Origin of the sequence: Microbulbifer jejuensis, assembly GCF_047289955.1 — a bacterium.
Classification (GTDB): domain Bacteria; phylum Pseudomonadota; class Gammaproteobacteria; order Pseudomonadales; family Cellvibrionaceae; genus Microbulbifer.
The window spans coordinates 37,836-95,506 of record NZ_JBLBUB010000016.1; the positions used below are offsets into that span (position 1 = coordinate 37,836).

General features: G+C 54.2%; 52 protein-coding genes, 1 tRNA gene and 3 pseudogenes (1 of these 56 only partly in view). 28 read left to right on the top strand and 28 right to left on the bottom strand.

Features of this window, described 5'->3' with window-relative positions; genetic code table 11:
- Both ACL7TT_RS11825 and ACL7TT_RS11830 read left to right on the top strand, forming a co-directional pair.
- Window positions 1–258: pseudogene (locus ACL7TT_RS11825) on the top strand (transposase); the annotation flags it as partial.
- A gap of 640 nt (window positions 259–898) precedes the next feature.
- Window positions 899–1,162: pseudogene (locus ACL7TT_RS11830) on the top strand (transposase); the annotation flags it as partial.
- A gap of 136 nt (window positions 1,163–1,298) precedes the next feature.
- Here ACL7TT_RS11830 and ACL7TT_RS11835 read toward each other — a convergent pair.
- From ACL7TT_RS11835 to ACL7TT_RS11920, 18 genes are all read right to left on the bottom strand, one after another.
- The gene (locus tag ACL7TT_RS11835; RefSeq protein ID WP_413395653.1) at window positions 1,299–1,889 is read right to left on the bottom strand and encodes a carboxymuconolactone decarboxylase family protein; all 591 of its coding nucleotides are present in this window, start codon (window positions 1,887–1,889) and stop codon (window positions 1,299–1,301) included.
- 17 nt (window positions 1,890–1,906) lie between these two features.
- Window positions 1,907–3,313, bottom strand: a complete 1,407-nt coding sequence (locus tag ACL7TT_RS11840) for a sodium-dependent transporter (protein WP_413395655.1) — start codon at window positions 3,311–3,313, stop codon at window positions 1,907–1,909.
- Window positions 3,314–4,261: 948 nt separating this feature from the next.
- On the bottom strand, window positions 4,262–4,579 hold the full coding sequence (locus ACL7TT_RS11845) for a glycerophosphodiester phosphodiesterase family protein (RefSeq protein ID WP_413395657.1): 318 nt from the start codon (window positions 4,577–4,579) through the stop codon (window positions 4,262–4,264).
- A complete protein-coding gene (gene glpQ / locus ACL7TT_RS11850) occupies window positions 4,507–5,358 on the bottom strand; it encodes a glycerophosphodiester phosphodiesterase (RefSeq protein WP_413395659.1) in 852 nt (283 codons plus the stop codon). The genes ACL7TT_RS11845 and glpQ overlap by 73 nt, the downstream gene beginning before the upstream one ends.
- A gap of 195 nt (window positions 5,359–5,553) precedes the next feature.
- A complete protein-coding gene (locus ACL7TT_RS11855) occupies window positions 5,554–7,185 on the bottom strand; it encodes a long-chain fatty acid--CoA ligase (RefSeq protein WP_299945562.1) in 1,632 nt (543 codons plus the stop codon).
- 102 nt (window positions 7,186–7,287) lie between these two features.
- Window positions 7,288–8,652, bottom strand: a complete 1,365-nt coding sequence (locus ACL7TT_RS11860) for a M48 family metalloprotease (protein ID WP_413395661.1) — start codon at window positions 8,650–8,652, stop codon at window positions 7,288–7,290.
- A gap of 275 nt (window positions 8,653–8,927) precedes the next feature.
- Window positions 8,928–9,590 (bottom strand): hypothetical protein, encoded by a 663-nt coding sequence (locus ACL7TT_RS11865; RefSeq protein WP_299945567.1) that lies wholly within the window; start codon window positions 9,588–9,590, stop codon window positions 8,928–8,930.
- Between the two features lie 12 nt (window positions 9,591–9,602).
- Entirely contained in the window at window positions 9,603–10,271 is a 669-nt protein-coding gene (locus ACL7TT_RS11870; RefSeq protein WP_299945570.1) for a hypothetical protein, read from the bottom strand.
- A gap of 23 nt (window positions 10,272–10,294) precedes the next feature.
- Window positions 10,295–11,299 carry a VWA domain-containing protein gene (locus tag ACL7TT_RS11875; RefSeq protein ID WP_413395663.1) on the bottom strand — a complete coding sequence of 335 codons (1,005 nt, stop codon included), beginning with the start codon at window positions 11,297–11,299 and terminating at the stop codon, window positions 10,295–10,297.
- Window positions 11,296–12,378 carry a vWA domain-containing protein gene (locus tag ACL7TT_RS11880; RefSeq protein ID WP_299945575.1) on the bottom strand — a complete coding sequence of 361 codons (1,083 nt, stop codon included), beginning with the start codon at window positions 12,376–12,378 and terminating at the stop codon, window positions 11,296–11,298. The genes ACL7TT_RS11875 and ACL7TT_RS11880 overlap by 4 nt, the downstream gene beginning before the upstream one ends.
- Entirely contained in the window at window positions 12,368–13,672 is a 1,305-nt protein-coding gene (locus ACL7TT_RS11885; protein WP_299945577.1) for an ATP-binding cassette domain-containing protein, read from the bottom strand. The genes ACL7TT_RS11880 and ACL7TT_RS11885 overlap by 11 nt, the downstream gene beginning before the upstream one ends.
- Window positions 13,673–13,721: 49 nt before the next feature.
- Entirely contained in the window at window positions 13,722–14,516 is a 795-nt protein-coding gene (locus ACL7TT_RS11890) for a MotA/TolQ/ExbB proton channel family protein (RefSeq protein WP_299945579.1), read from the bottom strand.
- A 23-nt stretch (window positions 14,517–14,539) separates the two neighbouring features.
- Window positions 14,540–14,752, bottom strand: a complete 213-nt coding sequence (locus tag ACL7TT_RS11895) for a hypothetical protein (protein WP_299945581.1) — start codon at window positions 14,750–14,752, stop codon at window positions 14,540–14,542.
- 9 nt (window positions 14,753–14,761) lie between these two features.
- Window positions 14,762–16,852, bottom strand: a complete 2,091-nt coding sequence (locus ACL7TT_RS11900; RefSeq protein ID WP_413395666.1) for a PEGA domain-containing protein — start codon at window positions 16,850–16,852, stop codon at window positions 14,762–14,764.
- A gap of 281 nt (window positions 16,853–17,133) precedes the next feature.
- Complete coding sequence (locus ACL7TT_RS11905; RefSeq protein ID WP_413395668.1) at window positions 17,134–18,687, bottom strand: tetratricopeptide repeat protein; 1,554 nt, start codon at window positions 18,685–18,687, stop codon at window positions 17,134–17,136.
- A 215-nt stretch (window positions 18,688–18,902) separates the two neighbouring features.
- Window positions 18,903–20,132 (bottom strand): hypothetical protein, encoded by a 1,230-nt coding sequence (locus tag ACL7TT_RS11910; protein WP_299945590.1) that lies wholly within the window; start codon window positions 20,130–20,132, stop codon window positions 18,903–18,905.
- Window positions 20,133–20,149: 17 nt separating this feature from the next.
- The gene (locus ACL7TT_RS11915) at window positions 20,150–21,298 is read right to left on the bottom strand and encodes a hypothetical protein (RefSeq protein WP_413395669.1); all 1,149 of its coding nucleotides are present in this window, start codon (window positions 21,296–21,298) and stop codon (window positions 20,150–20,152) included.
- 171 nt (window positions 21,299–21,469) lie between these two features.
- Complete coding sequence (locus ACL7TT_RS11920; RefSeq protein WP_299945595.1) at window positions 21,470–22,765, bottom strand: energy transducer TonB; 1,296 nt, start codon at window positions 22,763–22,765, stop codon at window positions 21,470–21,472.
- A 612-nt stretch (window positions 22,766–23,377) separates the two neighbouring features.
- Between ACL7TT_RS11920 and ACL7TT_RS11925 the strand changes: the two genes are divergently transcribed.
- The 3 genes from ACL7TT_RS11925 to yghU all read left to right on the top strand — a co-directional run bounded on the left by ACL7TT_RS11925 (window position 23,378) and on the right by yghU (window position 26,976).
- The gene (locus ACL7TT_RS11925; RefSeq protein WP_413395670.1) at window positions 23,378–24,448 is read left to right on the top strand and encodes a branched-chain amino acid aminotransferase; all 1,071 of its coding nucleotides are present in this window, start codon (window positions 23,378–23,380) and stop codon (window positions 24,446–24,448) included.
- 382 nt (window positions 24,449–24,830) lie between these two features.
- Entirely contained in the window at window positions 24,831–25,427 is a 597-nt protein-coding gene (locus tag ACL7TT_RS11930) for a Yip1 family protein (protein WP_299945600.1), read from the top strand.
- 673 nt (window positions 25,428–26,100) lie between these two features.
- The gene (gene yghU, locus ACL7TT_RS11935) at window positions 26,101–26,976 is read left to right on the top strand and encodes a glutathione-dependent disulfide-bond oxidoreductase (RefSeq protein WP_413395672.1); all 876 of its coding nucleotides are present in this window, start codon (window positions 26,101–26,103) and stop codon (window positions 26,974–26,976) included.
- A 288-nt stretch (window positions 26,977–27,264) separates the two neighbouring features.
- Here the strand turns inward: yghU and ACL7TT_RS11940 are convergent, their stop codons facing one another.
- From ACL7TT_RS11940 to ACL7TT_RS11950, 3 genes are all read right to left on the bottom strand, one after another.
- Window positions 27,265–27,753: a hypothetical protein gene (locus ACL7TT_RS11940; RefSeq protein WP_299945608.1), complete on the bottom strand. Its 489-nt coding sequence runs from the start codon at window positions 27,751–27,753 to the stop codon at window positions 27,265–27,267.
- Window positions 27,754–27,790: 37 nt separating this feature from the next.
- The gene (locus ACL7TT_RS11945) at window positions 27,791–28,042 is read right to left on the bottom strand and encodes a hypothetical protein (RefSeq protein ID WP_299945611.1); all 252 of its coding nucleotides are present in this window, start codon (window positions 28,040–28,042) and stop codon (window positions 27,791–27,793) included.
- A 360-nt stretch (window positions 28,043–28,402) separates the two neighbouring features.
- Window positions 28,403–29,344 (bottom strand): D-2-hydroxyacid dehydrogenase, encoded by a 942-nt coding sequence (locus ACL7TT_RS11950; RefSeq protein ID WP_413395674.1) that lies wholly within the window; start codon window positions 29,342–29,344, stop codon window positions 28,403–28,405.
- Between the two features lie 152 nt (window positions 29,345–29,496).
- Between ACL7TT_RS11950 and ACL7TT_RS11955 the strand changes: the two genes are divergently transcribed.
- Window positions 29,497–30,399, top strand: a complete 903-nt coding sequence (locus ACL7TT_RS11955) for an EamA family transporter (RefSeq protein WP_299945616.1) — start codon at window positions 29,497–29,499, stop codon at window positions 30,397–30,399.
- Window positions 30,400–30,418: 19 nt separating this feature from the next.
- Here the strand turns inward: ACL7TT_RS11955 and metG are convergent, their stop codons facing one another.
- On the bottom strand, window positions 30,419–32,446 hold the full coding sequence (metG, locus tag ACL7TT_RS11960) for a methionine--tRNA ligase (RefSeq protein WP_413395677.1): 2,028 nt from the start codon (window positions 32,444–32,446) through the stop codon (window positions 30,419–30,421).
- Between the two features lie 210 nt (window positions 32,447–32,656).
- On the opposite strand from metG, the gene apbC reads away from it, so the two are divergent.
- Entirely contained in the window at window positions 32,657–33,808 is a 1,152-nt protein-coding gene (gene apbC / locus ACL7TT_RS11965; protein ID WP_413395679.1) for an iron-sulfur cluster carrier protein ApbC, read from the top strand.
- 625 nt (window positions 33,809–34,433) lie between these two features.
- Window positions 34,434–34,832, top strand: coding sequence for a hypothetical protein (locus ACL7TT_RS11970; RefSeq protein WP_299945623.1), 399 nt, complete (start codon window positions 34,434–34,436; stop codon window positions 34,830–34,832).
- Here ACL7TT_RS11970 and trhO read toward each other — a convergent pair.
- On the bottom strand, window positions 34,820–35,833 hold the full coding sequence (gene trhO, locus ACL7TT_RS11975) for an oxygen-dependent tRNA uridine(34) hydroxylase TrhO (RefSeq protein WP_299945625.1): 1,014 nt from the start codon (window positions 35,831–35,833) through the stop codon (window positions 34,820–34,822). The two genes, ACL7TT_RS11970 and trhO, sit on opposite strands and share 13 nt — an antisense overlap.
- Before the next feature lie 190 nt (window positions 35,834–36,023).
- On the opposite strand from trhO, the gene ACL7TT_RS11980 reads away from it, so the two are divergent.
- The 8 genes and pseudogenes from ACL7TT_RS11980 (at window position 36,024) to tnpA (ending at window position 41,942) form a co-directional block, all read left to right on the top strand.
- Window positions 36,024–36,281, top strand: a complete 258-nt coding sequence (locus ACL7TT_RS11980; RefSeq protein ID WP_413395681.1) for a hypothetical protein — start codon at window positions 36,024–36,026, stop codon at window positions 36,279–36,281.
- Between the two features lie 660 nt (window positions 36,282–36,941).
- Window positions 36,942–37,298, top strand: coding sequence for a GFA family protein (locus tag ACL7TT_RS11985; RefSeq protein WP_459564493.1), 357 nt, complete (start codon window positions 36,942–36,944; stop codon window positions 37,296–37,298).
- A 129-nt stretch (window positions 37,299–37,427) separates the two neighbouring features.
- Window positions 37,428–38,015: a flavodoxin family protein gene (locus ACL7TT_RS11990; protein WP_413395685.1), complete on the top strand. Its 588-nt coding sequence runs from the start codon at window positions 37,428–37,430 to the stop codon at window positions 38,013–38,015.
- Between the two features lie 972 nt (window positions 38,016–38,987).
- Window positions 38,988–39,254, top strand: coding sequence for a hypothetical protein (locus ACL7TT_RS11995; RefSeq protein WP_413395687.1), 267 nt, complete (start codon window positions 38,988–38,990; stop codon window positions 39,252–39,254).
- A 53-nt stretch (window positions 39,255–39,307) separates the two neighbouring features.
- Window positions 39,308–39,802, top strand: a complete 495-nt coding sequence (locus ACL7TT_RS12000) for a DoxX family protein (RefSeq protein ID WP_413395689.1) — start codon at window positions 39,308–39,310, stop codon at window positions 39,800–39,802.
- A gap of 424 nt (window positions 39,803–40,226) precedes the next feature.
- Window positions 40,227–40,799, top strand: a complete 573-nt coding sequence (locus ACL7TT_RS12005; RefSeq protein WP_413395690.1) for an IS4/Tn5 family transposase DNA-binding protein — start codon at window positions 40,227–40,229, stop codon at window positions 40,797–40,799.
- Window positions 40,800–40,826: 27 nt separating this feature from the next.
- A pseudogene (locus tag ACL7TT_RS12010) lies at window positions 40,827–41,621 on the top strand (IS4 family transposase); the annotation flags it as partial.
- Window positions 41,622–41,696: 75 nt separating this feature from the next.
- On the top strand, window positions 41,697–41,942 hold the full coding sequence (gene tnpA / locus ACL7TT_RS12015) for an IS66 family insertion sequence element accessory protein TnpA (protein ID WP_413395692.1): 246 nt from the start codon (window positions 41,697–41,699) through the stop codon (window positions 41,940–41,942).
- A 163-nt stretch (window positions 41,943–42,105) separates the two neighbouring features.
- Here tnpA and ACL7TT_RS12020 read toward each other — a convergent pair whose 3' ends face one another.
- Together ACL7TT_RS12020 and ACL7TT_RS12025 are read right to left on the bottom strand one after the other, a co-directional pair.
- Window positions 42,106–42,477 (bottom strand): Arm DNA-binding domain-containing protein, encoded by a 372-nt coding sequence (locus ACL7TT_RS12020; protein WP_413395694.1) that lies wholly within the window; start codon window positions 42,475–42,477, stop codon window positions 42,106–42,108.
- 163 nt (window positions 42,478–42,640) lie between these two features.
- Window positions 42,641–42,727 (bottom strand) — tRNA-Leu (locus ACL7TT_RS12025).
- 175 nt (window positions 42,728–42,902) lie between these two features.
- On the opposite strand from ACL7TT_RS12025, the gene queA reads away from it, so the two are divergent.
- From queA to secF, 4 genes are all read left to right on the top strand, one after another.
- Entirely contained in the window at window positions 42,903–43,976 is a 1,074-nt protein-coding gene (gene queA / locus ACL7TT_RS12030) for a tRNA preQ1(34) S-adenosylmethionine ribosyltransferase-isomerase QueA (RefSeq protein ID WP_413395696.1), read from the top strand.
- Window positions 43,977–43,990: 14 nt separating this feature from the next.
- Window positions 43,991–45,109, top strand: coding sequence for a tRNA guanosine(34) transglycosylase Tgt (gene tgt / locus ACL7TT_RS12035; protein WP_459564494.1), 1,119 nt, complete (start codon window positions 43,991–43,993; stop codon window positions 45,107–45,109).
- 208 nt (window positions 45,110–45,317) lie between these two features.
- On the top strand, window positions 45,318–47,183 hold the full coding sequence (gene secD / locus ACL7TT_RS12040; protein ID WP_299944364.1) for a protein translocase subunit SecD: 1,866 nt from the start codon (window positions 45,318–45,320) through the stop codon (window positions 47,181–47,183).
- 10 nt (window positions 47,184–47,193) lie between these two features.
- Window positions 47,194–48,195 (top strand): protein translocase subunit SecF, encoded by a 1,002-nt coding sequence (gene secF, locus ACL7TT_RS12045; RefSeq protein ID WP_299944366.1) that lies wholly within the window; start codon window positions 47,194–47,196, stop codon window positions 48,193–48,195.
- A 118-nt stretch (window positions 48,196–48,313) separates the two neighbouring features.
- Here the strand turns inward: secF and ACL7TT_RS12050 are convergent, their stop codons facing one another.
- From ACL7TT_RS12050 to pyrC, 3 genes are all read right to left on the bottom strand, one after another.
- Window positions 48,314–48,508: a hypothetical protein gene (locus tag ACL7TT_RS12050; RefSeq protein ID WP_299944367.1), complete on the bottom strand. Its 195-nt coding sequence runs from the start codon at window positions 48,506–48,508 to the stop codon at window positions 48,314–48,316.
- A gap of 169 nt (window positions 48,509–48,677) precedes the next feature.
- Window positions 48,678–49,349 (bottom strand): ribonuclease T, encoded by a 672-nt coding sequence (gene rnt, locus ACL7TT_RS12055; RefSeq protein WP_413395700.1) that lies wholly within the window; start codon window positions 49,347–49,349, stop codon window positions 48,678–48,680.
- Between the two features lie 91 nt (window positions 49,350–49,440).
- The gene (gene pyrC / locus ACL7TT_RS12060) at window positions 49,441–50,472 is read right to left on the bottom strand and encodes a dihydroorotase (protein WP_413395702.1); all 1,032 of its coding nucleotides are present in this window, start codon (window positions 50,470–50,472) and stop codon (window positions 49,441–49,443) included.
- Window positions 50,473–50,788: 316 nt separating this feature from the next.
- Here pyrC and ACL7TT_RS12065 point away from each other — a divergent pair, with 316 nt between their 5' ends.
- The 8 genes from ACL7TT_RS12065 to ACL7TT_RS12100 form a co-directional block, all read left to right on the top strand.
- The gene (locus tag ACL7TT_RS12065) at window positions 50,789–52,009 is read left to right on the top strand and encodes an argininosuccinate synthase (protein ID WP_299944373.1); all 1,221 of its coding nucleotides are present in this window, start codon (window positions 50,789–50,791) and stop codon (window positions 52,007–52,009) included.
- 143 nt (window positions 52,010–52,152) lie between these two features.
- Window positions 52,153–53,607, top strand: a complete 1,455-nt coding sequence (ccoN, locus tag ACL7TT_RS12070) for a cytochrome-c oxidase, cbb3-type subunit I (RefSeq protein WP_413395703.1) — start codon at window positions 52,153–52,155, stop codon at window positions 53,605–53,607.
- Between the two features lie 11 nt (window positions 53,608–53,618).
- Window positions 53,619–54,236 carry a cytochrome-c oxidase, cbb3-type subunit II gene (gene ccoO, locus ACL7TT_RS12075; protein WP_299944377.1) on the top strand — a complete coding sequence of 206 codons (618 nt, stop codon included), beginning with the start codon at window positions 53,619–53,621 and terminating at the stop codon, window positions 54,234–54,236.
- A gap of 19 nt (window positions 54,237–54,255) precedes the next feature.
- A complete protein-coding gene (locus tag ACL7TT_RS12080) occupies window positions 54,256–54,492 on the top strand; it encodes a cbb3-type cytochrome oxidase subunit 3 (protein ID WP_299944379.1) in 237 nt (78 codons plus the stop codon).
- Window positions 54,489–55,397 carry a cytochrome-c oxidase, cbb3-type subunit III gene (gene ccoP, locus ACL7TT_RS12085; RefSeq protein ID WP_413395706.1) on the top strand — a complete coding sequence of 303 codons (909 nt, stop codon included), beginning with the start codon at window positions 54,489–54,491 and terminating at the stop codon, window positions 55,395–55,397. Before ACL7TT_RS12080 ends, ccoP begins: the two co-directional genes overlap by 4 nt.
- 120 nt (window positions 55,398–55,517) lie before the next feature.
- Window positions 55,518–56,936 (top strand): cytochrome c oxidase accessory protein CcoG, encoded by a 1,419-nt coding sequence (ccoG, locus tag ACL7TT_RS12090; RefSeq protein ID WP_413395708.1) that lies wholly within the window; start codon window positions 55,518–55,520, stop codon window positions 56,934–56,936.
- 84 nt (window positions 56,937–57,020) lie between these two features.
- The gene (locus ACL7TT_RS12095; RefSeq protein WP_299944403.1) at window positions 57,021–57,545 is read left to right on the top strand and encodes a FixH family protein; all 525 of its coding nucleotides are present in this window, start codon (window positions 57,021–57,023) and stop codon (window positions 57,543–57,545) included.
- Window positions 57,542–57,671: the beginning of a heavy metal translocating P-type ATPase gene (locus tag ACL7TT_RS12100; RefSeq protein ID WP_413395711.1), read on the top strand. It continues 2,318 nt past the right edge of the window; the window shows 130 of its 2,448 coding nt (coding positions 1–130); its start codon is at window positions 57,542–57,544; its stop codon lies off the right edge, out of view. The genes ACL7TT_RS12095 and ACL7TT_RS12100 overlap by 4 nt, the downstream gene beginning before the upstream one ends.

Consider the following 57,671-nt stretch of genomic DNA (forward strand, 5'->3'; position numbering starts at 1 on the left):
CGAAACTAAAAGAGGCGAAACCGGTACAGTGATAAGGACCGCAGTCGGCGCAAGCTTGCCAGGAATAGTGACATGGCCAAAGCGGAGAAAATCAAAGCTCAAGTTCGCGCCAAAGTCGAGCATCCGTTTCTCACGATCAAGAGAATTTTCGGATACAGCAAAGTTCGCTATCGCGGTCTCGCGAAAACTACCGAGCGCCTGCATCTACTGGCGGGCTTTGCAAATCTGTTAAAGAGCAAAGATTACCTCCTCGCGTAGGAGAGGTGCGTCTACGATTCGCCAGGAGGCGGGTTGCAGTCGAAGATAGATGAAAATTCGAGCAATTATTTTTCCAAAATAAGGAAAATCCACGAAAAAGCTGATTTTTTACAAATTCCTGAACTTGCTCAGAGCTTCCCTAGATTTATTTTATAAAAGGAGAATGACATGTCATTTAAATGGAATCTGGTCTATTGCAAACCTGGCCAGGATGAAAGAGTAGAAGTCAACCTAGGCAAATTGGGGGTTTGAGGTTTTCAGGCTCAAGTTTGAGATTTAATTTACCGCCTCAGCCCCCACCGTTGCTTGCCACAGCGCAAATGGGAAAACGTGATGCGTAATCCAACGATCATACAACACACGCGTAGCGGGCATATAGCAAAAACCCGACATGCGCATGGTGAGCCTCGCGTCAAGCGGCTGTTACGAAGAAGTCACCATTTCATTAGTGCGCAGTCATGGTGTTTGATGCACCCCGCACGCAGGCGAAACCGGCGTTGGTGTGAGTTGGCACAATTGCGGCTCATTGTGGGTAGCAACCAGCGCGCTCCATGCATTGGTAACAGGCGGAAAGGGTGTTGTTTCCGGATGCTTAATCCACAACGGCTCACGGGTTCTCAGCAGGGTCGCAAGCTAAATCTTACCAGGGCGAGAAGATAAGGCCAGTACCAGTAGTCGAGTGGCCAGCTTCGCAGGTTTTTCTCTACATGCCGGTGTAATGGCTGAAGCGCATCAGCAGGATAAAGTCGAGCGTCCATGGCGCTATGTTTGTCGCCTTGCGGTTTCAGAAAAGCGCTTATCGTTGACGGCCAATGGACAGATTCGCTACGCGCTAAAAACACCGTATCGCAATGGTACCACCCATGTAACTTTTGAACCGCTGGATTTTATGGCTAAACTAGCGGTTTGATTTGTCTTAGTTTTTCAGCCGGATCTAACCGCTTTTTTCAGTAGCAGATCATGACCCGGCGCGTGCTCGAGTATGTCTGGGTAGAGCAACCGGTGGATCGGGCCTTTTAGCAGGCACAGTGCGCGCAGCTTCAGCCGTGCTTGCCAGGATTCCAACCCGTTGCGGCGAGGTAGCGCTGCCCCGACTCTGCAGCGGGCGCCTCCAGTTCCGTACCCATCGAGTCGTTCCAGCGGTTCAGATAACCAAACAGTGCAACCACAGCCAGAATTTCGACGATTTCGCCATCGTCCCAATATTTCCTGAGCTGTTCGGCAATCTCCTCGTTGGCACCGTTCGGTACCGAGGAGGCCGCGATGGCGAAGTCCAGTGCGGTGCGTTCGGCGTCGGTAAACAGCGGGCTTCGGGGATATTCCCAGATGTGTTCGAGTTTCTCGTCCGGCTCGCCGTAACGCTGGGCGGCCCGGATAGTGTGGGCCTGGCAGTATTGGCAGCCGGCGGCATGGCTGGCGACATAGCCGATCAGCCGTTTCAGGCCGCTGGTGACGCGTCCGTGGTTCTCCATCACCGCCTTGTTGAGATTGATAAAGGCTTTGGCGATCTCCGGGCGCCGTTGCATCGTGAGGACACTGTTGGGACAGAAGCCGAGGGTCTCATTGAAGAAGGCGGCGAGCTTGGCGACTTCTTCATTGTCGTCGGGGGAGAGAGGGAGGATCAGCGGCATATGGTCTCCATTTTTGTTCAGAAAAGGCTGGCGATAAAGATCGCTGCGATAGCGACTGGCACAAAGTAGCGGGCGAGCAGCCTCCAGGTTGGATACAGCACACCGTTGGCGCTACCGAACTCTTCGCGGCGCAACTGCTCACCGACCTTCCAGGCCACGAAAATCGATACCAGCAGCGCACCGAGTGGCGAGGCGAGATTGGCGACCAGGTGTTCGAGCCCCTGGAAAATCGACATGTCCCGCCAGGGCGGTATCCACGCGAGCGGCCGCACATGGGACAAGATATTGAACGAAAACACCGTCGACAATCCCACAAACCAGGCCACGGCCCCGGCACTGAGCGCAGCGCACTTACGCGAGAGGCCGCGATGCTGTTCAAGCCAGGAGACGGCCGGCTCGAACATCGAAAAAGCCGACGTCAGAGCCGCGAGCAGCAACAGCACGAAAAACAGGGTGCCGAAGAGCGCGCCGCCCGGGATCTGTCCGAAAGCGACGGGCAGCGTTACGAAGATCATTCCGGGACCGCCGGACGGTTTGAGACCGAATGCGAACACGATCGGAAATATCACCAGCCCGGTCAGGAGTGCAACCAGGGTATCGGCGCCGGCGATAACGCCCGCGGTGCGCGGAATCGATGCTTCGCGCCGCAGGTAAGAGCCGTAGACGATCATGCCCGCACCGCCGACGCTGAGGCTGATCAGGGCCTGGCCGACGGCGAGCAGCAGTACGTCGGCGTCGAGTTCGGAGAAATCCGGCTGGAACAGAAAACGCGCCGCTGCCGCGCCGTCGCCGACCGACATCGAATGCGCCACCAGCACAACCAGCAGCAGGGCGAGTCCCGGCATCATCCATTTGACCGCGACCTCGATACCACGGCGGATGCCGAACGCGACCACTACCAACGTGCAGCTCATAAAAACGCCGTGCCACAGGGCCTGGCGCAGGGGGTCAGCTTTCAGCGCATCGAACAGCGCCGCCGAGGTGTCCGCCTCCAGGCCGGCGAAGCGGCCGCTCAATGCCTTGAACAGATAATCGAAGATCCAGCCTGCAACCACGCTGAAAAATGTCAGTAACAGAAATGTGGTCAGGACCAGCAGCCAGCCGAGTTGCCGCCATCGCCGACTGAGCCCTTCGGTGGCGGCAATGCGCTCGAAGCAGTGATCGGGACTCGCCTGCCCGCGGCGACCGACCATAATGGTTGCGATTAGCGCCGGTAGCCCTATGCCCAGTACGAATAGCAGGTAGACGGCGATAAAGGCACCACCGCCGTTCTCGCCCGCAACATAGGGGAATCGCCAGATATTACCGAGGCCAACGGCGCTGCCGAGCGCGGCCAGCACGAAGACCATGTCCGAAGACCACTGCTCGTGCCCGCTACGGGCGGCCTCTTCCGTCCTTGCAGGCTTCTGGGCGACCTGTTCCATTCCCGCGTGCCTTTGTCGGTTTGGGAATAGAGAATATAAACACCCTTTTTTGTCAAATTCAACGAACGGGACCCAGCGTTCGGAAAAATCGTTTTCCAGCTTCAGTAAGGGGTCGGTAGATGATTCGCTTCTCATCCGTCAGTTGCTTCAGCTTCCGTAAGAGCTTTCCGTGCTCCACGTTGCTGTCGCAGCCGCGAACACCAGCGCGCCGGAACTGGAGCTGCTTGCAAAGGTTTCCGCCACAATGACCACCTGCCCGAGGGCGGACAAAAAATCTTCTGAATGCAGACTGCTTCAAAATAACGGTCACAGTGACTGAAATTCCCACTGGTATCTGGTCATATTGCCTGTGAAACTGCAGCACTATCCAGGTGGGCGTATCGCCAGGGGGTTCTCACTCTCGCCGGTTGGTATACCTCTGCGGTGCAGCCAGGGCAGCGTCACTTCCAGTGTTGCGTGACTACGGTAGCACCAGTACAGAGCGGAAGCTCACTGGCTTGCCGTACTGGTTGCGCTTACACAGCCATGGTGTAGTCCATGTTTGGTTTTCGCGGTGATACCCGCGAACGCTGAGTTACATGGCGCTTCGCGGGTGGAGCGATAATCGTTGCGGTATTTTTTATCTGTTTATTTTTCTTTAGACTGCGTCGGTGAAGCGGCCGGGCGCTTTGGCAGCAGACCTACCGTAATCCCTTTTTGTAAGGAATTCAATCAAGGTAAAGCTTTAGATGGCACTGAATTCATCTCTCCACCGGTTGGCGAGGTCTAATTCTGCGCACCAGGGCATCAGCTATCCGACCCCTGGGTATCCAGGGCCTGTTCGGTAAGGGATACCCGGGTCACATTTCAGTATTGGAGTGCCCTTTTTAAATAAACCGCCGTCTACAGACCTGCAAGTACGGTGATGCAGGAAGGGCGAGCTGGAACCCCGCCTTTTTCCGACGGCTTTTACCTGGCGTGGGGCCGTCTGCGCACGCTGGACAGATAATTCACCACTTTATCCGGGTGGTCAGTAAAGAGACCATCGACGTGCAGTTGGGTTACAGCGAAGTGTAAAAACCGGTTGAAGTTCTCAAACGCCTCCGGGATTTTTTCCGGATCGGCGCGGAAGGTGTAGGGATGTACCTGCAGCTGCCTGCGGTGCGCGCGGCGCACGACATTGTTTGCACGTGGCTGGCCGTTCTTGAATTCCATCAGCATCGGGTACCAGGGGCCGATCCCGTCTGCATAAGTGGCGACCTTGCGCAAGCCGCCCGGCTCCAGCATCCAGTCATAATCATAATGTTGGATGGCACCGTCAATTTCAATCTTTTTTTCCCCCAGTTTGTTTCAGCAATCAGCTGCACCAGAGGCAGATCCATAGCGAGAGCCGGCATCAGTTCAAACTTGATGCGCTGTAATTCCTCGGCGTCGAAGCACTGCAGGAATACTTTTTGTTGTCCGCTGGTATATCCGTATTGCTTGAGTGTATCCAGCGCAATGGCAGCAATATCCCTGCCCTCCCAATGGTGGAAATAGGGTTTCTTAATTTCCGGGTAGATGCCAATATCGTAGCCGAGGGATTTATTCAGCCCCTGTATCAGTTCGATTTCCTCCTCGAATGTAGAGAGCTGGAAACTGGATTTCCACACAGGAAACCGATGCGGATACCTGGCTTTGGGGCCATCCTCCCGCATAACAAAAGCTTCGCTAACCCGCAGTTTTTTTAACTCATCCAGGGTGAAGTCAATGGTGTAGAAGTGGCCATCTTCCCGGGCGCGGTCGGGGAATACTTCGGCAACATCCGTGGTGCTGTCCAGGGTGATGTCATGCATGATGATCAGGTGATTATCCTTGCTGAGCACCAGGTCCTGCTCAATATAATCCGGGCGCATGCCATAGGCCAGGGATTTGGCCTCCAGTGTGTGTTCCGGCAAATAGGCCGATGCACCGCGATGCGCAATCACCAGGGTGTTTTTGACGTTGCTCTCAGTGCTCTCCGCGCAAGTGAGCCCCGCCGCAATGGAAAAGAACAGGAATAAAACAGATAGAATTTTTTTGAACATTTCAAGGCCGTCCCATAGTGGTATGTAAGCCTTTCTAACAGAGCAATATGACAGGGATATATCAGGGCAGGGCGCGCAGTGTAAGGCGGAGATCTGTTGAGCCTGGTGTGGGGCACTGTGACTGGTTTCCCTGCAACCAGGCAAACTTTCAGGCACTTCCCGCCTACAGGGCGTGTTAAACATTTGGTTGGCTGATCACACGGTTTCTTCCCTGGGCCACAGGTGCTCTGTGAACTGTTGGCGTAGTGCTTTTTTACTGATTTTGCCCGTGGCTGTGTGGGGCAATGCGTCGACGATTACGCAGTCATCGGGAATCCACCATTTGGCGAACTGGTTTTGGAAGGCACTGAGAATTGTATCCGGGGCGAGGCTGGTGTTCGCTTCGGGTACAACTATCAGCAGTGGGCGCTCCGCCCACTTTTCGTGGGGTACACCGATCACAGCTGCCTCCGCGACACCTTCCAGAGTCATGGCGTAATTTTCCAGTTCGATTGAGGAAATCCATTCGCCACCCGACTTGATGACATCTTTGGTACGGTCGGTAATAGACAGGTAACCGAGGGGGTCTATGGTGGCGACATCGCCGGTATCAAACCAGCCATCCGTGGTCAGAGCCGATTCTTCCGCCTTGTAATAGCGCTCGCAGACCCAGGGGCCGCGCACTTGCAGGGCACCGAAGGCGCGGCCGTCGTGGGGCAGGAGGCTGCCCTGGGGATCGAGAATTCGCATCTCCACACCGAGCCCGGCCCGACCCTGTTTCAGACGCAGGTTTTTGGCTTCCTCTGGTGGGATTGACTCCGCTACTTGTGCGTTGTAGGTGCCGAGTGGGCTCATCTCGGTCATACCCCAGGCGTGGTGGGTGTAGACGCCGTGTTTCTGCTCGAACTCTTGCATGATGCTCCAGGGGCAGGCGGAACCGCCAACCACCACACGATTGAGGCTGGGAATGGTTTCGCCACTTTCGCGCAGGTATTTGAGCAGCGCTAACCAGACGGTGGGAACACCAGCGGCAATAGACACTGATTCCTCCTGCATCAGTTTGCTCAGGGTTTGTCCACACCCCATCCTGGGGCCGGGCAGGACCAGTTTGGCACCTACTGCCGGCGCGGCATAGGGGATAGCCCAGGCGTTGACATGGAACATGGGCACAACTGGGAGAATGGCTTCATTGTGCCGGATGGCAAAGGCATCCGGCATCAGCACACCATAGGTATGCAGGGCCATTGCGCGGTGGGAATAGAGCACACCCTTGGGCTTGCCCGTAGTGCCTGAGGTATAGCAGAGGGCCGCTGCACTCTCCTCGCGCAAATCCGGCCACTGGTATCCGCTCGACCCGGAAGAGAGAAGCTCCTCATAGCAGAAATAGCCCGATGGCAAATTTGCGGGCATATGCGCCCTGTCGGTCAGGACGATAATGCCTTCAACCGCGCTGAGTGTTTCCGCGATGGCCTGTACAAGTGGTACAAAGACCGGATCGATAAAAAGCCAGCGGTCTTCGGCGTGTTGGATAATATAGCCAATCTGCTCGGGGAAGAGACGCGGGTTAATGGTATGGCAGATGAGACCGCTGCAGGAAAGCGCATAGTAGAGTTCAAAATGCCGGTGGTCATTCCATGCCAGGGTGCCGATACGGTCACCACTGACTGCACCGAGCTCAGTCAGTGCATTGGCGAGCTGGCCCGCGCGTGCAAAAGCCTGTCGGTAGGTGTAACGATGTCTTGGATTGTCTGCGGTTACTGAGACGATCTCACTGTTTGGCGCATTGCCTAGTGCTTGGCGCATAATCCCGGTGAGAGTGAGTTGTGACTGCATCATCAAACCGTGCATCACTAACCTCCTATTATTGTATTTGTTGCGACCTGTGCGTCCAACGGATCAGGTGATCAGGTGGAGGAAGGCTGCCTGGAGTCGTGCGGATAACCGAGGTGATTACTGCACAATCTTGATCCACTGGCCGGATTTGGGTTCTCCACGGGGGTAGTACCCATTTAAAAGCCGCAGTTGCTCCTCTGCGTAATCACCGATTTCCATATGTTTAGCCAGGGAGGCAAAAGTGGTTTTTTCGTTTGCTTTTACATAGCGAAGACGCCTGATCTCTTTCTTCACCATATCAGTTTTGCGCAGGGGGCGGAAGCTGCGAATGCTGGTCAAAAACAGGTTGTCGTAGCCTTCGAGGGATTCTTTGTTCTCGATCGCGGGATCAGCTACCTTGCCTTCGAGCATAAACTGACGACTCCCATAGTAAATGACCGCGACTCTATCGGGCGCTGCACTCCCCTTTTTCGTAGCGGGTAATTTTCCTGTATGGCCCACAAGTCTATATTGCGTCAACTTTTCATCCTGTTCCAGTTTGCCTATAGCGTACTCTTCCCGAAGGGCCATATCCGCGGGCTGGTTACCATTGCGCTGGGCCACCTTGACGGTAATCGTTGCTTGGTTGTCCGGGGCAGTGCCAATAATTTCGGAGCGTTGGTTTGTCACTGTCCAGCCATCGGGAAACAGAAGGGAAAAACCCAGGCGTTTATGATTAAAACGGTTTTTTTTCGACTGTCTTGCATTGTCTCCATAGACCAGTCCATCGGTCTTCTCCCGGTAGTAGGCCACTTTGGTGGCACTGTCCGTTTCCGGTAATTTGCCCGCTGCTTTCACCACTTCCTGTAGGCGGATATCGTTGCGGGGGTGTGTGGAGAAGACACCGTGATAGGTCTGCTGCTTCTTGCCCTCTATGCGGGCGCGGCGCCGGGCAAAGGTCTCCTGGTCTTTTAGCAGGCCGATGACATTCATCATGGCTTCAGGGTCATAGCCTGCATTGAACATATACTGGGCGCCAAACCGGTCGGCTTCCAGTTCCATCTCACGTCCGTAGCCCTTTACTGCGGCAGTGGTCCACAAGTTGGCAACGTCGCCGACCACACCGCTGCCGGTGACCAATACCGAAAGTACCGATGCCACATTGGCGCCGGTGGCTGCCGTTTTCTGACGCACTGCGTGGCGTGCAGTGATATGGCCGATTTCATGGGCGAGGACAGCTGCCATCTCTGCCTCCGAATGCAGATAGGTCAGCAGGCCCCGGTTGATATAAATATACCCACCGGGCAGGGCAAAGGCATTGATATCCTGGCTGTCGATAATGGTGAAATGGTACTTGATGTCGGGTCGGTCGCTGGCGACGGCCACTTTTTGCCCCACATGGTTGACGTAAGCAGTGAGGACGGGGTCGTGATAAATCGGGGTGCTTTCAATCAGTTTCTCGTGCATCTCCTTGCCGATGGCGATCTCCTTATCCTCAGACATGAATACTAGGTCTGGTCGGTTCGTTGCCGGATTAAATGCGCATCCTGTATTCACCACAATCAACGTAATGGCGAACAGCCGGTAAAGATGGTTCATTAGCTTCTGCCTCCCTGAGTATTTGTTGATTCGGCGATCAACATTTATTTGGCTGTGCGTCCTGAAATACAATCCTTGCGGTAGCTCAAAGACCTGCACCTGTCTAGGGTTGGTGATGGTACCTCCCCGGTACCGGATTCCTGTTGCAATTTGTTTGGTCTTTTTTGAATTAGTACTTTTTACGAACTGGCGCCACGCAATGGCATCAAGAACTGTTGCAATTGTGCCGCCATGCCTTTACAAGCGTTGTTTTTGACTCTGGCAATCAGAGGAATCGGGATAACAATGGCGGGCATATAGGAGGTTCCCTTGGCATCCGCACTCAATTTTCCAGACAGCTCCCGGTCGCGAAAATCCCAGATGGAAGCTTCGTAATCGGATTCCTTGTCCCAGGTGCCGAAACCAAAGCAGCCCGCACCGCCAGTACTGATGGTGCAACTAATTGAGCCGGCACTGGCTGTCGTCTCCGTGGAGCCATCTATCCAGATTATATATTTTACCCCGTATGCCTCCATGCGCTCGCGCACACCAGCGTTTTCCAGCAGGCGATCGAGCGAGCGCACATGCATGGGCGCCGTGCGCGGCTCAAACCAGGGATACATAATGTCTACGAATTCCTTTTCTGGAATAATATGGACACCCAGCTCGGGGTTGTGCAGCTCGCTGCCAACACAGGAGATCAGGTCGGGTTCGGTTTCGTAGTCGCTGGAATGGCGGCGGCCCAGGATGACAACCGAGTCACCCATGGCAAGTTCGCCGTCGCTACGCCGGTACTCATCGATAACGATAGTGGTACAACCACTTAGGAAAATCAACGTAGAAACAAATACTGGCTTTAACACGACATACTCCCTCTATTCAAACTTTCTGGATTTCACTTTGAACTCCTGCAGAGATGCAGCCCTGAGTTTTCCGGAAAGGAACGCCCGAAGTTCAGGCACTTTTTCGAAACCCGTGTAGAGGGTTGCTCCCGCGTCACGCAGGGCAATATTGATTGCCTGGGCCAAGGCCTGTTCCTGGGTTTTCAGGAAGGCCGTGGGGGTTTTTCCATAGGCGGTAATCACCCAGTTGGCGAGCTGCTCCCCTTGGGGGTCGTAGGCATTGATCTCGTATTTGATCCACACTTCAAAAATATTCACCCGGGTTTCCCGCGGCATGGTGAATTGAAGCTCGCGCACTTCTGGCACTATGACTATTTCAACATTGGCGGGAATTTTTTGCGGAAATTGCGACAGGGAAACGGTATTGGAGAACATGGAGCTGAGAACAGTTTCAAACAGTTTCTTCTGCGCCTTGCCGGTACTGATATTCCATTCCTCGCGATCTTCACTGTCTTCGCGATAGGTGTAGTTCTTGAAACCCTCACTGAGAAAAATACCCACGGACAGTGGGATTTGTTCCCCTACGGGTGTAGGATAATCATCCGCCACTTGTACTGTATGGGAGCAAGATGACAATAACAGCAAGAGGCAGGCCATGGCCATCAGACGGATAGGGCAGTACTCCTTTATCCCGTGCTTCATATACTTCTCCAACTATCTGTTTGCTAGCGGAAATCGTTCAGCCCTACAAAGGTACCGCCATTGCGGTAGGTGAGTTCCCGCATAAGGGCTGCAAACCGAAGTCCGGTGGTTTGTAGATGGGGAGGGCGGGAAAACTGTATTGGGAAACCCACCGCATGAATGCGGATATTGCGCTTGTCTTCACCGTGCCGTGCATTTACCCGCTCTACTGCCAGCATGACATTGCGAATAGACTTGCCGGTGAATTCATCACCCAACACATAAATGCTGATTTTCTTGCTGGGATCGTAGAAGCTTCGCACCGCTTTTTGAATGCCTTCCACCGGGCTGGAGTTACTGAATGGGTTCCAGGTCTTGAGGCGCTTGAGGATAGCCTGACGGCGACCAGGGGTATCCGGAATCCACTTGTTACGGTAATTGAAAAACATGTAGTCGCCCATGTCGTTCATTACCTGGATGCCTTTTACCTCGGGGTAGAGGTCCAGCGTATTGACCATTTCATCCATCATGCGTTCCCAGCCGTAATTAAACATACTGCCTGAGGTGTCAACGATGAAAAGAATGTATTCACTGTCTACCGGAATCCCGCCGATGACATTATTTTTACGCTGGTAGTTCTCCCCAAGTAATCGGCGCATTTCATCAGTCATGGTTTGCAAGGCGATGGTCAGTTCGCCTTTCAGCCTGCCTTCCTCGTGTTGGCCTTCAGTTTTGCTGGCATAAACCGCCTGCAGCGCTTCAAGCTCTCCGCGCAGGTTGGCAATGCGCTTGCGCTCAATATCGATCTGTTCGCGCTTGGCATTGAGATCGCGGTTGAGAATCGTGGTTTCGCCACGGATTTCCATCAGCTGTTGCTGCAATTCGATGACCTGGGCCTCCAGGTCTACCTCAGTCTCTTCCAGAACAATGGGTTCGGCAGTTTTTGCAATCATCAACAGCAACACGATGGCGCCGAATCCGCAGCAGATCACGTCGAGAAAGGAAATACTGAACTCTTCCTGTCGCTTTTTTTTTCGTGAACCTATCATGGCCAGTCCCTTGACGGGGCCAGGAAGGAGCCCTGAGTCTGCATAGCCAGTTTCCAGAACTCGCTGGCGGCGAATGGATCTCCCTCCATGGGCGCCAGGATGATGTTGACGGGAATATTCTTGGGGAGCACTTTAACGGCACTTTTGAACAGATTGCGCCTGTTCCTACCGGAAATCGTGCTGCCTCTGGGCGGCTTCATTCCCTGGGTGGGCAAACCATCCGTAATCAGAATAATGTTGTCCGGTAAAGGCGTCATGGCGTGAATGGCGTTGAAAACCCTTTCCAGGCTGGTACCGTTTTCAGGTACTATCTCATTCAGCTCTTTGATGGCCTGATCCAACTGGTCGCGATCATCCACATTGAGCCAGCGGTCTTCCGTACCAGCAATAGCAGCGCGGAATGACGTATTAAAAGTATAGATCTGGTACCGGCTATCCGGCGGTAATTGTGCCGTTAGCCAGGAAACCGTATTGACCGCCCTGCGCCACTTCTCGGTTTGGCGTTTGATCCTTGATGACATATTTCGGGCGCGGATGATTTTTATCAGTTCGTCTCCCAGCATGGAGGCGGATGCATCCAGTAGAATAAGAATGCGGTTGCCTCCCAGACGCAGACCGGTGAGGTATTGGCGATCGCCATCGCCGATATACTTGCGTACATTATTGCCGAGCTTTTTGTTTTCCTTCTCGAGATTTTTCTTGGCCTGCTCTAGCTTTTTCAGCTTATCCCGCAGTCTTTTTATGTCCTCCTGTTCGTCCACACTATCCACTTCGGCGATATTGCCTTTTACCTCTTCTATTTGCTCCAGTATCCGGCGGGCGAGACCCTGTGTTTGGGCCAACTCATCGCTGGTGGTATCCAGGGTATTGCGTGCTTGCACCAGGTGTTCCTGGCCAAATTCGACTTCTTCCTGCAGCAGATTGACTTCGGCGCTCAGGTTCTCGGCTTCGATTTCAATCTCGTGATCTGAGCCATGCTTGATGATTAGGAAGATCAGGGCCACGGCACCAAACCCACAGGACATGATGTCGAGAAAAGAGAGGCTGAAAGTGGAAAAACGACGCTGTTTACGTCTCATAGTGCTCCACACTGATTGCGGTTATCGCATCGTGCCTATCCGCAATCCCAATTCTGTCGCCCGCATTTAGATTGATTGGCGCCGTAATTTCCTCTCCGTTGAGCATCAGGCACACACCGGCGTCCACCCGCAGAGCCAGCCTGCCAGCGTGGTTGGTAACCGTTGCAGCGGGGTGCTCAGGCGGAGTGGAGGTCACCTGAAATTTATCCTCGTGCCAGAAGACAAATAGGGGTTGATGTGCCCCTAGCGCGCGATGCCCGAACAGAAGATGTGTTGCCCCTATCTCAGATGGGCAGTCTACCTGCACGGTGACCTCGTTTTCGGGCAGGGCGCTGACACTATTGATCAGGCGTAGCGCCGGGGTGTCACTGCGCAGTTCCTTCCAACGTCTGCTAATTGATTGAACGATGCAATCTCTGGGAAGAAGATACATGCGTTGCGCCAGTTGGATACCCCCGGGGATTTCTGCCCAGCGATGTGAAATAAATTTTACACTGGCACTTTCCTCAAGGTTTTCAATCATTGCCCGCACCCGTGAAAGTATCGGGGTAGTGGCGTCCTGTAGCTGCCGAAGAGTGACTTTTGCCGTGCGGTCATCCAGTTCTGCTAGTACTTCTCCCTGTCGCATGGCGCGATTTACCCATTGTGGCATCAAATCGTACAGCTGTTGTTCGGACCCGGCGGAATGCAGTGGGTCAAAGCGGCATTGCATAACAAAAGCATCGGTAAATACGCGCGCCCAGGCTTCCTGGAAGTGATGCAAACCGGCATCGGCGATGGCTTCTGCAGCAGTGATTGTTGCCTGCTGACTCACCTCAATGCGGGACACCAGGGTCTGGTGCAGCTGTAATTCGACATGGAGCTGAACACCGGTGGGGGAGAGGTTTCCCGTACAGGCGGTGGCGGTGTCGACCAGGCCGACGACATGAATGCCGCTCTCTTTCAGCACGCCGAGCAGCAGCGCGAGCTGCTCACGGGTAAAGTTTCCGGGCACGGCGACAATCAATTCATCGGGCAGGTCGCAAAGTTCGCTGATCTCCTTCAGGTGGCAGTAGGCAAGATCCGCATGGTGGCGACAGCGCAGGTTCTCGGATTTCAGTGATTCAAGGCTCAATCTGTGCCAAAACTGATTGTTCACCTGGGTGGGGTGGCTGCGTGTGCGCATTTGAGCGGCGGTACCTACGTGGATACTCCGCGGTTCAATCACTGCTATACCTGGGCTCTCCAACACCTCTACAGTGCCGGAGAAAACCCTCAAACCACAGTCATTGATTTCAAGGACACCTTGTCCCATGGATTATTCCTCGCAGCGGTTAAACAAAATACTGGTGTTTGGTGCCCAGTTAGCTGATTTTTAAAAATCGCAGAAGGCGATTGTCACAGTAATTTTGTGTGTCCAAAACCAACCGTTCCTGCATCAGTTGTAACTGGTGGGTAAAAAACATAATGACAATACTGATGACCAAAGCGATGAATGTGGAGTTAAAGGCGACACCCAAACTCACGGTAACGCCAGCAATATCGCCCTCTACGGCCTTGTGTGCCTGCGAAAGTGCTTCGCCGATACCCCGTACAGTGCCGATAAAACCAATCGAGGGAATGGCCCAGGTAATGTAGCGGACCATGGCCAGTTCTGAATCGAGCCGGTCACCCTCGGTTTCACAGACCTCTTTGACTGAATTGGAAACTGCCGCCACATTTTGGGTTGACCCGAACCGTTGCAGCGCAGTGAGCAGGGCCCTGGGGACAAGAAAGCGGCGTTCACTCTCGGGCAGCGCCTGTATCGGGCGGGAGAGATCACGGGTGTCCTCGGGCAATATTGATGTGCCCTCGCTGATATTCAGCAGGGCTTTGTCGAGTAATTTCCGTTCACGCATACTGCGCTGGGCCTTCAGTATCATAATCGCCATCGCCCAGAGCATCAGTACAAAGCAAGCTTCCTGTTCGTAGTCGCGCATCACAATATAGATGGAACGCTGTTGCACGTAGGTCTCACCAGCAGCTTCGCGCGCTAATTGTTCTTCGATTAATGCATCGGCATTGGGGCGGATGATTGCAACATAGATCGCGTGAACAAGAATGATCGAACCCAGAAATGCAAATAACTGGAAAATAAATTCTGATGATTTAAAGTTCATAATTGTACTCTTGGAAATCCTTTCTATATATCCACGGGATAGGAAACCGAGAGGTCCTCGGAAATTTCCTCTGAGGCTTTGTAATCGTCAGAGCGTTTCCCATCACTTTTATTGTTCTCTACCTCATTTTTTTTTTGCACAACGGTATTGTCTGATACCCTTTCAGCGTCCTGTTTATCCTGGGCAAAAAGGGGGAGTGAAAGGAAAAGGAAAAGAATAAGATTGTTGCGGAACATGTCGCCCTCCTAGTTTATCCAGCGCGCTATTCTGAATCCGATATCATTGCGCGGTGCCTCTCCGTAGTCCCGGTAAGACAAACGCAACTCTGTCAGCCCTGAGTGGCGCCAACTGGAGCCGCGAATTACATGGTAGTCACCATCCTGCGGACCCATGGGATTTTCCTCACGGCGTGTTGAGAGGCCAGTACCGATGGTGTAGAGGTCGTGTATCCATTCTGAGACATTACCACCCAGGTCGTGAATGCCCAGGGGATTGGCGTTGTAGCTGGCGACGGGAGCTGTTGCCGCATAGCGGTCGCTGTATGTGCGCATGACGGTTGGAAGCAGTTTTGCAGCATGGCTGTCGGCATAATTTCCGGAGTTATCGCTAACTGGAAGCGTATTGCCCCAGGGGTATTTACGCATGGCGCCCCTGTCGTAACGTGCCAGCCAGGCCCACTCTGCTTCCGTAGGCAGACGGTAACCGTTTGCCGCAGAGTCGAATCCGATGATCCCCCCTTGTCCGGTCAGGTATACCGGCGTTAAACCGTCACGCTGACTCAGCCAGTTGCAGAAAAGAGTGGCGTCGGCCCAACTGATATTGACCACAGGCAGGTTATCGTTATCCAGGCTCACACCATTGACATGGCTTGAGCTGTGCATACGTTTATATTGGCGGTACTCTCGATTGGTGACTTCTGTAGTGCCTATATAGAAGGGACGGGTAAGGGATACTTGACGCATGACCTCATTGGCGCGGCGCCCCTGTTCACGACGGGAAGAGCCCATGGTAAAGACGGTATTGGGGCGCATCAATTTCATGGTTCCGCCCGCGCCGTGGCGAAACTCCGATGGCACCTTGTCCCAGCGTGCCTGCTCGGAAGAGAGGAGGACCGCGCGCACCGTTTGTTGCAGTTTGGCACTGGGTACAATACTGGTATCAAACTCTGCATACCCCTCCTTGCGCACGACGATACTGTGACTTTTGGCGGGGAGGTTGAAAGTCTGACCACTTATCCCGGCGTACTGTCCATCAATATAAACTTCGGCATCGGCGGGGACACTGGTTATATGGACCCTGCCATAAATCGCACTCAGGTTGATACTGAGATCGCGCTCCATGCCAGCACCCAGATCAATGGTGTGTTCGACCGAGGTATAGCCGTCCTTGAAAAAGCGCAGCCGATGAATTTCCCCTGACGAGAGTTCCAGTTTTAAAGGTGTGTGCCCGCGAAATTCACCATTGACGGTGACTCCTGCACCCTCAGGAACCGTGACGACCCGCAGCAGTCCGTCGGCCGGGCCCAGGTGCACCCTGGCCAGGGTCTGATCCACACCGGCAGTGACCGTCACGGGAATATCCACTGTCTTGTGATCCGGAAGTGAGACAGAGACAGTTTGATTTCCCTGGATTAATTCAGCAGTAAGTGGTGTGGTACCGAGGACGGTTCCATTGACCGTGACTGTGGCCCCAATAGGATTACTGCTGATATGTATATTGGCCCAGGCGGGGCGGAGCTTTGCCTGTAGGCGATGGGTATTGCCCAATCCCTCAATCTCTATCTCCTGTGTAAAGGGCAGGTAGCGATCAGAGAGCACGGTCACTTGCATGATCCCGGCGGCAACCTTTTCTACCAGCCCATTTTCGTTGCGCACCTCATGACCATTGATGAGTACTCTGATCGGCACCGCAGGGTCACTTTCCACCTGTAACCTGCCCGGTAATTTTTCCAGGGTAACAGTGTGGCGGCTGTGCCCATCACCAGTGACCTCTATTTTTCCACTTTTGGGTAGATAGCCCTCGGCACTGATGGTGAAGCGGTAACTGCCTGGCAACACCAGGTGACCATCACCCAAAGGGAGGGCAAGGCCACTAATACTGATGTTTGCATTGGCGGGCTTGGTATCGAAGATCAGAGACCGTGCACTCACCAGGTAAATGAGTGCGAGCAGGCCCAGTACCAGACAAAATGACACAACCAGGGCACGCTTGGAGAACAATAGGCGGGTGCGGGTGGCGTTTAGTTGTACTGGCGTAAAACCGATAGGTTCGATGAAGGGGGAATCATCGAGCGCAGATTTTTCATCGCGGACAGGTACTGCCTCTTTCACTGCCATGTTTGCTTCCCTATCGCTGCGCACTTATGGACTTATCGCAATTGCTCTGGCGTTGGTACGTCTGTGCCGAAACGGATACACCGATGTCGCGAAAGCGGGGGTGAATGTCTAACGGTGTGCAACAAAGCTTAGCTCGCAGGTACTGAGGGCATAGCGCCTGGCTGGCCGTTTGACACAAAATCCCTCTTTTCGCGACAACGAGCGAGCATTTCTATTTCGGTACCGATACTCAATAATAACGTTATTTTTTAGAGTGGTACCCATGAGCAGGGTTCTTGTCTCTAGCTGTTATTGACGCCGTTTATTTTATCAGCGCACTGAATGACGATTTCTGTGACGGGTTTGCCGGGTATAACAATAAATTCACGCCGCACATCCCTGTAGCCTTCGCGAGTGCCTACAGCGGTATAGCGACCAGGTTTTAGTGCAATTTCGCGCTGGTCAAAGCTGCCCAGCCTGCCCACATGATAAATGGTGACGTGCGTGCTGCGATCGGACTTAAAGCGTACTGGTAATGGAATCATTGCCTGTGTGAGCGCATGCTCAAGATCCTTGATTTGGCCTTGTAAGCGTGGCGTCTGTGCGTTGAGCGTGCGTGCATCTGCAAGCACCTGTCGGGCCATGGAATTGCGCTTTTGTTCGCCCAGAGTCAGGGGATCCTTGAGTAGGTCCTGCATTTTGTCATCGAGCCGGGCTCTTGCAGTAGTACGCGCCTTTCCCGTGATTGCGGCGACCAGACTGGCATCTTTTTTAACCAGGGTGGTATAGCTGAGTAAGGCCTCATGCCAAGCCTCCCTGTCTTCCTCTTTACGGGCTTGGTGAAATAATCGATCAATTTCTTCTCTCTCAGCACCATTGCGGGCCTGGGTCAGGCCAATGCCGGGCGCTTTGGCATGGGGTTGCAGTTTCTGTGCCTGTTTAAAGTATTTTTTTGCAGATGCATAATGCTTGCCCGCGATGGCGGCGTATCCTGCCGACATGGCATCCTGATAATTTCGCTCAGTAATCTCCAGGAGGACTTTTTTCAGCAATGCCTTTGCTGGCACTGTTTCGGTGTCGATAGCGAGTGCTTTTTGCAAGACATTTTTTGCCAGGTCCAGGTTTCCATCCAGATAAGCAGCTTTGCCATGAATATAGTTCCACCAAGCCAGGGGTAGCCGGTCTGAACGCTCGAGTCCCTTTTTTCCTCTGGGGTGGCGTTCAGAAATAGTCAGCACCAGTTTAAATGCGTCTGCCGCAGCTGCCCGGTTGCCCTTTTCGAGAGCCTGGTTTCCTTCAGTGATGTGTTTTTCCAGGCGGTCGGGGATACTCTCACGCAGTGATTCCAGAGCCTGCAGGGCTTCTCTGTATTTTTCCAGTGCTTGCAGGAATTGCCGCTTGCGGTAAATCCCGTCTGCCTCTAACGCGAGACCCTCAGCCGCGGTGAATTCCCCGAATGCCCATACTTTCACCCGTCTCTCCAGCAATTCTTCCTTTAGGGCGAGAATGTCTTGTAGCGTCTCCTGTACGTTTCGACGCTGCTGCATAATCTCCGCATCGCTATAAGGGGAAGCCTGCCCAGAATTGACGGATTTATCAGTTTTTACAGAAACCTTGTCGGTGTGCTCCAGGCCCAATTGCGGTTTGTCTATCACTCTGGGCAATCCCCAGAAGACCCCAACCAGAGCACAAACCAGCACAATACCAATGGATATTGGCCAATAGGATTTCCCCCGAGGATATTTGTCAACGCGCTCAACTGAGTTGTCGGGCTTATGCGCCTTCTCACCGCCAAAAGTGAATTCGGCTGGTTCAATGGGGGCTAAATCTTCCTTGGAGTGTTCGCGGGGCTGCATAATGGTTCCGCCGTGTTATTCATGTCTCCAGTGAAGATTTCGGGCGTTTTGAAAAGACAACCAGGTTAGTGTGGTAGCGTGTCGCACCTCTGCTAGACAAGCGTCTTCAAGTTGCTGCGTCAGAATCTTAGAGCTGGCAGTGAAATAGTTGACAGCCTGTCTATCTGATTGGCGGCTTAGCGGAGACCTGGTTTGTAAAGGTATCCTATTTGCTCCTAGATACTGGAAGTCGATGAGCCGGTTTCCGCATTGTAGATTTCCTTCAAAATTTCTCGCCACTGCCTGTATTGATTCTCTACGGAACCAGTAAGGGTTACTGTGCGATCTTCCAGCTCAACGATTTGTGGTTCTACCTCTGCCTCCATGGAATCCCCCAGTTCCTGCAGGGTCTCCAGGTGCATTTTGGCATCCGCGCGGCGGTCGAACGCACTTTTGACCAAATAGCCTCCCGCGCCTAGCCCAACCTGTCCAGCGGCCCGGGCACTGCCAGCCCCCGAGCCAGCTGCGGCAATGCCACCGATAATAGCGGCAGCGCCAATAAGCGTATGGTTGCGGGCCTTGCGTTTTAATTCGCGCATCTCCCGCACCTCTTCATAACTTCTGGCGCGCCATTCCTGATAGGGGACTTCCATCGTTTTTGCAAACGTTCCGTAATATTCCTGAAGGGTATCTACAAATAGATGATCCCGCTCCCTGATTTTACGCACACGTTCGAGCATTGGATCATTTTCTGCGGGCAGGGCGCCCAGGTAGTAGATACCATCCTGTCTTTGGCGCAAGTAGCGGTTGAAAGCCTCCGGAGAAAAGCTGCGCGCGAAACGCATCTCTGAAATTGTGCGAAGTTCGGCGATTTGCTGGTTTGACAGTTTTTGCCGGTAAGCGAGCATATCATTGGCGATGCGGTTGTAGATGCCCTGGAAGGCGTCACCTTCGGTGGGGTGCTTGCGGTCATAAGCGTAGTGAGAGGCGGCTTCGGAATAGGCCCTGGTGAACCAACGTTGGCCGCGGGAGTCGGTCACTGTAATCTCCACAGACAATGTTTCACCATCGGACTGCACAATACGACCGGAAACAGTGACATCGATATTGGTGCGGGCGGAGGGGATAACCCGCACAGCCCCCCAGCCTAAACTTGACTGGAGTGAATCTGCCAGGGTTACCGCCATGTATCGGGATTCAGCCTGGCGCAACTCGGGAAATACAAGCGTATCCTCCCCGGCTTCGGCACTGTCCAGGCCGGGATTAAATTGGATAACCCCCACATCCAGTAGGCGCGCTTCGGCGATGCTTTCATCTTCTATGGTCAGAGGGGTAAACGCAGTGGTTCGCACTTCGGTAGTGGTACAACCGGTGAGCACAAAGAAAACCTGGAAAAATACCAGCCAGGTACCGTAGCGCTTCGACAGAAGTTGACCACCAAGGCCATTTCTCTTGAAAAATAACATGCCGTTTTCCTTAAGTGCTATTTTGTGGCACTTTTGTATTTCCGGTACTCCTCCCAGAGTTTTTCCCGCAGCTCGGGGTCGGTTTCACGCGTGGCGGCCTCGCGAATCTGGCGTGCTACCACATCGTCATCGGTACCACTGGGGATGTCGGCGGGTACCACCGCCTGTGTATTTCTATGGTTGTAATCCCCCTGACGGCCAGAGGCTGGCAGGCCGGGCCCGGTAATTTGACCACTGGAGTTGTTTTGCTGCGGCCCGCCGTCCGCAGAGTTGTTGCCACCGGGCGGTGCGGGAATCTCGGCTTCAGCGGACTCTATAAGGTCCTCCAGGGATTCGCCCGCAGGGGGCTCGTCCATCGCTTCTTCACCAGTTTCTGCGGAGGCGGAGCCGGGTTTGTTGCGAACATAGTCCCGCTCGCGCAGGATCATACCGTCATAGCTCACCATCGTGGACTCGAAACGCCCCTCCAACTCTGCAACCCGTTCTGCAGCCGAGGTAGGCATTTCGTTGGGGGCGCTGCCCGTGCGGGCAGCACCCGCCGGTGATTGCCCCGATGTGGCACTGCTACTGGAGGCGGCGCTGCTGGAGGTACTGCTTGGCGAGGCGCTGCTGGATGAGGCACTGGCAGAAGAGGCCGATTGCTCTTCTTCGGAAAAATCGATGTTTTCAGGCGGGGAGCCCTGTTCGCCGGAGGAGGGATCAGGTGGCATTGTTCGATCTTGCGGCACCTGATCGGAATCGCTGTAAATCGGTGAAGAGGGAGAGCGGCTGCGCGAGTCTGGTGTCGGCAAATTGTCCTCTACCGGACGCGTCCGTGATGACTGTTCGCCGCTACTGGCGGCTGTTTGCGTGTCGCGACGGGATGTTGTGTCCGCTGCCGGTGATTTGGCGCCTGGCTGGCTGGAGGAACTGCTGCGCGGTTGGCCACTGCCTGCCGTTTGGGGTTGGTTGGGGCTTTGTGAGCGGCTGGTGGACGGTGAGCTGCTCTGGGATTGTGGTTGTGAGGGGGAACTGGCCGAGGGCATCGACGGCACTGCCGGAGGCTGGGATTGCGTCTGCTGGCTTTTGCACCCGGCAATCGCCGAGACCAGTAGTGCGGCAGAGAACAGGGTGTGCCAGCCTGTGGCCTGGCGGTGGCTTTTGCGTACCGCTTCCCGAGATGTCATCTCTTCTCTCCTTAGATTGCCTGGCAAGGTGCCGTGGCAAAGGGGGTTGGCTGTGAAAACGGATGGGTATTGCCAACCCGACAAGTCTCAGTGTGGAATCTTAAAAATAGCCGTTCATAAATGGTAAATACGATTTCCACATAAATACTGGAATGCTGTAAAGCAAAATCTTCAGTTGAAGACAAAGCGCTGTACTAGGCCGCGAGTTTCTACCGCTTTGCCATCTTCAAAGCGCGGTCGGAACTTGGCGCGTTTTAGAATGTTGCGAACTTTGGAGCGGGTGTTTATTTTGCCCGGCGGGTAGGCTCTCAGGATCTTGATATTGCGCGCTTTGCCAAAAGCGGTAACGTCATAGGTAACCGTAATGTGGGCGTTGGCCAGCGCTTTGCTTTCTGAGTCCAATATCGGCAGTGCCGGAAGGGCGACGGGGCGGCCAAAAATGGCCTCGATCTCATCATTTGAGGCGCCATTGTCCCAGAGGGCCTGGTAGGCTTCGCCATAAGTCTTGCGCGCCGAGTGCCATTTGTTGAACATCAGGTACCAGTCACCCAGTTCCACTTTGGCTTTCGCCGAGGCTGCCGGCGGAGACTGTGGGTTCTTTTGGTAAACATCGACAATTCGGGTAATGGCTTTTTTGCCGGTATTAAACCCTTTCATCCGGTACTGATCCAGTTTGGTATTCTGGTGTACGCCGGGGCCGATATTCCTAAAACTGGTATTGATAATCAGGGGTGCCTGCGGTTCGCCTTTGTAAGTGGCCAGGTAATAGTTTGTGGCTGTCAGCCCGCGAAGCGCATCCACCAGGCGAAGATCCGCAGAGCCAAAGTTTTTGGCGATGATATCAATCGCCAGGGTGTAGAGATTGGTGGCGCTGATCAGATGTTCAACGACTGTATCGCCTTTTTCTTCTTTAAAGGCCTGCAAGTGCCAGCGGCTCAAGTTGTCAATTGCCGGCAACATGCGGGGGTCTTTTTCTCCGTAATTTTTTTCGTACAACCAGTAGAGGTATTGTTGGTTGTCATTGGCTTCATCCCAATGATTCATTGCGATCTGGCTTTCGATCAAGCGTTCAATCATAGGAATCTGGTTGAGCGAGAAAAGCCCTTCATTAACACGGTTTACCAGCATTGCCCGCCGGAATTCCCCGGCGGCCTCCCGGTGTGCACCGGCTTTTTGCAAAGCCGTGGCCAGCCCCAACAGTTGTTCGTCAATGCCTGCGCCATAGGCGCCGTGCTGGGCCTCCAGCTCCTCGATGCGTTCGCGATAATTCTGCACGGCTTCAGAGGGTCGCAGCTGTCGCTGTTTTTTCTTTAGTGGCTTGGAGGCGGCTTCGATAAACGCCTGGGGAGGGGCGGAATCCGGGTTCACTGGGACGCCATTTGTCGCCAGGGCACTGTTACACAGCAATGCTGTGGCTGTAAACATCAAGCCGATAGCGAGGGAGTTGCCGGTATCTGTCTGTGTCACAATTGAACCACTTCCGTTCCATATTTGCTTTACCCACTCCCGCCAATCGCGCTTGTGCTATTGCGCGGGTCTGTGGTCCTCGTTTCCGCTCGCAAACCTGGCTGGCAAATACGGCGGAAGCTCTCTCCTGAAATATGGTTCCATCCAATCCTGAGGGCCGGCGATTTCTCGCTCTGAAAGGCCTTCAGTAAAAACGCTCCCTGGCGCTGATATACGCTTTTCTGGCCGCGTATTAAACAGTATAGCCAGCATAAACTGTCACCAGAGGCACCGTGACGGAGACTTCAACCCACCATCGCGGTACCAATAAGTTTTAGGCCACTCTTTTGGTTTAGCAGTTTGGAGAGGCAAAGAATCCCGGATTCATCAAGCAGATGCCAAAAGTTTGCACAGGAGGATTCAATTTTCTTCTGCACGGGCAGGTGGCGCTTGCAGCCGGTTGCGAGATAGGTCGTGATGAGAGGGGCAACTGGATGAGAAAGGACTTCCATCCTGACCAAAGCGCCTTGTTAAGAGGGAAGTGGCAACTGCTCAAGGACTCTTGGAAACTGCATTTGGATTACAGCGCCACAGGCAGCATAATCCTCCAATTGAAGTAAGAGGAGGATTTTGGTGAGTATCTTTATTGATCCTGATGCAGTATCGAGTCTGCACAGATACAAAATGCCGAGAAAACTGGGCTTTGGTAGGGTACTAGCACCAGTGATGTTTCGTGCTGTCTGCCAGGATGGCTGCTGGAGCATAGGGGAACTGGTTCCCTATACGGCGATATCTTTGGACCCCGCGGCTAAAGTGCTGCACTATGCCCAATCGTGCTTCGAGGGAATGAAGGCGTACCGTACACCGGATGATGGAGTCGCCCTGTTCCGCCCTGAAAAAAACGCCGCTCGCATGGCATACTCCGCCAAACGCCTGTGCATGTCCCCTGTACCCGAGCCCCTGTTTCTCGATGGGGTGCGCACAATAGCTTCCTATTGTGCAAATCTTGTACCTGGCAACAGTGGTGAGTCTCTGTATCTGCGCCCTTTCCTGATGGGCACGCAGGCCGACCTGACTGTATCGACCAGTGCCTCTTATGCGTTCTACGTGATCGCCAGCCCATCGGAAGCCTACCATTCCGGTAATATGCGCCTCTGGGTGGAACGCGATGACACCAGGGCTGTGGTAGGCGGTACCGGAGATGCAAAGGTCGGCGGCAACTATGCGGCTTCCCTGCTGAGTACGGGGCGCCTTCGGGAACGGGGTTACGATCAATCCCTGTGGCTTAATCCTGCCAACCGCAGTAGCGTAGATGAACTCTCCGGTATGAACTTCTTTGCTGTCATCGGAGATGCACTTTATACCCCGGCACTCAATGGCTCTATTTTGCAGGGGATTACCCGTGACTCCCTGATCGAACTGGCCAGGGATCAGGGGCATCAGGTGGTGGAGGGCGAGATCCATATCAATGAACTACTGAAACAGGTGGATTCCGGTGTCTGCCCAGAGGCATTTGCCTGTGGTACCGCTGCGATCATCAGCCCCATCAGTGTGATAGGAGACGCAGGTAGCAGTTACCGCTTATCAAAGGCGCCCGGACCTGTCGCCCAGAGTTTGCGTCAGGCGCTTTTGGATATTCAGGAGGGGCGGACAGAGGATCGCTATGGCTGGATGCAGCCGCTGGAGGCAATAAGAAGTAGCTGAGACTGGCTACATCCTACCCCGGAGAAGCAGCCAGGGGTTTTCGGGAAAGATACTTGGCCCAAAGACTCTGCGACAATCTTTCAGCAATGAGGTTTCCGTTGTTTATCTGATTTTGTCACCATCGTACCGGGTTAATTCGTAGCACTTGAATGTCACTTATTGTTTCGGGGGGAAACGTCAATATGGACATTCCCGCCAATCTCCCTCTTACTGTTGACTTCAGCGACTGCAGATTCTACAACTAGCTCGGTACTAAAAGAAACGGACTGGAACTTGGAGGATGACCTTTTAGTGGTGCCTCTCATTTTGACCAGTGGTTCCAAGATCAATTTGAGCAGCCAGGTCGCACTCAAAGTTCCTTACAGAGCGTGAGGAAGACGGAATGTTGATCCATATGTTCGGCCTTATGATGCAACCGCGCAGGCAGTGGCAACTGATTGGCAACCTATCCGAGAAAAATTTACGCCGGCAAATACCTTACGTCATCCTGCTGGCCCTGTTGCCGGCGGTGGCCTGGTATTTTGGCACAACCAAAGTTGGCTGGAGTATCGGTGCTGGTGACCCAGTAAAGATTACCGATCAGAGCGCCCTTGAGCTGGTTGCGGTTTTCTATTGCACCATGGTGCTGGCAGTTGTCGCAATTGGCTACTTTATTCACTGGATGGCCAAAACCTATGGCGCAGAAACCCACCCAATGAAAGGCGTGGTTGTTGCCGGATTTACCGCGACGCCGATTTTCCTTGCCGGTATTGCCGGTGTCTATCCGCTACTGTGGCTGGATATTCTCTTGGCCACAGTGGCCGTAGCCTACGCGGTTTATCTGCTGTATATCGGCATCCCAATAGTGATGGGCGTATCTGAGGAGCGGGGTTTTCTCTTTGCCAGTGCCATAGTCATGGTTTCTTTGGTGGTTGCCGTGCTGATCATGGTGGGTACCGTGCTATTTTGGAGTTATGTCTCTGCGCCGGTCTTTTATTAATCCTACACCGGGAACTGCTCGCGCAGGCTGGCCTTATTAACCCTTGCAAATGCAGTTATTTTTCTGTTGTGCCGACGCTGAATGGGTGGTAGTCAAATAGGGCATGGAAGACTCTTTGACTGCCGGGTTATCAGCAGCGACGGTAAATCCATTACCCAATGCCCCACTGTCCCGCTTATGGTGGTTTCTTTCACTTTCATACCTTTGAAAAAACTGCGGAGGTTGCAGGTTGTTGATATCCAATAACCTTCTTGTCTTTTGATGAAAAAAGTTGCAACGGTATTTGAGGCCGGGGCTAAAAAACTGGGCTATTAGATCGCTCAACACCTGCATCGGGATTTGTATGGTCATTGACTGGAGAATAGCGACCTTAAAAACTCAGGACGAGATAGATGGGGAAATATGCGATCTAACTATCGACCAAGAAAAACATGAAGATTTGAAAAATCGTCAAATATAATCAAGAGCTGCTTGTGGATCAGGTTGCAAAAATAGTATGCACTTCATAGCTGAATACGCACCTTGCACGGCGGCGTCAATGTCGACAGAATACCGAAAGCATTTGTGAATCTGTTTGGGCTTTATTGGTTAGCGCAGAGATCACGGTTTACGGTAAATTGGTCGATCCATAACTATTGTTGGATTGTCGTGTAACCCCAGTTGGAGTCGTTCAATGTCGGATCAACCCTATACGCCGCCAAAAGTCTGGAAATGGGATACGGAAAGCGGGGGGCAGTTTGCGAACATCAATCGTCCGGTAGCGGGCGCTACCCATGAAAAAAAGCTGCCGCGCGGCAGGCACCCCATGCAGTTGTATTCACTCGCGACCCCGAATGGGGTTAAAGTCACGGTTATGCTGGAAGAGTTACTGGCACTCGGTTTTGAAGGTGCGGAGTACGATGCTCACCTGACGCGCATAACTGAGGGCGACCAGTTCGGCAGTGGTTTCGTGGAAATTAACCCCAATTCAAAAATTCCCGCCCTGGTGGACCAAAGCACTACACCGCCGATCCGGGTATTTGAGAGTGGCTCGATTCTACTCTATCTGTCAGAGAAGTTTGGCGCCTTCCTGCCACACACCCCGGAGCAGCGTACTGAAGCCCTTAACTGGTTGTTTTGGCAGGTGGGTGCGGGCCCCTACCTGGGGGGTGGGTTTGGGCATTTCTACGCCTATGCGCCGGAAAAATACGAATACCCCATTAACCGCTTTGCGATGGAAGTAAAGCGGCAGATGGATGTTCTGGATCGACAGCTGGCAAAACACCCTTTTATTGCCGGGCGGGAATATACGATTGCGGATATGGCCATCTGGCCCTGGTACGGCGCACTGGTGCGTAACGAAGCCTATGATGCCGCCGAGTTTCTCGATGCCAAAAGCTATCAGCACCTGAACCGGTGGGTTGAAGATATTGCCGCGCGACCGGCGGTGATACGGGGGTGCATGGTCAACCGCACCTGGGGTGAACCCAGTGAGCAGTTGCATGAACGTCACGATTCCAGTGATTTTGAGACAAAAACCCAGGACAAGATGCCCCAGGAGGGTGACTAGCGGCGTGCCACTCCGGTCTACAGAGCCCCGCGCTGGTTGAAACTACCATAGGGAATTGAGCAGCCCGGCTAGAAAGCGCGCAGAGAGTGCATCAGCTGTACCATCCGAGAAGTGCGTGGGAATCGCCACAATTTTTCGGTGGCAAAACCGGCAACGAACGCCAGGCCCAATAGAATGGGCAGGGGAGTTGCCCGCAGACTCCGGTAGACTTGCTGTCGCTGCCGGTCGGCTATGCACAGCAGACTCTGGCGCTGTTTCTCAGTATCCTGGCTGCACTGCCGGATTTGCTTATTTAATTGTCTCAGTGACATCGTTTAAAGCCTCTCTGATCTGCCGTTTGGTTTCTTCGAATCCGAGCAGTGGGCGCAGTTTTTGCTGGTAGACCAGGACCCCGATAAAAATAACTGCTTGTATTAATACGAAGACCAGAAACCCAAGATACACCGATTGGGAGAAGTAATAGGTAATTAAGCCCACCCCCCCGCAAAGGCTCACGAGTAGGGCTGTGCCCAGAGGCACCAGCATCAGTTGAAGAAAAATCAGGCGTTTGCCGGCGGTTAAGGTTCTATCCAGTTCCAGCTGGAATAGTTTCTGGATATTGGCCAACCAGGCAGTCAATAGTACCAACATGGCTTCGGCACGGGCCAAAGTCATTTCCAGGCGGTTGTCAGCCCCCTCGCTGTGGTCGTCCTGACCGGCGGGCTTATCCCGGCTGCCTCCTCGTGTTGTAGAGTCGGGATTTACGCCAGATGCCTGGGATTTTTTTTCAGTGCCCATGTTGCGAATATTCTTCCCTGTTGAAAAAAGAAAAAAGTTATTTAAGGAGCTTGGCGATAACCCAGCCGACCATAAAAGCACAACCTACTGCCAAAATCGGGCGTTCCCTGACCGAGGATTCCGCCTTTTGCATAACATCGGTAGCGCGTTGTCTCTGGGTTTCAACAGAGGACTTGGCTCTCTGTTTCAGGTTTTCCGCGGCCTCTGAGGCAGCCTCCCCTGCGAGATTGTAAGCCTGTTGCAGCTTTTTCTTGCTGGAATTTGTCTGTGGAGCTCTTGCGGTTGCCATTGGGGTTTCTCCTTTTCAGGGGTTGATTGCTGATTGCCGACGCATTGTATAGTCGCGCCGGCGAATTCCCACTCGGACAGGTAGTTTTAATAGGGTAATAGAAAATAATCACTGTAGATTTTTCATGAAAAAAGTTATATCAAGTGCCCGCAGGGCCGCTTGCGGTAGCAGTGTTGAAGTGGGGGCAATGCTGAGGATAAGCTTCTGGTTGGTGCAGGGCTCAGGGGGTGAAAATCAAACCAGAATGGATGACCTCCTCTCGCCCTGCAGGGACTGACCCGGCAATCGAATCGGGTTTTCATAACCAATGAGGTAATCGCCCTATGTCTTTCGGCGCAACCGCGAGAACTTGTGCGTGACTCACAGAATGGCATCCCGTTTCCAGGTTTTTATATTGTCCACCACGCCATCGAGAAGCCGCTGGCGGCTCTCACGGCTGATCCAGGCGTTGTGAGGGGTGATAATCAAGTTGGGGATATCGCTGTCCAGCAGGGGGTGGTTCTCCGGTGGTGGCTCTTTGTTGAGCACATCCAGCGCGGCGCCTCCCAAGTGCCCACTGCGCAGCGCATCGGCCAGGGCCTCCTCATCGACCAAACCGCCGCGGGCGGTATTCACCAGTAGAGCGCCGGGTTTCATGGCTGCGATAAAGGGGCGGTCGATCAATTTTTCTGTCTCCGCGGTGAGGGGACAGTGCAAGCTGATGACATCCGATTCAGCCTGCAGTTGTACCAGGGGAATCCGGTTGTTTTGTATTTTGCCGCGGAGGGACTCGGCGACCAACACCCGCATCCCCAGAGCCTGCCCAAGCCTGGCAACACTCTGCCCCAGTGCCCCATAGCCAATAATACCGAGAGTCTTGCCAGCCAGCTCTATCACCGGGTAATCCAGCAGGCAGAAAATCTCAGACCGGCTCCAGCGTCCGTCCATTACGTCCCGGTGGTAGCGGTACCAGCGGGAGGCGAGGGCCAGGATCAGTGCTAGGGTGTGCTGCGGCACAGAGGCACCGGCATAACCTTTGACATTGCGCACGGCAATGCCGAGATCCCGTGCGGCCTCCAGGTCGATATTGTTGGTGCCGGTGGCACAGACACAGATGAGTTTGAGATGGGATGCCCGTGTCAAAAGCGGGCGATCCAGGATCACCTTGTTGGTGATTACTACTTGGGCATTGGTAATGCGTCCGGCAGTTTCGCTGGCGGAAGTGGTATCGTAGAAATCCCAGTGGTCTAGACTGTTTTGCAGGGCCGACGTGTCCAGTTCCTCGAGCTTCATTGTCAACGCGTCCAGAAATACGCCGCGCATAGGGTCTCCTTGGTATCTGTACATAAGGTACAGATATGCTATGGCAGTGGGCGCCGAATGCAATGGCGACTCCCGAGTATGGCGCGCTGAGTCCGGTGTGCATGACTACGGTGCGTTCGTGAGCCCTTCTGTTGTTATTGAAAAGGGCGTTTATGGGAATATCGATAACCGCTGCAGCTCTGGTTCTGGTATCGGCATTTCTACACGCGGGTTGGAATCTACTAGGAAAGTCCCGCACCCCTTCCCCGGCATTTTTCTGCATCGCCACGCTCAGTGTAGGCCTGCTGCTGCTGCCCCTGGCTATTTGGGTCTTACAGCAGGCAAAGGCACTGCCCAGTGCGTTCTGGTTGTTGTTGGTGGGCAGTGGTTTTTGCCAAATGGTCTACATGGGCAGTCTGGCGCTGGCCTACCAGCGCGCCAACATGGGGCTTGTGTACCCCATTGCGCGGGCGCTGCCGGTGCTGTTGGTGGCGGTGGCCACGGTTCTGTTGGGCCAGCGGCTGCCGGGATTGGCCTGGGTGGGGATGATGTTGGTCACACTCGGTTGCCTGCTGGTTCCCCTGGTGTATTTTCGCCAATGGCACTGGCGGGCTTACTGGCGCGCGGACTGTGCCTGGGCACTGATGTCGGCGCTGGGTACCGTCGGCTACTCCCTTGCAGACAAAGGGGCGTTGATTTATCTGGAAACGGCACTCGATGGTGCGGTAACACCTTTGGCAATGGCCTACAGCTACCTGGGCATGCAGTTTTTTGCCTGTGGGATATGGCTGCTTTTGGGTTGTCTGGGAAAGCGCGGGCGCGTCCAGTTGGCACTGAGTTTGGGGGATTTGAAGCTGGGAGCCTTGACAGGCCTGATAATGGGGGTGACCTACGGCCTGGTACTACTGGCGATGACCATGACGGAAAATGTGAGCTACGTGGTGGCCCTGCGCCAGCTCAGTATTCCTCTGGGGGTTGGGATGGGGATTTGGTTGTTAAAGGAACCGGCGCACAGGCCCCAGCTGCTGGGCGTGGGGCTGGTGTGTGCCGGGTTGATTGCGGTGTCTCTGCGTTAGGGCCGGGTAGCCTTGGCCATTACATCACGCGCATGCCCGGTTTGGCGCCCTTATGGGGTTCGAGAATCCACAGATCCTTGCCGCCGGGACCCGCGGCCAGCACCATTCCTTCGCTAACCCCAAAGCGCATTTTGCGCGGTGCCAGGTTGGCGACCATTACTGTGTGCTTGCCCTCCAACTCCTCCGGTGTGTAGGCGCTTTTGATACCGGCAAACACCTGGCGGGTTTCGCCTCCCAGGTCCAGGCTTAGCCGCAGCAGTTTGCCGGCGCCCTCCACGTACTCGGCTTTGGCAATCAGGGCGATGCGCAGGTCCACTTTGGCGAAATCGTCAAACTGGATCTGCTCGGCAATGGGGTTTTCGGCCAGTGGGCCGGTGGCCGCTTTGGCTTCGGCCTGCAGTTGCGCCAGGGATTCTTTGGCGGCATCCATCACCGCGTCCACCTGGGTTTTCTCCACGCGCTGCAGCAGCGGCTTAAACTTCTTGATCTCGTGGCCTGCCAGCGGGGTGGTGGCGTGGTTCCAGTCCAATTCACTATTGAGAAACTCCGCTGCTTTTTGCGCGGTATTGGGCAGCACCGGCGCCAGCCAGGTGATCAGGGCACGGAACATATTCACCCCTTGGGAACAGATCGCCAGGACTTCCGCCCCGCTGCCCTCCTGTTTAGCCAGGGACCAGGGTGCCTTATCGGCAATCCAGGCATTGGCGGCGTCAGCCAGAGCCATAATGTCGCGCATGGCGCGGGCGTATTCGCGCTGCTCGTAATAGTTGGCAATGCGTGGGGCGGCTTCAATAAACTGATTCCACAGCTTTTCGTCGGCCAGCCCTATAGCCAGTTTGCCACCAGCTTTGCTCACAAACTTGGCGGTGCGCGAGGCGATATTGACAACTTTGCCCACCAAGTCGGAATTTACCTTGGCGATAAAGTCGTCCAGGTTCAGATCCAGGTCGTCCACGCCCGCGGTGAGCTTGGTGGCGAAGTAGTAGCGCAGGTACTCCGGATTGAGATGATCCAGGTAGTTACGGGCGTTGATAAAGGTGCCGCGGGACTTGGACATCTTCTTGCCGTTCACTGTGAGGAAGCCATGGACGCACACCTTGCTGGGGGTGCGCAACTCTGCGGAGTTGAGCATTGCCGGCCAGAAGAGCGCGTGGAAGTTAACGATATCCTTGCCGATAAAGTGGTAAACCTCGGCCGCGCTGTCTTTCCTCCAATATTCCAGCCAATCCCTGCCATTGTGGTCACAGTAGTTTTTCAAGCTGGCCAGGTAGCCAATGGGGGCATCCAGCCAGACATAGAAGTATTTGCCCGGTGCATCCGGGATTTCAAAGCCGAAATAAGGGGCGTCGCGGGAAATATCCCACTCCTGCAGGCCCTCTTCCAGCCACTCAGCTAGCTTGTTGGCGACCTCATCCTGCAGGGTGCCGGAGCGGGTCCAATTGCGCAGGAATTGGGTAAAGGCGGGCAGGGTGAAGAAGAAGTGCTCGGACTCTTTTTCTACCGGAGTAGTGCCGGAGATGGCGGAGACCGGATCGATCAGTTCGGTGGGGCTGTATGTGGCGCCGCAGACCTCACAGTTATCACCGTATTGGTCGGGGGTGCTGCAGTGCGGGCAGGTGCCTCTGATATAGCGGTCCGCCAGGAACAGCTGTTTTTCCGGATCGAAGGCTTGGGTGATGGTGCGCGAGGCGATATGGCCATTGTCACTGAGGCGCCGGTAGATCATGGAGGACAGCTCGCGGTTCTCCTCCGAGTGGGTGGAGTGGTAGTTGTCCACCGCGATCAGGAAGTCGGCGAAATCCCGCTCGTGTTCTGCCTGCATACGGGCTATATGCTGTTGCGGGGTAAGGCCCAGCTGTTCAGCCTTGAGCATGATCGCGGTGCCGTGTGCGTCATCGGCACAGAGATACAGACAATCGTTGCCGCGGGTGCGCTGGAAACGCGCCCAGATATCAGTCTGGATATATTCGAGTACGTGGCCCAGGTGCAGGGAGCCATTGGCGTAGGGGAGTGCGCTGGTGACTAGGATTTTGCGCGTATCGGACATCGGTTTTTCCATCGCTGAGGGGTTGTGGCCAGAGGCTCCGCTGGAGGGGACGGAGATTGTCAAAAGACCGCGGAATATAGCAGATTTGAACTATGCCGGGGAGATGGGATCGCGCGCCCACGGCATGACCGGATTGATCCGGTCGCTGGCCTTGGCGCGGATCATTCGAGACAATGCGAGTTGGACAAGAAGCAGCGAGAGGGGAATACCGTGAGCGATCGTCATCACGACCATGAAGGACTGTCACAGGAAGTTCAGGCAGAGCTGGAGCGTTTGGCTGAGTGCCTTGGTCAATTGCACGACCCGGTCAGCGGTTTACCGCTGGATGCGCTGGATGCGGAAATAGAAGTGGGTTTTGAAGGGGACGGGGTCTTTGCCGGTATTACCCTCGGGTACCCTTGTGCGAGCGAGGAGGAGCACTGGCGCGAGCGGGTGTTGAAAGCGTGCGAACCCCTGTTGAAAGGGGGCCCTTTGGCCGGCAGTAGCTTACAGTTTGAGCTGTTCAGCGACATTCCTGCAAATTCCGTTGCAAATGTGCCTGAATCCTTACGCGGTGTAAAAAATATTGTTGCAGTGGCCTCCGGTAAGGGTGGCGTGGGGAAATCCACCACTGCGGTAAACTTGGCTCTGGCCCTGTCGGCAGAAGGCGCCAGTGTAGGGCTCTTGGATGCGGATATTTACGGCCCGAGCCTGCCTACCATGCTCGGTACCGAGGGTGTGCGCCCGCAGGTTAAAGAACAGAAAAGTTTCGTGCCGGTGACTGTTCAGGGCATTGAGACCATGTCCCTGGGCTACCTGATGACAGAGGACACCCCCGCTGTCTGGCGCGGCCCTATGGCCAGTGGTGCGCTCAACCAGATTCTTACGCAAACCCTCTGGTGTGATGCCAAAGGCGAGTTGGATTACCTGATCGTGGACATGCCCCCCGGCACCGGGGACATCCAGCTGACATTGGCACAAAAAACCACCTTGGCCGGTGCCGTGATTGTAACCACTCCCCAGGATCTTGCGCTGAAAGATGCCATAAAAGGTGTGGAGATGTTTCGCAAGGTTTCGGTGCCGGTGCTCGGTATCGTGGAGAACATGGCACTGCACACCTGTTCCAAGTGTGGCCACAGCGAACCTGTTTTCGGCACTGGCGGTGGTGCGCGCATTGCGGAGCAGTACAATACGCACTTGCTTGGAGCACTTCCCCTGGCACAGAAAATCCGCGAGGACGCAGACAGTGGGCATCCCAGTGTTATCGCGGATCCGGAGGGAGAGATCGCCGGTTTTTATCGACAAATAGCACGCAGAATGGCAGCGGAGATCTGGTTAAACAACACTGGTGATGAGGTGTTGCCAGAAATCGAAATTAGTTGAGCGCAATCGCGATGCCGGTCACAAAGAAGTGATTTTTTGTTTTTTTGGGTTTTTCGCGGATTGATTTGTCCCTATATTGACGCTCCCGGTGCGCCCCTTGTGGAAATCCCAGTTACGTGAAAGGGGTGTCAAGTGTGTGCGGGGTCGCTAGCCCTGCCACGATTTTTCAACTGCCGGCATTTGCAGAGAATACGAGAGATATAATAATCACTGTTGGTTTTGCGTTATTTATTAGCCAGCCGCTCTCGATCTTGCTGAACCTGGATTGATACTCCACAATTGCTGCTGCCCTGTCGACGTTGTCGGAAAAATCCGGTACTGATACTGTATTCTTGCCGTGACGGTCAGGATTATCTGGGGATTTATTCCTCGCGGACAACCGGAATAACTGTCCTGAGTGGCACACACAAACCGGTAAAATCCCTTCGCATAGGTTTCTGCGTATTGTGGACAACACACCGGCAGGTCAGCGCTTAGCTGATATGGCCTGCAGTGATACTGTGAGGGGCGTGAGGGAAAAGCGCTTGACGAGCCTGGTTAGAAAACACGGTGGGGAGGTAGGGAACAGGCGTTACTGAAGCGGTAATTCATAAAAAAATAGGCGAAAGCATGGATGCTGGCATCAATGAATTTTCATATCAGTTATCGATCGGTGGGTGGCGTGGCGCGGGTGCTGTTTTATGGGCCAGTGGGATTTGCAGAGAAAATGGAGGCCTCGGCCCGCCTGGTAGAAAAATATCGCCACAGGGTGCCGCTGCGCGTGTTGCTGGACTTGCGCTATGCGCGTTCCAAAGTCACTTTAGAGGAGCAGCGGCAGTTTACCAGTTACATTGCGGAACACCCGGTGCTGCGGCGAGCCTATATTGCCGTGCTGCACCCGCGCAGCCGCTGCACCGTGCCGCTGGCAACGCGGGGTTGTTTATTTCGACACAGTTCTAGGGAATTTGTCGCCGAGGCCGAAGCCGAGGCCTGGCTCTCCCGGATCAAGGGCGCACCCAGGCCTGTGGCGCTTCAGTCGCTATAAGCCCGCTGCGGGGTTTGTGCCGGTTGGGATTGTGCCTGGCGGAGGCGCTCTTCTCTTTTTTGCTGGCGCTTGTCGACTATCAGGTCCCGAACATCCTGGCCCATATGCTGTTCACCGCGCTGCTTTGCCAACTGGATCTGCTTTTCGCGTTCGCGAAAGCGGGCGCGGTCGGCTTCCTCCACCTTGTCGTGACAGTGGGGGCAGCTGACTCCCTGCTCGAACAGTGGAGATTGTTGGTCTTCTTGGGTGATCGGCATACGGCAAGCGTTGCACTGGTTGTAATGACCGCGTTCCAGGTCGTGGTTGACAGTGACCCGCTCATCAAAGACGAAGCACTCGCCCTCCCACAGGGACATCTCCCTGGGTACTTCTTCGAGGTACTTCAGGATACCACCGCGGAGGTGGTAGACTTCCTCAAAGCCCTGTTCTTTCATATAGGCTGTGGATTTTTCGCAACGAATGCCGCCGGTGCAGAACATGGCGACCTTCTTGTGCCTGGCCGGGTCCAGGTTCTCTTTGATGTACTGGGGAAACCCGCGGAAGGTGTCGGTCTTCGGGTTGATGGCATCCTTGAAAGTGCCCACCTGGAATTCATAGTCGTTGCGAGTGTCCACCACGACGACCTCCGGGTCGCTGATCAGAGCATTCCAGTCTTTGGGTTCGACGTAGGTGCCCACCACACACAGGGGGTCAATACCCTCCACACCCATGGTGACAATTTCCCTTTTCAGCTTGACCTTGCTGCGCAGGAAGGGCATCTCGTCAGTGAAGGACTCCTTGTAGTCCAGCTCAGCCAGGCGCTGATCGGATTTCAAGTAGGATAGAAGTGCATCTATGCCATCGCGGTGACCGGCAACAGTGCCATTGACCCCTTCACGGGCGAGTAGCAGAGTGCCACGTATACGGTTTTTCAGCATGACATGCAGCAGGGGCGTGCGCAGGGACTCAAAATCCTCCAGACTGACGAACTTGTAGAGTGCGCATACAACGAATTGATCCATGGTACTTCCTTATTTGCGGGCCGGAGCGTAAATCCGGAGCAGAAAAAATCAGTGTGGATTTTATCGTAAAAAAACAGCTTGTCGTACCTTTGACTGGCAGTTTACAGCTGTCCCGGCTGGCGGTTGACCGGAAGGCCGCAACTTGTCAAAGTTCTGGTTGAAATTTCAGGGCCTGAGTGAGGAGAACCCTATGGACGAAGAATTTGCACCGAGAGAGTCAGAGTTAAGCCGGATCTACCGCGAGGGTGATGTGTCTGTCCGGATCGATATTTACGAGGGTGAGGGAGGTGGCTGGCTGCTCGAAGTCGTCGACGAGAATAACTATTCCACCGTATGGGAGGATGTGTTCGAAACAGACAAAGAGGCCCTCGGCGAGGCGCTCGACTCCCTCCGCGAGGAGGGCATCGCCTCCTTTGTAGGGCCGATTCAGGAAACGAACGGCAACTGATGAGTCAACTATTGGCCTGGTGATCGCAGTGACTTGCCGGTACTGATTTGGCGCGAACGGTTGGAATGCAGGTAGCTCTCCGCAGCTTTATCTCTATTCCTAACGCGGCCATTGGGCGGTATCTCAGCCCGTTCAACCCGCCACCTTATCGAGATTGAGGTCTCTTTGGTGGTGGCCAATCCGCCCTGGTGGACCATGAACTGTGGCTACCCTCCATCTAGTACGCCCACTTTACCGAGGGCGACGGCCTATTTATCAAAGGCCCGAAGGGGGATATGGTCAGCTTTAGCCACGAAACCAACTTCGATAACTCCTTGGAAACCCTGAGCTTAATTATGGGCCTAGATCGGGAAATCTAAGTCTTGAAAAAATGATCTATAGTGTCCCATTGTATAAAAAAGGGGCGTGTTCTATTTATAGTAGCGGAACAGCTGAGCTTGGGTTGAGTTTTAGTAATATTGCTATCGTTGTTGAATCCAAGAGTATTAGAGTTGAATAATTGCATAACAAGTCAATGGTGCATCAGCTCAGCAAGCTGGACCTGGATTCCCATTTCGTACCTTCGACACAACATTACAACCGCACATTGAGGTGTAAATACTACCAGGGAATAATTAAGCTGGAGAATAAAGTGAGTGGCTTCTCTTTAGGTGGATGTCAATGTGGCGGAATCCGTATGAGTTTTCCGGGAAGATAATGCAATTATTTGTCTGCCATTGCGCTGAGTGTCGAAAGCAATCTGATTCTGTTTTTACGAACAAAGAAGCACTCTGTGTCCCTAAAGGCAAACCAAAATTTTGGTGCCCCACAGCGGATTCTGGCAATGCGCTTGAATGCGCCTTTTTTCCTAAAGGCGGGATCAGGTTATCGCAGCAAAGGCGAGGTTCTACTGAGATTGTTAGTGTAAAGGGCGGATCTTTAGATAACCCCATTGATATTGATAAAGCTATTCACATCTGGATTTTTCGTAAACTTCGAGGATTTCATATTGCGAAAGGTTCTACTCAGTTTCCATAGGAACCAGTGGTCGAGCAATACTAACTAGGCTCGCTCAGCCCCCCGGCCTGGGCTGGACAGCCTGCGCTGCGCTTCGACTGACCTTGTTAACGGTGTTATGTTCCTATACCAAGCAATAAAGTGCAATTAATGATAAAGATTGGAATCGTATATTTTTCTAACACTGATGTAACAGGAAAGCTCGCAAGGGCAGCTTGCAGCGAATTGGTTAATCAGAAAGTTTTATTTTTCTCTCATCAGATATTAGGAGCTGAAATAATTGAGGGGCGGTTTATAAATAAAATACTAATGGACGAACTTAAAACCTGTGATGCAATAATTTTTGGTTCTCCAACTTATATGGGTAATGTTGCAGCGCAATTCAAAGCCTTCGCAGATGCGACAAGTGATTTCTGGGAAACCCAAGATTGGTCAGGAAAAATTGCTGCTGGTTTTACTTCAGGAACGGGCCTCAATGGAGATCAAGCCTCAACGCTCCAGTACTTTGTAACTTTAGCAAGTCAGCATGGCATGATCTGGGTTGGTCTTGATGCTCCTTTTAGCAATACCGCCAAAGGTGTTAATCGGTTGGGTTGTCAGCTTGGTGTAACTTCCCATAGCCTTGATGGTAGTGCCCATGAAACAGATATAAGGAGTTCAAAGTACCTGGCACATCGGGTTTTGACTACAGTGCAAAAATTCAAAAGTGGAACATATCCCATCGTTTCGGACCTGTAAGAGTTTGGCTAATGGCTGGCCGGTGAGATGGCGATTGATGCGTACCTTGCGTAAGCATGTAAAGGTAAAGTACAACCCACGTGGAAAATAGCTAGTTATTTGGCTCCAGGATATACAGGGTGACCCTGCTTCAAGCTTTCCTATAGTGATTCAAACGGTAGGGACCCGCAATTGACTGGAAGAAATCTTCGCCCTTCTCAACCTTCAAAGCATTGATGGCGTCGCTAAATGATCATTGAAGAGCGTACTCTAAAGGGCACCCCAGAATATGAGTAGTGACGGAAAAAGCGGGCTAAAGAGCTGCTTTCTGATGCTGAAGAAGTTGACAGACAGGGCTTCTAAGCGGGGTTGTAAAGGAGCTATGCGTTATGATGACTCCGATGAGAAACCAGCCCTGAAGGTAGTCAAGTAGTCCCTCTCATGTAGGGATGCCTGTCTGCAGTTGATAAAAAATTCATGAACAAGCCACGGGTCGGAAAAGTTTAAAAAGTGAAAGTGGGCCTTTAGCGCAATTGGTTAGAACACCCGACACATAATCGGTAGGTCCCCAGTTCAAGCCTGGGAAGATTCGCAATTTTCCCCATGTAAATCAATAGGTTACATCACGCAATCTGGATTTATCACTTTTTTCAGGATTCAAATTTACCATGCTTGTAAAAGCACTGCAGGACATTGCGATCCACCTTCACCATTGACCAGGAGTAGGTGCTGGTGAGGGACTAGAAATAGCCCTTGTGCTGCTTTTGGGTAAGGGTGTCGGGGGGGCTATCAAAATATTTGCAGACGCACCGTATGGCGCGACTGTCAAGCTCAAAGGTCGATTCGGCTTTGCCCTGACGTTTGAGTGGGCTAAGATGTTTGAGGTATAGTGAATCGTATCGTTTCTGCTGTGCTTTGTTCATATAGATATTCCTCTGGTTGCCGTGCTCGAATAGGAGTGCGTAGACAGGACAGCTCGCCTGGGGCTCAGGAATGCGTAAATCACGTTCAATCGATGTGTCACTTGCATCATCATTTGTGCGTGTAGCAGGGGGGTTGGCCGCATTTTTTATTTTAGGTGAAATTCAAACGCACTCACAGTTTATTGGCGGCGCAATATTAATGATTGGTTTAGCTATTTATTTATATTCGATTTATCTACAACATGAAAAAAAAGTTACAATACATGATTCTCTGAGTGAAGATGAAGTCGCACCAATGTTGAATGCAGATTGTAGAGTAGGCTTTAAAGACGTATGAAGCATCTGAAATAAAAGTTCATAATTATGCTATAGCCATGTAAGAGGGTATCTATGTTTACACAATCTTTTCCTTTAATTAAAAGACTACTTGTTGGTGATCGTAGTTGGGAATGGTTACCTATTTTGGTTGCACGTGTATCATTGGGATTATTTTTTTCGGTGTCTGGGTATAACAAACTATTTATGCCTGAGAGGCATGCAGACCTTATAAATTTGATGAGCGAAATAGGAATGCCCTTTCCTGAATTTATGGCGCTGTTTTTAGCGGGTGTAGAGTTTTTTGGTGGTTTGCTATTAATAGTGGGTCTTTTGTCAACACTTGTTGCGATTGCATTGACGATTGCAATGATTGTTGCCATCGCCACTGTTGAAGTTGAGCATGTCATTCCCAAAGGCATTGGGCCATTGGATTGGATGAGCTGGTTTCTTTATTTGCCCCAAGTTTTATATATTATTTTATTTTTATGGTTAATGGCTACAGGTCCTGGACGATATAGTTTAGATTATATAATCGCTAATAAGTTAGGCATTAATAATAAAAATTAAATGAAATAGGATGATGGACTTAGCAAATGTACATTGGATTGTTGCCATTGTTAGTGCAGTTATTGCCTTTATAGTAGGTTGGGTGTGGTATTTACCCGAAGCCTAGACTCCCACAACAACCGACACACTTGGCAATAGCTAGGGCCAGCTGGCTGTAGGCTAGTTAGCCTCCACACAGGCAAGCCAGGAAGCATATGGGAAGCCATGCAAACCAGCTGACCCTGCAAACTCTCTTCCACGCCTGCAGGCTTCTCCGTAATCTGGGGTGGGGTCAACAGACTAAAAGCTTCTTGTGTGGCTGGCATCTCTGACAAAGGGGTAAGCGATCAAACAACCATTCAATTACCCACAAATTCGGCACCAATTTGATTGCTTACCAGCTATTTGTTACCTTTCAGTACATCCGCTGTGCTGAGGGCACACCATGGACTCCTGGTTAGATAAAGAGCTTTCCAGTTGTATTTTCAAGGACAAAAGGCTTACCGAGCGCTTTAAAACAATAATCAAAACCCTATCAAAGGGATGTGGAAAATCCATCCCACAAGTTTGTGAAGAGTGGTCGATGGCGAAGGCAACCTACCGCTTTCTATCAAATGACAGAGTTGATAATGATGATATTCTTGCTGGTCACTATGATCAGACCAAGAATCGCATTGGAGCAACTCGCGGCCCAATCCTAATTTTGCACGATACCACTGAATTTTCATATAAGAGGGAATCGCCTAAAGCCATTGGACATGCTCGAAAATTACCTACACCTGATCGAATAGCTAAAGCATTTGGGCAACAGCACAAAGCCTGTGGGATATTGATGCATGCAAGTATGGCAATAACGGCCGAAGGGTTACTTCTGGAATTGACTGCTATTAAATTTTGGTCGCGAGAAGTGTTCAAGAATACCACCAAACTGAAGAGTAAGATCAATCCAACACGAGTACCTATATCAGAAAAAGAGAGTATAAAGTGGCTTGAAAACCTTAAGTCCTCGAATGAATGAGTTTCAGATAGCCCTGCAAAGCTCGTTCATATCGGCGATAGGGAAAATGACATCTACGAATATCTATGTCAGTGCCAGGGACTTGGGTCTTATTTTGTGGTGCGCAGCTGTGTGGATCGCTTAGCCAATGAAACAACTCTTGCTGAAGAGGTGGCAACGAGTAAAGCTTATTACAAACATGTGATCAATTTCACAGATAGCGATGGAAATACCGTTAATACGGCAATGAATATCAAGGTAAAAACACTCGCCCTTCATCCGCCTATTGGAAAAGAAGCAAATTATCCCGATTTGCGAGTTACCGTTGTTTCTGAACTTGAAGCCCAAGAGCCTGTTGGCAGAGAGCGTATTAAATGGACATTTCTCACAAACTTACCAGTAAAGAAGAAGGAAAACGCACTAACGGTACTGAATTGGTACAAGCAACGTTGGAAAATAGAAACCTATTTTAAAATATTGAAATCTAGGCTAAAGCTTGAGGAATCAAAGCTAAGAACAGCCGCCAGGCTAACAAGGTTGATTTCCATTTGTTGCATTCTGGCGTGGAGAATACATTGGCTGACAATGTTAAATAGAGAAGACAAGCGGTTGTCTCCAAACTTGGCTTTTGATGATATTGAAAGGAAAATATTGATTCAGTATTTTCAGAAAATAGTGGTGCCTTCAACTTTACAGGATTATATCGATCGATTAGCGAGATCGGGTGGATACTTAGCGCGGGCAAGTGATCCGTCACCAGGCAATACCGTCATTTGGAGAGGCATGAACAAACTGTATGAATTGCGTGCGGGCTTCGAACTCGCCTTAGATGTGGGTAATTGAATGTCAAACAACCCCACCTAAAAATCCAGCCAGATTTTCACTACTCTCCTGATTTTTAATGATCAGGAGATTGAAATGGCCACTCAGAGTAAATCTGATTTGTGGCGGCAGCAGTACATCGGTGCCTGGAAGAACAGCAATCTATCCCAGGCAGCCTACTGCCAGCAGCATGAGTTAAAGCTCAGCACCTTCACCTATTGGCGCAATAAGCAGAACAAGCCCCGGCCTAAGCTGATGCCGGTGCCCATGCCAGCTTTAGAGGCTTCGGTTGAGCTGGCATTGCCCGGCGGTATCCAGATGCAGTTAAGTTTGCCAATCTGAACGGCATAGCGACAAACCCGACGAATATCCCGTAAAACCCGTTGAGCAATATCCAGCGTATCCCGGTCCTCAATATCACGGTAATGGCGATTACATCGCGGGGGTGGAGGTCGGCGATGGGTCTCTGGCCAATTTATGGAAAACTATTGTCTCGCAGTCTCAACTACACACGACGAGCATGATCTTCTGTCCATGTCCCTTTCTGGTGGTTCCACCACTCTTTTGCAACAATGGCAAAGCAGTGCTCTACATTCACGCGCGCCTGATACTTCTCAAGCTGCTTTTGTGTGGAAGGGTCTCGCCCTTCTGCCAGCAACTGCTTTGCTTCAGCTACTTTTTGCCTTGCTTGTTTAAGGGTGATAGAGGGGTAAACACCTAAGGCCAGTGTCTTTTGTTTTTTCTGAAATCGATATTTAAGCCGCCAATACTTTGCACCAGTGGGCTTGATCAATAGGCGCAATCCCTGCCCATCCGTGAGCCACTGATCCTTGTTGCCTGGCTTTACCTGCTTTATTTGTGTATCGGTAAGGGGCATTGGTGCTACCAAATTCTAAATTGAACCAGGTAGCACCAAATGTAGCACCAGATAGCACCGGATGACAACGAGCGGGAGCGGATGGCTTTGGACACTGCAGATAGCAAAAAGCCTTATTTTAAGGGGCTTTGCGGATGATTCTGAACATCTGCGGATCTAGATATGGTACCAGAGGCCGGACTCGAACCGGCACGCTTTTAAGGGCGGGGGATTTTGAATCCCCTGTGTCTACCAATTTCACCACTCTGGCACAGGCGCCTCGCAGAGATCGGCTGCCAGGGCGGGCGTGATTATAGCAACGGGTGGGCCGGGGTCAATCAGTAAATTCAATCACTTAGGTGCTTTTTTGTCGCTCCAGTTAACAGCACCTAAAATTTCCTATAACCTTCGCGACCACTTCACAGATACTATTTTTTCAGGATTCCATGCAGCGTCAGGATTTCAATTTTTACCTGCCCGATAGGCTGATTGCCCGAGCGCCGACCCAGGCGCGCCGTGGAAGTCGCCTGCTTTGCCTTGATGGCCCTGACGGGACGATTGTCCATCGCCACTTCCCGGACATTCTCCAGCAGGTGGATGCCGGTGACCTGGTGGTCTTTAACGATACCCGGGTGATCCCGGCACGCCTGTTTGGACACAAGGAGACCGGCGGTAAGTTGGAAATCCTGGTTGAACGGGTGCTAAACCGGGCGGAAGCCCGGGCCCATATACGCGCCAGCAAGTCCCCCAGACCGGGCACCGGTATTCTGCTGGAAGACGGTACCCGCGTTGCGGTCACCGGGCGTTGTGGTGCGCTATTTGAGTTGGATTTCCCCGCAGAAGAGGGGGTGTTGGGGGTACTTGAGCGCCTTGGGCATATGCCGCTGCCGCCCTATATCGACCGCGAAGACGATGCCCGTGATCGCGAGCGTTACCAAACCGTATACAGCCGCCATGCCGGCGCGGTTGCCGCACCCACAGCAGGACTGCACTTTGATGATGCCCTGATCGGAGCCCTGCGCGACAAGGGGGTGGAGGTTGCCTTCGTCACCCTGCATGTTGGGGCGGGCACCTTCCAGCCGGTGCGTGTGGACAATATCCACGAACACCAGATGCACAGCGAAGTACTGCATGTGCCAGACAGCGTGGTGGAGGCCGTGGCCCGCTGCCGCGCGCGCGATGGCAGTGTGATCGCCGTTGGTACCACCAGTGTGCGGGCCCTGGAAAGTGCTGCGCGCAGTGGTGAACTGACCGCCATGGTGGGAGAGACCGATATCTTTATCTATCCGGGTTACGCGTTTCGTGTGGTGGATAAACTGGTCACGAATTTCCATCTGCCGGAATCCACCCTGTTGATGCTGGTGTGCGCCTTTGCCGGCTACAGCCATACCATGGCCGCCTACCGCGCGGCGGTAGCCGAAGGCTACCGTTTCTTTAGCTACGGCGATGCCATGTTTATCTCTCGCAATCCCAATGCCAGTGGCGAAACCGTGGCGCCTGTAACAGGAGATACCCAGTGAGCCGGGAATGTTTCATGCAGTTTGAGCGGGATACCGCCGATGGCAAGGCCCGGCGCGGCCGCCTGCGTTTTCCCCGCGGGGTGGTGGAGACACCGGCGTTTATGCCGGTGGGTACCTACGGTACGGTAAAAGGCATGTTGCCGCGGGATATCAAGGCAATCGGTGCGCAGATTATTTTGGGCAACACCTTTCACCTGATGCTGCGCCCGGGTACCGAAGTGGTGAAGACCCAGGGCGGTCTGCATGATTTTATCCAGTGGCCGGGCCCCATCCTCACAGACTCCGGCGGCTTCCAGGTATTCAGTCTGGGTAAGTTGCGTAAAATTTCCGAAGAGGGGGTATCCTTTCGTTCCCCCATTGATGGGAGCCCGGTTTTTCTCACTCCTGAGGAGTCTATGCGGGTACAGCGGGACCTGGGCTCTGATATCGTGATGATTTTCGACGAGTGTACGCCGTATCCGGCCAGCCCCGAGCAGGCGCGCACATCTATGGAGCTGTCCCTGCGCTGGGCGGAGCGCTCCAGGCAGGCCCACGGCGAAAACCCTGCGGCCCTGTTTGGCATTGTGCAGGGGGGGATGTACCCGGAGCTGCGCGACGCCTCCCTGCGGGGACTCACCGGGATCGGTTTCGATGGCTATGCCATCGGCGGTTTGTCGGTGGGTGAGCCGAAAGCGGAGATGATCAAGGTGCTGGATCACCTGGTGCACAACATGCCGGCAGACAGGCCCCGCTATCTGATGGGAGTGGGCAAGCCGGAGGATATTGTCGAGGCGGTGCGCCGCGGTGTCGACATGTTCGACTGCGTGATGCCTACCCGCAACGCGCGCAATGGCCATCTGTTTACGGCAGATGGCGTGGTGAAAATCCGCAATGCCAAACACCGCTACGACAGCGCGCCGGTGGAAGGGGAATGCGACTGCTACACCTGTGCGCACTTCTCCCGCGCCTATTTACACCACCTGGACCGCTGTGGTGAGATGCTGGGGGCGCAGCTCAACACCATACACAACCTGCGCCACTACCAGCGCCTGATGCAGAGGCTGCGCGACGCCATCGCCGCCAATACTTTGCAGGCTTTTGTCGCGGAGTTTTATCGTCGCCTGGATCGCGAGGTTCCGCCGCTGCAGGCCTGAGGGCGCGGCACTTCTATCCTGTTTGCAGCGCTGTTGGCCGCGCATGTGTGCCTGTGTGATTTGTCCGATCACCCGATCCCCGTATAATCAGTCCCCACTTGTATCGTAGGGGGCGTGTACCTTGCAATCCGGTCACCGCGCCCACATATCCAGGCAAATTGCCAAGATTTACCGGCCCCAAAGGTCACACTAGAACAATGAGAGCAGTATGAATCGCTACCCGATCTGGAAGTACTTTCTGATTTTTGCGGTTGTGGCCTTTGGCCTGGTCTACGCCGCGCCCAATCTCTACAAGCCGGACCCGGCGGTACAGATATCCGGGCAGTCCAGTGCCATGACCATCGGCCCGGAGGTTCTGGAACAGGTGGAAAAGGCCCTGGACACGGCGGGCATCGAATATTTCGGCGCTGAAGTGGGCGATAGGGCGGTTCTGGTTCGACTGAATTCCATGGAGGCGCAGCTGCCGGCCAAACGGGCGATTCAGGAGGCGCTGGGTAGCGATTACGTGGTCGCTCTAAATTTGGCCTCAACCACGCCCGAGTGGTTGAGCGGAATAGGCGCCGGCCCGATGAAACTGGGCCTGGACCTGGCCGGTGGTGTGCACTTCCTCATGGAGGTGGACACCAATACCATCGTCAAAACCAATATGGAAAGTGATGTCCAAGAGGTAAAGACCAAGCTGCGTGCGGCCAAAGCCCGTTACCGCAGCGTCGACCTGATTAACGATCGCGAGATTGTGGCGCGTTTCCGCAGTGAAGAGTTGCGCAGCCTGGCGCTTTCCACCCTGCGCAGGGATTTCCCGCAATTCCAACTGCGCGAATCCGGCAGCGGTGAGAACCTGGAAATTCGCGCCGTTTTATCTGAGCAGGAAATCAAACAGTTGGAAGACTACGCGGTTACCCAGAACCTCACCACGCTGCGCAACCGGGTAAACGAGCTGGGGGTAGCCGAGCCCATCGTCCAGCGCCAGGGGCGCAACCGCATTGTGGTGGAGTTGCCCGGTGTGCAGGATACCGCCGAGGCCAAGCGTATTATCGGCAAGACGGCCAACCTGGAATACCGTATGGAGGCCCGCCCCGACGAACTGGTGACCAATAAAGAGTACTTTGAGTACCGCAGCGAGCAGCAGCGTCAAATGTATGGTGGCGCCTGGCTTGAGCGCAAGATCATTATCAAAGGCGACAGTGTCACCAATGCCCGCGTGGGTTACGACGAGAGCGGCTTCCCCCAGGTGAATATCACTCTGGATTCCCGCGGCGGCGAACTGATGCACCGCGCCACCTGGAAGAATGTGGGCCGCCGTATGGGCACCCTGTTTATCGAGACCCGCTTTACCCCGCAAACCAGGGATGATGCACAGGGCAATGCGGTCACCGAGCAGATCAAGACCGTAGACAAGAAGATTATCAGCCTGGCCACGGTGCAGAGTGCTCTGGGCAAGCAGTTTCGCATTACCGGCCTGGACAGTCCGTTGGAAGCCCAGGAACTGGCCCTGCTGTTGCGCGCCGGTGCCCTGGCCGCACCGATGTATTTTGTGGAAGAGCGTGTAATCGGGCCGTCGTTGGGGGCCGACAATATCAAGGTCGGCGTGCAGTCGGTACAGATCGGCCTGTTGGCGGTGATTATCTGCATGTTGATTTCCTATCGGGTGTTTGGTCTGGCGGCCACTATCGCCCTGTCGGTCAACATGGTTCTGCTGGTGGCGGTGATGTCGATTCTCGGCGCCACCCTGACACTGCCGGGAATTGCCGGTATCGTACTCACCGTGGGTATGGCGGTGGATGCCAACGTGCTGATCTTCTCGCGAATACGGGAGGAGCTCAGAAATGGCATGCCACCGCAATCGGCGATTACGGCCGGTTTTGACAACGCCTACAGCACCATTGTTGATGCCAATATCACCACGCTGATTGTGGCGTTGATCCTCTATGCAATTGGCTCCGGCCCGGTACAGGGCTTCGCAGTAACTCTGTCTATCGGTATTCTCACCTCCATGTTCAGTGCCATTATGGGCACGCGGGCCATTATCAACCTGTTCTACGGCGGTCGCCGTGTACGCAAACTCTGGATTTAAGGGGCTGGCCATGAGTGAGACCAAAGTGGAAAACGGCAAGATCACCGAGTATATGGGCAAGCGCGTGTACGATTTTATGCGCTGGCGCAAGGTGGCTGCAGTAATTTCCATCGCCCTGCTGTTGGCGTCCATTGGTGTGTTGGCTGCCAAGGGCCTGAAGTTTGGCCTGGACTTCACCGGGGGCACCCAGGTTGAAGTGGGCTATGAAGTCACCCCCTTTATCAACGATGTGCGCTCCCAGTTGGAAGATGCAGGCTTTGAGGGTGCAACAGTGGTCAACTATGGCTCCGAGAACGAGCTGTTGATCAAGCTGCCGCCGGAGGTGACCGAAGAGGAGACTCAAACCAGCGCCACCGAGCAGGAGAAGGTTACGCCGATCGGCGACAAGGTGGTGGCGGTGCTGCAGGCCGCGAGCGATGGCAGCGTGACCCTGCGTCGGGTGGAGGTTGTGGGGCCGCAGGTGGGCGCTGAGCTGCGCGATGACGGCGGCCTCGGCATGCTGGTGGCACTGGCTTTGGTCATGATGTATGTGGCCCTGCGCTTCCAGTACAAATTCTCTGTCGGCGCGGTTGCGGCACTCGGTCACGATGTCATCGTTGTGCTGGGCTTCTTTGCGCTGTTGGGGCTGGACTTCGATTTAACCGTTCTGGCGGCAGTGCTGGCAGTGATCGGTTACTCCCTGAACGATACCATCGTGGTGTCTGACCGCATTCGCGAGAATTTTCGCAAGGTGCGCAAGGCGGAGTCCGAGGAGATTATCAATATCTCCATCAGCCAGACCCTGGGTCGTACCTTTATGACCTCATTCACCACCCTGCTGGTGCTCTGGGCACTGCAGTTCTTTGGCGGGGAGCTGATCCACAATTTCTCCCTGGCTCTGATCGTTGGCGTTATCGTGGGTACCTATTCCTCTGTGTATGTGGCCGCAAATGTGCTGATGGGCTTGAAGATCTCCAAGGAAGACCTGATGCCGCCGGTAAAAGAAGGGGCGGAACTGGAAGAGATACCCTGATAGTAAGGGAATACAAAAGCGTTCAGCGACGCGGCTCCGGGTACCCAACAGTGTTTAGCGTTGGGGTACCCGGAGCCGTTTGTGTTTGGGTCGGAGTGGACTGGATTGGTGGTCGCGGTTAGCTGCGCGGTTTTTTGCCCAACGTGATGTGCTTTGGTCCAGCAGTATTCGTCTGGCCGCTAACCCCCTTGGGCACCTGCTCAATCTCACCGCCTTTGGCAAGGAAGGCTTGCACCTGGGCTTCAATGCTCTCGCTGGTCTCGAGCGGGGTGGATTGTTTGCGCCTTGAAGAGGGTGATGCTTTTTTGGCCACGATACCTGTCCGGTTTAATAGTCAAGCGGGATATCATACAGAAGTTTGCACAAAAAATCACCCAACTGCCTAAGGTGTGCACATAAGGCAGATTTTGCAGTGAGCACCGGCGGTATTCGGTTGTGAAAGGGAATCTTGCAGTGTCGGGCTGGTCACACCCGCGGTTGGATTATTCTGTCTCCGGTTCAATGGGTTCGGCGGCCAGAGGCCAACCGCCCAGCGCCCGCCATTTGTTCACAATCGCGCAGAACAGAGTAGCGGTCTTCTCTGCGTCGTACTCGGCGGAGTGGGCGCAGGTGTTATCGAATGTAATACCGGCAACCTGGCAGGCTTTGGCCAGTACGGTCTGGCCATAGGCAAGCCCGGCGAGACTGGCGGTGTCGAAGCAGGAGAAGGGGTGGAAGGGATTGCGCTTGATCGCGCAGCGCTCCACCGCCGCATTGACAAAGCCGAGGTCGAAGTGGGCGTTGTGGGCAACCATGATGGCGCGGGTGCAGCTGTGTTTTTTTACCGCGCTGCGGACTTTGCGAAACAGCTCTGGCAGGGCGATCTCCTCCGGCAAGGCTGCCCGCTCTGGGGATTCGAGGTCAATGCCAATAAAATCCAGGGCAGACTGCTCCACATTGGCGCCGGCAAAAGGCTCCAGATGGAAGCTGTGGGATTCCAGCGGGGAGAGCCTGCCTTCCTCGTCCATATCCAGAAGGACCGCAGAAACCTCCAGCAGGGCATCGGTGCGGGCATTGAAACCGCCGGTTTCCAGGTCTATCACCACCGGCAGAAAACCGCGAAATCGCTGCGCAAGGGGGCTCTTGGGTCCTATCGATTGTTCCGCTGGGGTCACTGTGAATCCTTGTCAATCTCGATGGTGCAGGGCCGGTTGCCGCGGGATTTTTTTCTGCGGGCGAAGGCCGCTTGGGTCTGTGGTTCCAAAATTATACGCGCTGCCAGTGCAGGATTTCACCGGCTGCCAGGGGCGTCAGGGTTTCACTACCCATATCCAGGCTGTGCGGCAAGGTCCAGGGGCGTTTTGCCAGGGTAATGGTGCCCCCGTTGCGTGGCAGGCCGTAAAAATCGGGACCGAATTCACTGGCGAAGCCTTCGAGTTTGTCCAGTTTGCCCGCGCGTTCAAAGGCCTCCGCATATAGCTCGATGGCGGCGTAGGCGGTGTAGCAGCCCGCGCAGCCGCAGCTGGCTTCCTTTTGCGCGCGTGCGTGGGGGGCCGAGTCGGTGCCGAGGAAAAACTTCGGGCTGCCACTGGTGGCCGCTTCGATCAGCGCGGACTGGTGGGTGCCGCGTTTTAAAATCGGCAGGCAGTAGAAGTGCGGGCGAATGCCACCTGCCAGCAGATGGTTGCGGTTGTATAGCAGGTGGTGTGCGGTAATGGTTGCCGCAACGCCTGTTCGGGCCCGTTGCACAAACTCTGCCGCGTCGGCAGTGGTGATGTGCTCGAGCACCATCTTCAGGGTGGGAAAATCCCCTACAAGTCGCGACAGGGTTTTTTGGATAAACACCTGCTCGCGGTCAAAAATATCGATACCGCTGGTGGTGACTTCCCCGTGCAATAGCAGTTTCATGCCGCAGGACTGCATTTCTTCCAGTGCGGGATAGATATTGGCGATATCCGTCACGCCCGAGTCGGAGTTGGTGGTGGCACCAGCCGGGTATAGTTTGGCCGCGATCATACCTGCGGCCCGGGCCTGGCGGATCACCTCGGCATCCGTTTTATCGGTCAGATAAAGCACCATCAAGGGCTCAAAGGCACAGTCGCTGGGAATTTGAGCGCAGATACGCTCACGGTAGGCCAGAGCACTCTTGGCATCGGTTACCGGCGGCACCAGGTTCGGCATCACAATGGCGCGGCCGAATTGCCGGGCGGCATCGCCTACGGTGCGCTCGAGGGCCTTGCCATCGCGCAGGTGAATATGCCAGTCATCGGGGGCGCGAAGGGTGATTTGCTCCGCCATGGTTCTCCGCGTTGCGTCTCGCTGTAGTGAGTTGTTGTGCGGCGCGCATGCTACCCGATGTGGCACAAAATTGCGATGCGCAAAAAGATTGAAAATTGACCAATTGTGTCGACTGGCGCCATAGCGCTAGTCGATTGCAGGCAGAGGCGCTACAATCGCGCCCCGATAATCAGTATGGGTATTCGTATGCCCATCTACACCGATCCTGGGCATATCTCCAAGAATAATCCCCCAGACTGACACCCATTCGCGCAGAGGCGATGGGTGTCGGTGTGCTTTTGCCGTGACGGCAACTTTCGGCCAGCAGAGGATAGCAATGAGCAAAATCGACAAGGTGGTACTGGCATATTCCGGCGGGCTGGATACGTCGGTGATTGTGCGCTGGCTGCAGGAAACCTATGCCTGTGAAGTGGTGACTTTCACCGCCGATATCGGTCAGGGCGAAGAAGTGGCGCCCGCGCGTGCCAAGGCTGAGGCATTGGGCGTTAGGGAAATTTACATCGACGACCTGCGCGAGGAGTATGTGCGGGACTTTGTTTTCCCGATGTTCCGCGCCAATGCCATTTACGAGGGCGAATATCTGCTGGGCACCTCCATCGCGCGCCCACTGATCGCCAAACGCTTGATTGAAATTGCCAACGAGACCGGCGCCGATGCCATTGCCCATGGCGCCACCGGCAAGGGCAACGATCAGGTGCGGTTTGAGTTGGGCGCCTATGGACTCAGACCGGGTATCCAGGTAATCGCCCCCTGGCGCGAGTGGGATTTGAATTCCCGGGAGAAACTGATGCTGTACTGTGAGCAGCACAAAATTCCCGTGGACTTCTCCTCCAGTAAGAAAAAATCCCCTTACTCCATGGATGCCAACCTGCTGCATATTTCTTACGAAGGCGGCATTCTGGAAGACCCCTGGGCGGAGGCCGAGGAGGACATGTGGCGCTGGAGCGTGAGCCCGGAAGCGGCACCGGAACAGGCCACCTATATCACCATCACTTTCGAGCGGGGTGATCCGGTAGCGCTTGACGGTGAACCCATGAGCCCGGCGTTACTGCTGGAAACCCTGAACAGGCTCGGTGGTGACAACGGCATCGGACGCTTGGATATTGTGGAGAACCGCTACGTCGGTATGAAGTCCCGCGGCTGTTACGAAACTCCCGGTGGCACTATCTTGCTCAAGGCACACCGGGCGATTGAGTCCATTACCCTGGATCGCGAAGTGGCCCATATGAAAGATTCCCTGATGCCGCGCTACGCTGAACTGATCTACAACGGCTACTGGTGGTCGCCGGAGCGCCGCATGCTGCAGGCGGCGATTGATGAATCCCAACTGGCAGTCAACGGGGAAGTGCGCCTCAAACTCTTCAAGGGCAGTGTGAGTGCGGTTGGGCGCCGCTCTGAGGACAGCCTCTTCGATGAGCGCATCGCCACCTTTGAAGACGATGCCGGGGCCTACGACCAGAGGGACGCCGGAGGCTTTATCAAGTTGAACGCCCTGCGCCTGCGTATTGCCGCCGGTAAGGGAAGAAAATTGATTTAGATCAGTTGTGGCTGGCGGTGGCTGCGCTTAAATCGCCATCCGGCCAGTTGTGGCGGCTTTAGCCAAGGTATCACTGGGACAGACCCTCTGTGGGTCCGCCCCAGACACTGGAATCGAATTTTAAAAGCAACGGAAGTACAAACATGACGACAACGGTGGCAAAGACCGGCCCGGTGCCGGACTATGACTACGATATCGTGCGCCAGTTCACCATTATGTCTGTGGTCTGGGGCATTTTTGGTATGGGCATGGGCGTATTGATCGCGGCTCAACTGGCCTGGCCCCAACTCAACGATCTCTGGCAGCCGTTTTCCCACTTCGGACGTTTGCGGCCACTGCACACCAATGCGGTGATTTTTGCCTTTGGCGGTAGTGTTCTGTTTGCCACTTCCTATTACGTGGTGCAGCGCACCTGCCAGGTGCGCCTGTGGGGTGGCTGGCTGATACCCTTCACTTTCTGGGGGTGGCAGGTCGTGATTGTGGCAGCGGCGATCACCCTGCCCATGGGCCTTACCACCACCAAAGAGTACGCCGAACTGGAATGGCCCATCGATATCCTGGTCACCCTGGTCTGGATTGCTTACGCGCTGGTGTTCTTCGGGACCATCATGAGGCGCAGGACCTCCCATATCTACGTGGCGAACTGGTTTTTCGGTGCCTACGTGGTCACGGTTGCCGTGCTCTATGTGGTCAATAACCTGGAGATTCCGGTCGCGCCCTTCAAGTCCTACTCTATCTATTCGGGCACCAAGGACGCAATGATCCAGTGGTGGTACGGCCACAATGCGGTTGGCTTCTTCCTGACGGCTGCCTTCCTCGGACTTATGTACTACTTCGTGCCCAAACAGGCGGGCCGGCCGATTTACTCCTACCAGCTGTCTATCATACATTTCTGGGCGTTGATCTCCCTGTACGTATGGGCGGGTGGCCATCACTTGCATTACTCTGCACTGCCCGATTGGGCCCAGAGCCTGGGCATGGTGATGTCCCTGATCCTGCTGGCACCCTCCTGGGGCGGTATGATCAACGGCATCATGACCCTCTCCGGTGCCTGGTACAAACTGCGCACCGATCCTACCCTGCGCTTTCTGGTGGTCTCTCTGTCCTTCTACGGCATGTCCACCTTTGAGGGCCCGATGATGTCGATCAAGACCGTCAACGCCCTGTCCCACAACACCGACTGGACCATTGGCCACGTGCATTCCGGTGCCTTGGGCTGGGTAGCCATGATTTCCATTGGTGCCCTGTACCACCTGGTGCCAGTGCTGTGGAAGCGCAGGGAAATGTTCAGTGTGAAACTGATCAACGCGCACTTTTGGCTGGCCACAGTGGGCACGGTGCTCTACATCGCGGCGATGTGGGTCAACGGTATTACCCAAGGGCTAATGTGGCGCGCCTTCAATGTCGATGGCACTTTGACCTACAGCTTTGTTGAAAGTGTGGTTGCCAGCCACCCCGGTTATATCGTGCGTCTGATCGGCGGTGCCATGTTCCTGCTGGGTATGCTGCTGATGGCCTACAACGTCTACCGCACGATCACGGAGAAGGTAAACGATGCCCGCTCTGATAATACCGTTCATGCAGTGCCGGTGGCATAGGAGGTCAGCTCGTGAAGAATCATGACATTGTGGAGAAAAACATCGGCTGGATGATCCTGTTCATCATTGTCGCCATCAGTTTTGGCGGTTTGGTGGAGATTATTCCGCAGTTCTATACCAAGAATAACTACACGCCCTTGCCGGGTATGAAGCCGCTCAGTGCGCTGGAGCTGGAGGGTCGCGATATCTATATCCGCGAAGGCTGCCACGTGTGCCACACCCAGATGGTGCGCCCGCTGCGCGCCGAGGTGGAGCGCTATGGCCACTACTCCATGGCCCAGGAATCCGTGTACGAGCACCCCTTCCTGTGGGGCTCCAAGCGCACGGGGCCGGATCTGGCCCGGGTGGGTGGCCGCTACTCCGACGAATGGCAGCGCGCGCACCTGTACAACCCGCGCAGTGTGGTGCCTGAATCCATTATGCCGGCCTATCCCTGGCTGTTCGACAATGTGGTGACCGGCGAGTATGCCGCGCGCAAGATGGAGGCCCTGCGCCTGGTTGGTGTGCCCTATACCGATGAGGATATCGCCAATGCGTCCAAGCCGTTCGCCGGTGGCAAGGTGAAAGAGATCGATGCCCTGGTAGCCTACTTGCAGCAGTTGGGCACCCTGGTAACCCAGAAACGTTAATTGCGGGGGACGGAAACTCATGACCATAGAAACTTTGCGCGAAATCGGTCTGGTGCTGGGATCGGTGGCTTTTCTGGCAATCTGCTGGTGGGCTTTCTCACCGAAACGCAAAAAGCGCTTCGAGGAAGACGCCAAGTTGCCCTTTGCCGATGAGGCGCAACAGGCCGACAAGGATGCGTCGACCGCTCAGAAGGGTGAACCCAAGCCCGGACAAGGGGCCGGGAACGAACGAAAACAGGGGCAGGACAAGCAATGAGTACATTCTGGAGTTTGTGGGTAATTGTACTCACCCTCGCCAATCTGGCACTGATTATCTGGGTATTGTTCGCCAACCGAAAAGTGGCGGTTGACGACCAGACACTACCGGAAAACAAGACCACGGGTCACGTGTACGACGGCATTGAGGAGTACGACAACCCGTTGCCCAAGTGGTGGTTCATGCTGTTTATCGCCACGCTGGTGTTTTCCGCCGCCTACCTGGTGATCTACCCGGGTATGGGCAATTTCAAGGGCTTGGCCGACTGGACGTCCGTAGGTGCCCTGGAGACTTCCGAGGCCAAGGCCCAGGTGCAGTTTGATGAGACGTTTGGCAAATATCGGGACATGCCGATTGAGGATATTGCCCAGAGTCGTGAGGCCCTCAAGATGGGTTCCCGTATCTTCGCCAACAACTGTGCCGTGTGCCATGGCGCGGATGGCGGTGGTAATTTCGGCTTTCCGGATCTGACCGACAATGCCTGGCTCTATGGGGGCACGCCGGAAAAGATACTGGAAACCCTGTACAATGGTCGCCAGGGCGTGATGCCGCCGCAGGGGCCGGTGATTGGTGAAGCGGGTGTGAAAAACACCGCCGAATATGTGCTTTCCCTGAACGGTCTCGAGCACGATGCCGCCATGGCTGCCCAGGGCCAGAAGGTGTTCAATACCGTCTGTATGGCCTGCCACGGTTTGGACGCCAAGGGCAACCAGATCCTGGGTGCGCCGAATCTCACCGATGATATCTGGCTTTACGGCAGCAGCCGTGAGCAGATCCAGCACACCATCCGCGGTGGCCGCAGCAACCAGATGCCTGCGCAGAAAGACAAACTGCGCGATGACAAAATCCGTCTGGTGGCGGCCTATGTCTACAGCCTGTCTCGTCAGGACGAAGAGCAGCAGTAACTATAAGGCCAGGGCTCCGGACTGTGCCGGGCCCTGTTTTATAGCACTCCGGGCGCTACAGGGACAGCGAACAGCCTCATTGATGGCGCCTGACTGTGCCCGTGTGAGAGTGAGGTTTTTGTGAGTGACTTGATTCCCACCCGTGAAGAGCAGGAAGGTAATGGCGAAGTCCGCTACCGCATGCTTTATGAATCGGATGATAAAATCTATATCCGCCATATCCGGGGTATTTATACCCGGATTCGCAAGTACACGGGCCTGCCGCTGCTACTGGTTTTTTTCTTTCTCCCCTGGATAAACATCGACGGCCGCCAGTCTGTTTTTTTTGACCTCCCCACCCGCCAGTTTCATATTTTCTGGACCACTTTTGGCCCCCAGGACGGTTTCTTGCTCGCCTGGCTGCTGATTATCGCCGCGTTCGCCCTGTTTGCTGTGACAACCTGGATGGGACGCGTCTGGTGTGGCTTTACCTGTCCGCAGACGGTCTGGACCATGATGTTTATGTGGGCCGAGCGGATCTGTGAGGGCGACCGCAACAAGCGCATGAAGCTGGACAGTGCGCCCTGGAACCTGGAAAAGATGCTGCGCAAGGGCGGAACCCATGCTCTCTGGCTGTTGATTGCCCTGGCTACAGCCCTGGCTTTTGTCGGCTACTTTTACGGGATTCGCGATCTGGTTGTGGATCTCGCCACATTTAGCGCCCACCCCCAGAGTGTCTTCTGGGTCGCTTTCTTCACTTTCGCCACCTATATGAATGCGGGCTTCCTGCGCGAACAGGTGTGCAAGTACATGTGCCCCTATGCGCGCTTCCAGTCTGTCATGTACGACCAGGATACCCTGGCGGTTTACTACGATGCCAAGCGTGGCGAAACCCGCGGGCCGCGCAAGAAAAATGTGGATTACAAAGCTGAGGGTATGGGGGACTGCATCGACTGCTACTGGTGTGTGCAGGTATGCCCGGTGGATATCGATATTCGCGATGGGATGCAGTATGAATGCATTAACTGTGGTCTATGTGTTGACGCCTGTAACAGCGTTATGGACAAGATGGGGTATGACCGCGGCCTGATCCGCTTCACCTCCGAGGACGAGTTGGAGAGCGGGAAAACCCACTTTTTGCGCCCTCGTCTGTTTGGCTACGCGGTGATCCTGCTGGCAATGACCGGGTTGTTCGCGCAGCAGGTGGCGACCCGCAGTCCCATTGAAGCGGAGGTCATCCGCGATCGCGGTGCACGCATGTACCGGGTATCCCAGGGATTGGTACAGAATGTGTACACCGTCAAGATCAACAACATGGATCAGGCCGCGCACGAGTTCACTATCCGTGTGGAGGGCGCGCCTGGATATGACTACTCAGTGCGCAAACCGCGCAGGATTGTCCTGGAGGCCGGCGAGATCTTTGCGGTGCCGATCCGGGTGAGTGTGCCCAAGGTGCAGCTGAAGGACGGCAAACACGATATCGAAATCGTGGTGCAGGCCGTCGATGCCCCGGAACTGTTCGACAGGCATCGAACGGTATTTATTGGTCCCAAGCAGTAGGCGGGACTTCAATCCCGCCGCAATCTCAGGCCCGTTCCGACGCGCTCGACACAGCTGCACAAAACAGTGATTTCTGGTAACGCGATGAAAGAACCAACGGCAAAACCCTGGTATCGGGAATTCTGGGCCTGGATGGTGCTGGCCCCGCTGATTGCGGTGCTGGTAGTCTCCTCCATCACGGTTTCCATCGCCGTGCGCCACGCCGACGATACGGTCAGCGACACCTACCACAAAGAAAACCGCATGTACCACTTTTCCGCGGAACAGGACCAGCGCGCCCAGGCACTGGGGCTGGCGGCCATGGTGCAGTTCCAGCGTGGGGCACGAGCGGCTATTGTCGAACTGAATGGCAACACAGACTACCCGGAGCAGTTGTTGCTCACCCTCAGCCACCCGGCGGAGGAAGACCTGGATCAGCATATCGTATTGTCCCGGGTATCTGTCGGCCGCTATACGGGCACTGTCCCCACCGAACTGAACAGCCGCTGGTACCTGCGCCTGATGCCTGAGCTCGACCCACAAAAGCACCAGAGTGCCAAGTGGCGCCTGAAGGGAGAGATTAACTTTGACTTGGGCGATGCAGCGCCCCTGAATCCGGCGCGTCAATGACATCCCCGCCCTGTTATCACTGCGGACTCCCGGTGCCCGCTGGCAGCAACTTCTCACTAGTTATCGAAGGGCAAGCCCGCGATCTGTGTTGCCCCGGTTGCGAGGCGGTGGCGAGCGCGATTATTG

Coding starts and splice junctions, on each gene's coding strand:
- trhO (WP_299945625.1), bottom strand. CDS start 35,833: ATGGATCAATTCGTTGTATGCGCACTCTACAAGTTCGTCAGTCTGGAG.
- metG (WP_413395677.1), bottom strand. CDS start 32,446: ATGTCCGATACGCGCAAAATCCTAGTCACCAGCGCACTCCCCTACGCC.
- ACL7TT_RS11980 (WP_413395681.1), top strand. CDS start 36,024: ATGGACGAAGAATTTGCACCGAGAGAGTCAGAGTTAAGCCGGATCTAC.
- ACL7TT_RS11885 (WP_299945577.1), bottom strand. CDS start 13,672: ATGGGACAAGGTGTCCTTGAAATCAATGACTGTGGTTTGAGGGTTTTC.
- ACL7TT_RS11985 (WP_459564493.1), top strand. CDS start 36,942: ATGTGGCGGAATCCGTATGAGTTTTCCGGGAAGATAATGCAATTATTT.
- ACL7TT_RS11970 (WP_299945623.1), top strand. CDS start 34,434: ATGAATTTTCATATCAGTTATCGATCGGTGGGTGGCGTGGCGCGGGTG.
- ACL7TT_RS11915 (WP_413395669.1), bottom strand. CDS start 21,298: ATGACATCTCGGGAAGCGGTACGCAAAAGCCACCGCCAGGCCACAGGC.
- tnpA (WP_413395692.1), top strand. CDS start 41,697: ATGGCCACTCAGAGTAAATCTGATTTGTGGCGGCAGCAGTACATCGGT.
- ACL7TT_RS11930 (WP_299945600.1), top strand. CDS start 24,831: ATGTTGATCCATATGTTCGGCCTTATGATGCAACCGCGCAGGCAGTGG.
- ACL7TT_RS12080 (WP_299944379.1), top strand. CDS start 54,256: ATGACCATAGAAACTTTGCGCGAAATCGGTCTGGTGCTGGGATCGGTG.
- ACL7TT_RS11845 (WP_413395657.1), bottom strand. CDS start 4,579: ATGCTGGAGCCGGGCGGCTTGCGCAAGGTCGCCACTTATGCAGACGGG.
- ACL7TT_RS12020 (WP_413395694.1), bottom strand. CDS start 42,477: ATGCCCCTTACCGATACACAAATAAAGCAGGTAAAGCCAGGCAACAAG.
- ACL7TT_RS11895 (WP_299945581.1), bottom strand. CDS start 14,752: ATGTTCCGCAACAATCTTATTCTTTTCCTTTTCCTTTCACTCCCCCTT.
- glpQ (WP_413395659.1), bottom strand. CDS start 5,358: ATGTTCAAAAAAATTCTATCTGTTTTATTCCTGTTCTTTTCCATTGCG.
- ACL7TT_RS11950 (WP_413395674.1), bottom strand. CDS start 29,344: ATGCGCGGCGTATTTCTGGACGCGTTGACAATGAAGCTCGAGGAACTG.
- ACL7TT_RS11945 (WP_299945611.1), bottom strand. CDS start 28,042: ATGGCAACCGCAAGAGCTCCACAGACAAATTCCAGCAAGAAAAAGCTG.
- ACL7TT_RS12005 (WP_413395690.1), top strand. CDS start 40,227: ATGGACTCCTGGTTAGATAAAGAGCTTTCCAGTTGTATTTTCAAGGAC.
- tgt (WP_459564494.1), top strand. CDS start 43,991: ATGCAGTTTGAGCGGGATACCGCCGATGGCAAGGCCCGGCGCGGCCGC.
- ACL7TT_RS11855 (WP_299945562.1), bottom strand. CDS start 7,185: ATGCACGGTTTGATGATGCAGTCACAACTCACTCTCACCGGGATTATG.
- ACL7TT_RS11860 (WP_413395661.1), bottom strand. CDS start 8,652: ATGTCTGAGGATAAGGAGATCGCCATCGGCAAGGAGATGCACGAGAAA.
- ACL7TT_RS11900 (WP_413395666.1), bottom strand. CDS start 16,852: ATGGCAGTGAAAGAGGCAGTACCTGTCCGCGATGAAAAATCTGCGCTC.
- ACL7TT_RS11905 (WP_413395668.1), bottom strand. CDS start 18,687: ATGCAGCCCCGCGAACACTCCAAGGAAGATTTAGCCCCCATTGAACCA.
- ACL7TT_RS11840 (WP_413395655.1), bottom strand. CDS start 3,313: ATGGAACAGGTCGCCCAGAAGCCTGCAAGGACGGAAGAGGCCGCCCGT.
- ACL7TT_RS11955 (WP_299945616.1), top strand. CDS start 29,497: ATGGGAATATCGATAACCGCTGCAGCTCTGGTTCTGGTATCGGCATTT.
- ACL7TT_RS12095 (WP_299944403.1), top strand. CDS start 57,021: ATGAAAGAACCAACGGCAAAACCCTGGTATCGGGAATTCTGGGCCTGG.
- pyrC (WP_413395702.1), bottom strand. CDS start 50,472: ATGGCGGAGCAAATCACCCTTCGCGCCCCCGATGACTGGCATATTCAC.
- ACL7TT_RS11875 (WP_413395663.1), bottom strand. CDS start 11,299: ATGATAGGTTCACGAAAAAAAAAGCGACAGGAAGAGTTCAGTATTTCC.
- secD (WP_299944364.1), top strand. CDS start 45,318: ATGAATCGCTACCCGATCTGGAAGTACTTTCTGATTTTTGCGGTTGTG.
- ACL7TT_RS11910 (WP_299945590.1), bottom strand. CDS start 20,132: ATGTTATTTTTCAAGAGAAATGGCCTTGGTGGTCAACTTCTGTCGAAG.
- ACL7TT_RS11940 (WP_299945608.1), bottom strand. CDS start 27,753: ATGGGCACTGAAAAAAAATCCCAGGCATCTGGCGTAAATCCCGACTCT.
- ACL7TT_RS11990 (WP_413395685.1), top strand. CDS start 37,428: ATGATAAAGATTGGAATCGTATATTTTTCTAACACTGATGTAACAGGA.
- ACL7TT_RS12065 (WP_299944373.1), top strand. CDS start 50,789: ATGAGCAAAATCGACAAGGTGGTACTGGCATATTCCGGCGGGCTGGAT.
- queA (WP_413395696.1), top strand. CDS start 42,903: ATGCAGCGTCAGGATTTCAATTTTTACCTGCCCGATAGGCTGATTGCC.
- yghU (WP_413395672.1), top strand. CDS start 26,101: ATGTCGGATCAACCCTATACGCCGCCAAAAGTCTGGAAATGGGATACG.
- ccoN (WP_413395703.1), top strand. CDS start 52,153: ATGACGACAACGGTGGCAAAGACCGGCCCGGTGCCGGACTATGACTAC.
- ACL7TT_RS11995 (WP_413395687.1), top strand. CDS start 38,988: ATGCGTAAATCACGTTCAATCGATGTGTCACTTGCATCATCATTTGTG.
- secF (WP_299944366.1), top strand. CDS start 47,194: ATGAGTGAGACCAAAGTGGAAAACGGCAAGATCACCGAGTATATGGGC.
- ACL7TT_RS11880 (WP_299945575.1), bottom strand. CDS start 12,378: ATGAGACGTAAACAGCGTCGTTTTTCCACTTTCAGCCTCTCTTTTCTC.
- ACL7TT_RS11890 (WP_299945579.1), bottom strand. CDS start 14,516: ATGAACTTTAAATCATCAGAATTTATTTTCCAGTTATTTGCATTTCTG.
- ACL7TT_RS12000 (WP_413395689.1), top strand. CDS start 39,308: ATGTTTACACAATCTTTTCCTTTAATTAAAAGACTACTTGTTGGTGAT.
- ACL7TT_RS11835 (WP_413395653.1), bottom strand. CDS start 1,889: ATGCCGCTGATCCTCCCTCTCTCCCCCGACGACAATGAAGAAGTCGCC.
- ccoP (WP_413395706.1), top strand. CDS start 54,489: ATGAGTACATTCTGGAGTTTGTGGGTAATTGTACTCACCCTCGCCAAT.
- ACL7TT_RS11870 (WP_299945570.1), bottom strand. CDS start 10,271: ATGAAGCACGGGATAAAGGAGTACTGCCCTATCCGTCTGATGGCCATG.